This is a genomic window from Streptomyces sp. NPDC054770, assembly GCF_053611985.1.
Window position 1 is genome coordinate 168,717 of the sequence record NZ_JBSHBL010000007.1, and the last position, 48,355, is coordinate 217,071.

General features: G+C 71.1%; 44 protein-coding genes and 2 pseudogenes (1 of these 46 running past the window's edge). 20 read left to right on the forward strand and 26 right to left on the reverse strand.

The window, feature by feature from the left end:
- Positions 1–396, forward strand: partial view of a hypothetical protein gene (locus tag ACWGKQ_RS09765; protein ID WP_453291347.1) — the 3' end only. It extends 1,152 nt beyond the left edge of the window; the window shows 396 of its 1,548 coding nt (coding positions 1,153–1,548); its start codon lies off the left edge, out of view; its stop codon occupies positions 394–396.
- Positions 397–451: 55 nt separating this feature from the next.
- On the opposite strand, the gene ACWGKQ_RS09770 is transcribed toward ACWGKQ_RS09765, so the two are convergent.
- The 10 genes from ACWGKQ_RS09770 to hemL all read right to left on the reverse strand — a co-directional run bounded on the left by ACWGKQ_RS09770 (position 452) and on the right by hemL (position 10,116).
- Complete coding sequence (locus ACWGKQ_RS09770) at positions 452–847, reverse strand: hypothetical protein (RefSeq protein ID WP_453291348.1); 396 nt, start codon at positions 845–847, stop codon at positions 452–454.
- A 37-nt stretch (positions 848–884) separates the two neighbouring features.
- On the reverse strand, positions 885–1,790 hold the full coding sequence (locus ACWGKQ_RS09775) for a CU044_5270 family protein (RefSeq protein WP_453291349.1): 906 nt from the start codon (positions 1,788–1,790) through the stop codon (positions 885–887).
- Positions 1,787–2,392: an RNA polymerase sigma factor gene (locus tag ACWGKQ_RS09780; RefSeq protein WP_453291350.1), complete on the reverse strand. Its 606-nt coding sequence runs from the start codon at positions 2,390–2,392 to the stop codon at positions 1,787–1,789. Before ACWGKQ_RS09780 ends, ACWGKQ_RS09775 begins: the two co-directional genes overlap by 4 nt.
- 76 nt (positions 2,393–2,468) lie before the next feature.
- Positions 2,469–3,578, reverse strand: a complete 1,110-nt coding sequence (gene ccsB / locus ACWGKQ_RS09785; protein ID WP_453291351.1) for a c-type cytochrome biogenesis protein CcsB — start codon at positions 3,576–3,578, stop codon at positions 2,469–2,471.
- Positions 3,575–5,287 (reverse strand): cytochrome c biogenesis protein ResB, encoded by a 1,713-nt coding sequence (gene resB / locus ACWGKQ_RS09790; RefSeq protein WP_453291352.1) that lies wholly within the window; start codon positions 5,285–5,287, stop codon positions 3,575–3,577. Before resB ends, ccsB begins: the two co-directional genes overlap by 4 nt.
- Before the next feature lie 3 nt (positions 5,288–5,290).
- Positions 5,291–6,061, reverse strand: coding sequence for a cytochrome c biogenesis CcdA family protein (locus tag ACWGKQ_RS09795; protein ID WP_453291353.1), 771 nt, complete (start codon positions 6,059–6,061; stop codon positions 5,291–5,293).
- A gap of 1 nt (position 6,062) precedes the next feature.
- A complete protein-coding gene (locus tag ACWGKQ_RS09800) occupies positions 6,063–6,653 on the reverse strand; it encodes a TlpA family protein disulfide reductase (protein WP_453291354.1) in 591 nt (196 codons plus the stop codon).
- A gap of 56 nt (positions 6,654–6,709) precedes the next feature.
- Positions 6,710–7,963 carry a hypothetical protein gene (locus tag ACWGKQ_RS09805; protein WP_453291355.1) on the reverse strand — a complete coding sequence of 418 codons (1,254 nt, stop codon included), beginning with the start codon at positions 7,961–7,963 and terminating at the stop codon, positions 6,710–6,712.
- A gap of 135 nt (positions 7,964–8,098) precedes the next feature.
- Complete coding sequence (locus ACWGKQ_RS09810) at positions 8,099–8,791, reverse strand: histidine phosphatase family protein (RefSeq protein ID WP_453291356.1); 693 nt, start codon at positions 8,789–8,791, stop codon at positions 8,099–8,101.
- Positions 8,788–10,116, reverse strand: a complete 1,329-nt coding sequence (gene hemL, locus ACWGKQ_RS09815) for a glutamate-1-semialdehyde 2,1-aminomutase (RefSeq protein WP_453291357.1) — start codon at positions 10,114–10,116, stop codon at positions 8,788–8,790. Before hemL ends, ACWGKQ_RS09810 begins: the two co-directional genes overlap by 4 nt.
- A 302-nt stretch (positions 10,117–10,418) precedes the next feature.
- Between hemL and ACWGKQ_RS09820 the strand changes: the two genes are divergently transcribed.
- Entirely contained in the window at positions 10,419–11,102 is a 684-nt protein-coding gene (locus tag ACWGKQ_RS09820) for a hypothetical protein (protein WP_453291358.1), read from the forward strand.
- A 52-nt stretch (positions 11,103–11,154) separates the two neighbouring features.
- Here ACWGKQ_RS09820 and ACWGKQ_RS09825 read toward each other — a convergent pair.
- From ACWGKQ_RS09825 to ACWGKQ_RS09835, 3 genes and pseudogenes are all read right to left on the reverse strand, one after another.
- Positions 11,155–11,268: pseudogene (locus tag ACWGKQ_RS09825) on the reverse strand (integrase); the annotation flags it as partial.
- Positions 11,269–11,281: 13 nt separating this feature from the next.
- Positions 11,282–12,127 (reverse strand): MOSC domain-containing protein, encoded by an 846-nt coding sequence (locus ACWGKQ_RS09830; RefSeq protein WP_453291359.1) that lies wholly within the window; start codon positions 12,125–12,127, stop codon positions 11,282–11,284.
- Positions 12,128–12,291: 164 nt separating this feature from the next.
- Complete coding sequence (locus ACWGKQ_RS09835) at positions 12,292–12,735, reverse strand: MarR family winged helix-turn-helix transcriptional regulator (RefSeq protein WP_453291360.1); 444 nt, start codon at positions 12,733–12,735, stop codon at positions 12,292–12,294.
- Positions 12,736–12,816: 81 nt separating this feature from the next.
- Here ACWGKQ_RS09835 and ACWGKQ_RS09840 point away from each other — a divergent pair, with 81 nt between their 5' ends.
- From ACWGKQ_RS09840 to ACWGKQ_RS09850, 3 genes are read left to right on the forward strand one after another with little or no spacing between them, the layout of a single operon-like run.
- Entirely contained in the window at positions 12,817–12,960 is a 144-nt protein-coding gene (locus ACWGKQ_RS09840) for a hypothetical protein (protein WP_453291361.1), read from the forward strand.
- Positions 12,960–13,892: an MFS transporter gene (locus ACWGKQ_RS09845; RefSeq protein WP_453291397.1), complete on the forward strand. Its 933-nt coding sequence runs from the start codon at positions 12,960–12,962 to the stop codon at positions 13,890–13,892. Before ACWGKQ_RS09840 ends, ACWGKQ_RS09845 begins: the two co-directional genes overlap by 1 nt.
- 57 nt (positions 13,893–13,949) lie before the next feature.
- Positions 13,950–14,483, forward strand: a complete 534-nt coding sequence (locus ACWGKQ_RS09850; RefSeq protein WP_453291362.1) for a GNAT family N-acetyltransferase — start codon at positions 13,950–13,952, stop codon at positions 14,481–14,483.
- 47 nt (positions 14,484–14,530) lie between these two features.
- Here ACWGKQ_RS09850 and ACWGKQ_RS09855 read toward each other — a convergent pair.
- The 4 genes and pseudogenes from ACWGKQ_RS09855 to ACWGKQ_RS09870 all read right to left on the reverse strand — a co-directional run.
- Positions 14,531–14,704: pseudogene (locus ACWGKQ_RS09855) on the reverse strand (nucleotidyltransferase domain-containing protein); the annotation flags it as partial.
- A 29-nt stretch (positions 14,705–14,733) separates the two neighbouring features.
- Positions 14,734–15,522, reverse strand: a complete 789-nt coding sequence (locus ACWGKQ_RS09860) for an SAM-dependent methyltransferase (RefSeq protein WP_453291363.1) — start codon at positions 15,520–15,522, stop codon at positions 14,734–14,736.
- 144 nt (positions 15,523–15,666) lie between these two features.
- Positions 15,667–16,356: a M24 family metallopeptidase gene (locus ACWGKQ_RS09865; protein WP_453291364.1), complete on the reverse strand. Its 690-nt coding sequence runs from the start codon at positions 16,354–16,356 to the stop codon at positions 15,667–15,669.
- Positions 16,346–17,296, reverse strand: coding sequence for a winged helix-turn-helix transcriptional regulator (locus ACWGKQ_RS09870; RefSeq protein ID WP_453291365.1), 951 nt, complete (start codon positions 17,294–17,296; stop codon positions 16,346–16,348). Before ACWGKQ_RS09870 ends, ACWGKQ_RS09865 begins: the two co-directional genes overlap by 11 nt.
- Before the next feature lie 100 nt (positions 17,297–17,396).
- On the opposite strand from ACWGKQ_RS09870, the gene eno reads away from it, so the two are divergent.
- Together eno and ACWGKQ_RS09880 are read left to right on the forward strand one after the other, a co-directional pair.
- Positions 17,397–18,680 (forward strand): phosphopyruvate hydratase, encoded by a 1,284-nt coding sequence (gene eno / locus ACWGKQ_RS09875; RefSeq protein ID WP_453291366.1) that lies wholly within the window; start codon positions 17,397–17,399, stop codon positions 18,678–18,680.
- Positions 18,681–18,769: 89 nt separating this feature from the next.
- The gene (locus ACWGKQ_RS09880) at positions 18,770–19,192 is read left to right on the forward strand and encodes a TOBE domain-containing protein (RefSeq protein WP_453291367.1); all 423 of its coding nucleotides are present in this window, start codon (positions 18,770–18,772) and stop codon (positions 19,190–19,192) included.
- 33 nt (positions 19,193–19,225) lie between these two features.
- Here ACWGKQ_RS09880 and ACWGKQ_RS09885 read toward each other — a convergent pair whose 3' ends face one another.
- Entirely contained in the window at positions 19,226–20,263 is a 1,038-nt protein-coding gene (locus tag ACWGKQ_RS09885; RefSeq protein WP_453291368.1) for a cytochrome c oxidase assembly protein, read from the reverse strand.
- A 155-nt stretch (positions 20,264–20,418) separates the two neighbouring features.
- On the opposite strand from ACWGKQ_RS09885, the gene ACWGKQ_RS09890 reads away from it, so the two are divergent.
- The 9 genes from ACWGKQ_RS09890 to pstB all read left to right on the forward strand — a co-directional run bounded on the left by ACWGKQ_RS09890 (position 20,419) and on the right by pstB (position 33,057).
- Positions 20,419–20,943, forward strand: coding sequence for a hypothetical protein (locus ACWGKQ_RS09890; RefSeq protein WP_453291369.1), 525 nt, complete (start codon positions 20,419–20,421; stop codon positions 20,941–20,943).
- Positions 20,944–21,172: 229 nt separating this feature from the next.
- Positions 21,173–21,823, forward strand: a complete 651-nt coding sequence (locus tag ACWGKQ_RS09895) for a hypothetical protein (RefSeq protein WP_453291370.1) — start codon at positions 21,173–21,175, stop codon at positions 21,821–21,823.
- 301 nt (positions 21,824–22,124) lie between these two features.
- Entirely contained in the window at positions 22,125–23,099 is a 975-nt protein-coding gene (gene pstC / locus ACWGKQ_RS09900; RefSeq protein WP_453291371.1) for a phosphate ABC transporter permease subunit PstC, read from the forward strand.
- A 2-nt stretch (positions 23,100–23,101) separates the two neighbouring features.
- Positions 23,102–24,670, forward strand: coding sequence for a phosphate ABC transporter permease PstA (pstA, locus tag ACWGKQ_RS09905; RefSeq protein ID WP_453291372.1), 1,569 nt, complete (start codon positions 23,102–23,104; stop codon positions 24,668–24,670).
- Entirely contained in the window at positions 24,670–26,382 is a 1,713-nt protein-coding gene (gene pstS, locus ACWGKQ_RS09910; RefSeq protein ID WP_453291373.1) for a phosphate ABC transporter substrate-binding protein PstS, read from the forward strand. Before pstA ends, pstS begins: the two co-directional genes overlap by 1 nt.
- Positions 26,379–29,006, forward strand: a complete 2,628-nt coding sequence (locus ACWGKQ_RS09915; RefSeq protein WP_453291374.1) for a hypothetical protein — start codon at positions 26,379–26,381, stop codon at positions 29,004–29,006. Before pstS ends, ACWGKQ_RS09915 begins: the two co-directional genes overlap by 4 nt.
- A 159-nt stretch (positions 29,007–29,165) precedes the next feature.
- On the forward strand, positions 29,166–31,157 hold the full coding sequence (locus tag ACWGKQ_RS09920; protein WP_453291375.1) for an Ig-like domain repeat protein: 1,992 nt from the start codon (positions 29,166–29,168) through the stop codon (positions 31,155–31,157).
- A gap of 77 nt (positions 31,158–31,234) precedes the next feature.
- The gene (locus tag ACWGKQ_RS09925; RefSeq protein WP_453291376.1) at positions 31,235–32,149 is read left to right on the forward strand and encodes a sortase; all 915 of its coding nucleotides are present in this window, start codon (positions 31,235–31,237) and stop codon (positions 32,147–32,149) included.
- Between the two features lie 86 nt (positions 32,150–32,235).
- Positions 32,236–33,057, forward strand: coding sequence for a phosphate ABC transporter ATP-binding protein PstB (gene pstB, locus ACWGKQ_RS09930; protein ID WP_453291398.1), 822 nt, complete (start codon positions 32,236–32,238; stop codon positions 33,055–33,057).
- A gap of 15 nt (positions 33,058–33,072) precedes the next feature.
- Here pstB and ACWGKQ_RS09935 read toward each other — a convergent pair whose 3' ends face one another.
- Positions 33,073–33,903, reverse strand: coding sequence for a M55 family metallopeptidase (locus tag ACWGKQ_RS09935; RefSeq protein ID WP_453291377.1), 831 nt, complete (start codon positions 33,901–33,903; stop codon positions 33,073–33,075).
- Between the two features lie 77 nt (positions 33,904–33,980).
- Between ACWGKQ_RS09935 and ACWGKQ_RS09940 the strand changes: the two genes are divergently transcribed.
- Together ACWGKQ_RS09940 and ACWGKQ_RS09945 are read left to right on the forward strand one after the other, a co-directional pair.
- Entirely contained in the window at positions 33,981–34,262 is a 282-nt protein-coding gene (locus ACWGKQ_RS09940) for a hypothetical protein (protein WP_453291378.1), read from the forward strand.
- Between the two features lie 191 nt (positions 34,263–34,453).
- Entirely contained in the window at positions 34,454–36,253 is a 1,800-nt protein-coding gene (locus ACWGKQ_RS09945) for a phosphatidylglycerol lysyltransferase domain-containing protein (protein WP_453291379.1), read from the forward strand.
- Here ACWGKQ_RS09945 and ACWGKQ_RS09950 read toward each other — a convergent pair.
- A complete protein-coding gene (locus tag ACWGKQ_RS09950; protein WP_453291380.1) occupies positions 36,231–40,613 on the reverse strand; it encodes a wHTH domain-containing protein in 4,383 nt (1,460 codons plus the stop codon). The genes ACWGKQ_RS09945 and ACWGKQ_RS09950 overlap by 23 nt on opposite strands.
- 205 nt (positions 40,614–40,818) lie before the next feature.
- On the opposite strand from ACWGKQ_RS09950, the gene ACWGKQ_RS09955 reads away from it, so the two are divergent.
- On the forward strand, positions 40,819–40,989 hold the full coding sequence (locus ACWGKQ_RS09955) for a hypothetical protein (protein WP_453291381.1): 171 nt from the start codon (positions 40,819–40,821) through the stop codon (positions 40,987–40,989).
- A gap of 21 nt (positions 40,990–41,010) precedes the next feature.
- Here the strand turns inward: ACWGKQ_RS09955 and ACWGKQ_RS09960 are convergent, their stop codons facing one another.
- The 4 genes from ACWGKQ_RS09960 to ACWGKQ_RS09975 are packed head-to-tail and all read right to left on the reverse strand — an operon-like array spanning position 41,011 to position 45,204.
- Positions 41,011–42,279 carry an ArgE/DapE family deacylase gene (locus ACWGKQ_RS09960; protein ID WP_453291382.1) on the reverse strand — a complete coding sequence of 423 codons (1,269 nt, stop codon included), beginning with the start codon at positions 42,277–42,279 and terminating at the stop codon, positions 41,011–41,013.
- A 35-nt stretch (positions 42,280–42,314) separates the two neighbouring features.
- Positions 42,315–42,989: a GNAT family N-acetyltransferase gene (locus ACWGKQ_RS09965; RefSeq protein ID WP_453291383.1), complete on the reverse strand. Its 675-nt coding sequence runs from the start codon at positions 42,987–42,989 to the stop codon at positions 42,315–42,317.
- 16 nt (positions 42,990–43,005) lie between these two features.
- Positions 43,006–44,424, reverse strand: coding sequence for a HAMP domain-containing sensor histidine kinase (locus ACWGKQ_RS09970; protein ID WP_453291399.1), 1,419 nt, complete (start codon positions 44,422–44,424; stop codon positions 43,006–43,008).
- Positions 44,425–44,463: 39 nt separating this feature from the next.
- Entirely contained in the window at positions 44,464–45,204 is a 741-nt protein-coding gene (locus ACWGKQ_RS09975) for a response regulator transcription factor (protein ID WP_453291384.1), read from the reverse strand.
- 212 nt (positions 45,205–45,416) lie between these two features.
- Between ACWGKQ_RS09975 and ACWGKQ_RS09980 the strand changes: the two genes are divergently transcribed.
- Positions 45,417–45,761: a hypothetical protein gene (locus ACWGKQ_RS09980; RefSeq protein ID WP_453291385.1), complete on the forward strand. Its 345-nt coding sequence runs from the start codon at positions 45,417–45,419 to the stop codon at positions 45,759–45,761.
- Positions 45,762–45,845: 84 nt separating this feature from the next.
- Here ACWGKQ_RS09980 and ACWGKQ_RS09985 read toward each other — a convergent pair whose 3' ends face one another.
- Both ACWGKQ_RS09985 and ACWGKQ_RS09990 read right to left on the reverse strand, forming a co-directional pair.
- Entirely contained in the window at positions 45,846–46,235 is a 390-nt protein-coding gene (locus tag ACWGKQ_RS09985) for a hypothetical protein (protein ID WP_453291386.1), read from the reverse strand.
- 22 nt (positions 46,236–46,257) lie between these two features.
- A partial coding sequence (locus tag ACWGKQ_RS09990; protein ID WP_453291387.1) for an ALF repeat-containing protein occupies positions 46,258–48,355 on the reverse strand: 2,098 nt, incomplete at its 5' end.

The window sequence follows — 48,355 nt, forward strand, 5'->3', positions numbered from 1 at the left end:
ACCGGCGGTTCGGCGGCGGACATGGCGACGCTGACGGGGCTGCTGAAGAGCGCGCAGAAGGCGCCGGTCGGGCCGATCGGGCCGGTGGCCCTGGAGGACGGGCAGCTGATCATCGCGTACGACGCGATGCGGCTCGCGGTGCACGGGATTCGCGAGGCGGTACCGGAGGGGAGGTCCGTGCCGGCGCTGGCCGACGTGGGGTTGCAGTGGCCGCAGGTGAAGGGGTCGCTGCGGGTGGACGGGGCGAGTGGGTGGATCTGCCTGGATGCGCACGGGAATCCGTACGACAAGGCGGTGCCGATTGTCGAGCTGAGGGCGGAGGGTGGGTCGCGGTTCGTTCGTATTGCGTGGCCGGAGGGGAAGCCGCCCAGTGGGGAGTGTCTGCCGCCGTCGTGAGCTGCGGGCCCGGTGGGGGCTGGTCGCGCAGTTCCCCGCGCCCCTAAAGGGGCGCTCACCCCAAGGTGTCGATCAGGTGCTCGAATCGGGTGCGCCACGCCGGTTCCGTCTCGCCCTTGCCCTTGAACTCGTGGGTGAAGCGGAGGGTGCTGGCGGTTTCGCCGGCGCGTTCCAGGTGGAAGCGGATTCTGCCGCCGTCCTCCACCGTGTACTCCGCGATCCGGTCGACGTCCCAGGCGGTCACCCTGCCCGTGCCCAGGTCACCCAGGGTGACCGTGCCGCCCAGTCTCGGTTGCAGGACGTCGACCGCGGTGAACCAGGCGGCCAGCCCCTCCGGCGTGGCGAGGCTCGGCCAGACCTGGTCCGTCGGTTTCGGGAGCCGCACCAGGAAGTGGAGGATGTGCGTTCTCCCGTGGGTCTGACTGGTGCCCTGTTCTATGGAACCGGCCATGACACCAGACTGACCCCGGCCCCCGGGATCCGCACCCCTACGGGCGCTCCCCCGCCTTGTCGACCACGGCCCGCCGGATGATCGACGTGCCGCCCAGAGACCTGCCGTGCAGGTCGTACACCCGCTCCCCCAGGAGCGCGAGCGTCTTCTCGTCGAAGATCAGCCGGGCCTTCTGCTCGCGGGTGGTGCGGGTGATCGCGACCCCCTCCCTGCCGGTCAGGTCCGTGGCGTCGTGGACCACCTCGACGCCCGGGATGGTCGCGGCCGCCCGGTAGAGCGCGGCGCTCACCTTCGGCGGCATCAGGGACTCCTGGATCAGGTCGGCGAAGAGCGTGAACGCCGCGTCGTCCGGGTCCGGGCGATCGGCGTCGACCTCGCGGGCGCTGACCCGGTACAGCCAGTCGTGCATCGCCCCGGTGCCGGTCGGCAGCTTGGCCAGGTCCCGGTAGTAGGCCGACCACTCGCCGGCCTTCTTGTTCTTCTTGCCGAGTGAGACGTGCTCGTTGTCCGGTGTGTTCTCCTCCAGCAGGCCGTCGCGAGTGCCGTCCACCGACTCCCAGACCTCCCGGTCGTGGACGGGCTGGAGCTTCGCGGGCCCGCCGTTCGCCGAGACCGCGAAGGCGGTCCGGCTCTTGATGTACACGAACTGGTCGTCGCGGATGCCGGCCGGTGCCTTCTCGTGCTCGGCGGCGAGCGCGATGTCGCCGAGGAGGGCCACGGCCTCCTTGGACGCGTGCGGCTCCGCGGCGCCCCCGGACGGCACGGCCACGGTGACGGCGATCGCGGCGACGGCCGCCACGGCGGCGCCGACCAGTGCGGGCCGCAGCCAGCCACGGGACAGCCGGCGTTCTTCCCGTCGGATCTCGGTCATCAGATGCTCCTTGAGGAGTAGGTGACGGGCCGGCGGAAGGTCCTGCTCGGACATCGGGTTCATCGGGTTCATCGGTTTCCCTCCCTCAGGGGCCCGACCGCAGTGGTGCGGTCACCTCTCATCTGTCCGTGCGGATAGGGGAGTTCCATATGTTTCGCGAGTTTTGCGCGGGCGCGGGAGAGGCGGGAGCGGACCGTGCCCACGGGCACGCCGAGGGCCTCGGCCGCCGCCGCGTAGTCCAGGCCGGACCACACGCACAGCGCCAGCACCTCGCGTTCGGGCCTGCGCAGCCTCGTCATCGCCGCGCGCACAAGGGCCAGTTGGGCCGCGTCGTCGACGCGCCCGGCGATCTCGTCGGCGAAGTCCCGTACCGGCTCCTCGCGGGGCAGCCGGGACAGGGCGGCCGCGTGTCTGCGGGCGGCCCGGCGCTGGTTGCGGGTGACGTTGGTGGCGATGCCGAGGAGCCAGGGGCGCGGGGAGCCGCCGTCCTCGTCGAGGGCCGTGCGCAGCCGCCACGCCTCCAGGAACGTCAGCGAGACGACCTCCTCGGCGGTGGCCCAGTCGCCGGTCAGGCGGTAGGCGTGGTTGTAGACCGAGCGCGCGTACGCGTCGAAGAGGCGGGCGAAGGCGTCGTGGTCCCCGGCGCGGATGCGTCTTCGCAGATGTGTGTCCACGTCCCCTTACCTGTCGTACGACGAAGGCCGGTTCCCGTGAGCTGCGTCACGGGAACCGGCCTTGTCGGTAAGGGACTCACACGCCGGCGTACGAGTGCTTGCCGGTCACGAAGATGTTGACGCCGTAGTAGTTGAAGAGCCAGCAGCCGAAGGCGATCATCGCCAGGTAGGCGGCCTTGCGGCCCTTCCAGCCGGCGGTGGCGCGGGCGTGCAGGTAGCAGGCGTAGCCGACCCAGGTGATGAAGGACCAGGTCTCCTTCGGGTCCCAGTTCCAGTAGCGGCCCCAGGCGCTGCCCGCCCAGATCGCGCCCGCGATGATCGTGAAGGTCCACAGCGGGAAGACCGCCGCGTTCACCCGGTAGGCGAACTTGTCGAGGGACGCCGAGGCGGGCAGGCGCTCCAGGACCGAGGTGGCGAAGTTGCCGGGCTTGCCGCCGTTCTCCAGCTTGCTCTCGTAGGCGTCCTTGAAGAGGTAGAGGATCGTCGCCACCGCGCCGACGTAGAAGACCGCGCCGCAGAAGATCGCCGTCGAGACGTGGATGTACAGCCAGTACGAGTGCAGGGCCGGGACCAGCGGCTCGCTCGCCGTGTAGAGGACGGTGACCGCGAGGCCGAGGTCGAGCAGGACCGTGGTGATCAGGAAGAGGCCGAGCCAGCGGACGTTCTTCTTCAGGGCGAGGAGGGTCAGGTAGACGGCGACCGCGACCGTGGAGAACGTGATGTTGAACTCGTACATGTTGCCCCACGGCGCCCGCTGCACGGAGGCCGCGCGGGTGGCCACGCCCGCCAGCTCCACGAGGAAGGCGAGGACCGTGAGGGAGATCGCGATCCGGCCGTAGAGGTCGCCCTGCTCGTCGCCGCCGTGGGCGCCGGGCCCGTCCGGCACGTCCCGGGAGCCGGCCGCGGAGCGGACGACGACCTGCGGGCGTTCCAGTACGGCGGTGCCGCCGGCCTTCTTGACCGTCACGGACGGCGCGTTCTTCGCGTCCGCCTTGGTGGTGAGCGCGTTGGCGGTGCGCGCCACCCGGCTGCGGCTGCCGAGCAGCCACTCGAAGATGTAGGCGAAGAAGGCCAGCGTGTAGACGGCCATCGAGGAGTAGACGAGCGTGTTGCTCATGCTCGCCAGATGCTCGTTGGTCGCGGCGAGGGTCGTTGCGTCGAGCGCGGTTGCGGCGGCGGAAGTCATCGCTTCTCAGCCCCTTCGGCAGGTACGACTTCGGGGTCGGGGGATTCTGCGGGGTGATCATCGCCGGGATCGGGGGCCCCCGGCGCCTGGTCGTAGAGGATGCCCGCGAGGTCGCCCAGTTCCTCGGGCACCTTCGCGGACTCGCTGCGGCCCAGCCCGGCCATCTCGACGACGGTGATGCCGTCGGCGCCCCGCACCGCACGCACCCACACCCGGCGGCGCTGGATGAACAGCGAGGCGGCCAGGCCGAAGATCGCGGAGAGGGCACCGCCCAGCGCCCAGCCGCTGCCGGGCTCCTGGACGATCTCGAAGCCGGCCCATTCCCTGACGTCCTTCTCGAACGTCACGGAACCGGCGCCGTTCGGCAGCTGCATGGTCTGCCCGGGCTTCAGGTTGTCCCGGAACTGCGCGCCCTTGGAGTCCTTGAACTCCTTCAGGTGCGTCTTGTCGAGCTGGTACACGCTCTGCGGGATGCCCGAGTTGACACCGAGGTCGCCGTGGTACGGCGTCAGGTTCAGCACCGGGTTGTCCAGCGCCGGGAAGGAGGAGAGGACGGACGAGCCGCCGCTGTAGGTCGGCAGGAAGAACAGCGAGATGCCGAGCTGTTCACTGACGCCCTGGGCGTTCCGGTAGCCGTCCATCACCTTCACCACGCCCTGGGAGCTGATGTTGGCGTCGAGCGGGAGCAGCGGGACGGCGTCGTGGTAGACGACCTTGCCCTTGCTGTCGCGGACGGTGATGACGGGCGCGTAGCCGTGGCTGACGAGGTAGACCTTGGCGTCGTCGATGTGCAGCGGCTCGTTCACCTTGATGGTGGTCCGCTTCGGCTTGCCGTAGGCCCCCTCGCTGTAGGCGATGTCCGCGGTGAAGGTGACCGGGGTGCCCTTGCTGGGGCCGCTGGTCTGGTAGGTGGCGTGGAAGTTCTTCAGGTCGAAGCTGAACGGCACCAGGTCGTCGGTGCTGAACATCGAGCCGGACTTGAAGTCGTCGTACTGGAGGATCGAGTTGGCGAACCCGTCGCCCTCGACGACCAGCTTGGTGCCGTCCGACTTGTACATCTGGCCGGAGGCGAACGCGATCAGCAGCACGATCAGCGCGATGTGGAAGACCAGGTTGCCGAACTCGCGGACGTAGCCCTTCTCGGCGGCGACCGCGTCCCCGGCGAGGTGCGCGCGGAAGTGCCGCTTCTTCAGCAGCTTCAGGGCCGCCTCGCGGACCTGCTCCGGCTCGGCCGCCGTCCGCCAGGTCGTGTACGCGGGGAGCCGGTCCAGCCGCTTCGGGGCGCCCGGCGGACGGCCGCGCAGCTGGCCCACGAACTGCCAGGCGCGCGGGATGATGCAGCCGACCAGGGAGACGAACAGCAGGATGTAGATCGCCGAGAACCACACCGAGCTGTAGACGTGGAACAGGCCCAGCTTGTCGTAGACCGGCGACAGCGTCTTGTGGGCCTTCTGGAAGTCGGCGACCTTGTTGATGTCGGCGCCGGACTGCGGGATCAGCGAGCCGGGGATCGCGCCCAGCGACAGCAGCAGGAGCAGCAGCAGCGCGACCCGCATCGAGGTGAGCTGCCGCCAGAACCAGCGGGCCCAGCCGATCACACCGAGGCCGGGGGCGATCGGCGGCTCGGCGGGGGCGGTGGAGAGCTGGGAGCCCGCCGCACCGAGTTCCCGCTGGTCCTGCTCGCTGTTGTCGGTTTCGGTCTTGCTCATTGATCAGATCCCCACAGTGAAGCCGTCGGACCAGCCCTGCATCTGCTGCACGAGGCCGTCCCAGGCCCCGGTCAGCAACAGCACACCGGTCACGATCATCATCGTGCCGCCGATACGCATGACCCAGACATAGTGGCGCTTGACCCAGCCGAAGGCACCGAGCGCCTTACGGAAGGCGACGGCGGTGACGACGAAGGGGACGCCGAGTCCGAGGCAGTAGGCGACGGTCAGTATGGCGCCGCGGCCGGCGCTGCCCTGCTGGGAGGACAGGACGATCACGGAGGAGAGCGTCGGGCCGATGCACGGGGTCCAGCCGATCCCGAACAGCGCACCGAGCACCGGAGCGCCTATCAGCCCGGCCACCGGCCGCTTGTGGAAGCGGAACTCGCGCTGGGTGAACCAGGGCATCAGGCCCATGAAGAACACACCCATGGCGATCATCAGGACGCCGAGCACCTTGCTGAGCCCGCTGGAGTGCTCCAGGAGCGTCGAGCCGAAGTAGCCGAAGAGCGCACCGCCCGACACGAACACGGCGGTGAAGCCGAGCACGAACAGCGCGGCGCCCGTGGCCATCCGTCCGCGCCGGGCGTCCGCGAGGTCGGTACCGGCGACCCCGGTGACGTACGAGAGGTAGCCGGGTACGAGGGGCAGCACGCACGGGGAGAAGAAGGAGACGAGCCCGCCGAGCAGCGCGATCGGCAGGGCGAGCACCAGGGCGCCGTTGAGGACGGTCGCGTTGTTGCCGTCGGCCGCGAGTGTGACGAGTGCGCTCACGTCACTTCTCCGCGACGACCGGCTTGAGCATCTTCAGCAGGTTCTCCTCGCTGAGCGCCGCCAGCGAGCGCGCCGCGATCTTCCCCTGCCGGTCGAGTACCAGGGTGGAGGGGATGGCCTGCGGGTTGAGCGTGCCCTTCTTGAAGCGGAGCATCAGCTTGCCCGTCGGGTCGTACAGGCTCGGGTAGTCGATGCCGTTCTGCTTCTCGAAGGCGACCGCGGAACCAGTGCTGGTGTCGCGGGTGTTGATGCCGACGAACTGGACGCCCTTGCCCGCGTACTGCTTGGAGACGGAGGCGAAGTAGGGCGCCTCGGCCCGGCAGGGACTGCACCAGGAGCCCCAGACGTTGATGACGACGACCTTGCCCCTGTAGTCGGCGACGTTCAGGGTGCTGCCGTCGATGGTCTTCCCGGACAGGTCGGGGGCCGCCGCGCGGTGGCCCTGAGCGACCGTGTCGATGCCGTCCTTGCCGGTGACGAAGTTGGTGTTGCCGCCTCCGCCGGAGGTGCCGCCGTTGCCGCACGCGGACAGGGTCAGGGCCGCCGTGGCGGCCATGGCGCCGAGCAGGAGGGCGCGGCTACGGGTACTCATGTGAAAAGTTTCGCATGCCCGTTCTGGGGATCTTGCGCACCCCCCTCGCGGACACTTCAGGCGGCCGTCCCCTGCTTGAGGAAGGTCTTCCAGCCGGCGGCCGGCCGCTGTCCCACGTCCAGGGTGCGCAGCTGCGCCAGCACCTCCGGCTTCTGGACGTCCATCCAGTCCACGAACTGCCGGAAGGAGACCAGCCGGACGTCGGCGCCCTTCTCCTTCTCCCGGGCGATGTGCTTGAAGGCCTGCTCGACGGCGTCCATGTAGATGCCGCCGTTCCAATGCTCGAAGTGGTTGCCTATGAAGAACGGCGCCCGGTTCGTCGTGTACGCCCGCTCGAATCCGGATATGTACGCCTGGGCCGACTGGGTCCGCCAGCCCGGGTAGTTGTAGGCCGGGGCCTTGGTCGAGTTGACCGACTGGTTGGCGAGCATGTTGTAGTCCATGGAGAGGACCTCGAAGGAACGGCCCGGGAACGGTATCTGCTGCAGGGGCAGGTCCCACACGCCCAGCTTCTTCGCCGGCCAGACCTGGCGGCCGCCGGGCGAGGAGGCGTCGTAGCGCCAGCCGAGCTCGCGGGCGGTGGGCAGCAGGTTGTTCTGGCCGAGGAGGCAGGGGGTACGGCCGCCGACCAGCTCCTTGTCGTAGTCGAAGGGGAGCGCGGGCAGGTCGGTCCAGCCGGTGTTGGTCCGCCACTCCTTCACGAACCCCTTGGCCTGGTCTATCTCGCTCAGCCACTGCTTGGGCGTCCAGTTGCCGACGGTGCCGTAGCCGCCGCAGAAGTGCCCGTTGAAGTGGGTGCCTATCTCGTGCCCTTCGAGCCAGGCCCGGCGGACGTTGGTGAGCGTGGCCTTGATGTGCTCGTCGGTGAGGTAGCCGATGTCGGAGGCGCCGCGGGGGTTGTTCGGGGGGTTGTAGAGCCGCTTCTTCGACTCGGGGAGGAGGTACAGCCCCGAGAGGAAGAAGGTCATGGCCGCGCCGTGTTCCCTGGCCAGGTCGAGGAAGCGCGGGAAGAGGCCGGTGCCGACCTCGCCGGCGCCGTCCCAGGAGAAGATCACGAACTGCGGCGGGGTCTGGCCGGGTTCCAGCGGCTCGGGGGCGGCGGGCTGGTGGGGCTGCTTGCCGGTGCGGGAGGTGGAGCCGTCACCGAGGGGACGGGCGGTGGGCGCGGGCTTCCCGGAGGGCTTCTGGCTGGAACCGCCGGCATGGGTCGTGCCGTCCGACGGTGTGTGGGTGCCGCAGCCGGCGAGGCCGAGGCCGGCCGTGACGCCCGCGCCGACGCCGAGTATTCCCCTTCGGGTGAAGGTGCGCATGGTTCCCCGATTCGTCGCGTCCTCTGGTGGTCACCCAGTCAGAGGGCACGACGAACGATCGGGTTCCTTCACTTCTTTGCTGTTTCAAGCCGAATGTGACAAAGGCTCGGATAAGTGCCGTATGTGATGAGGGTGTTACGCCCCGAAGGCCTTGTCCTTCCCCTTCACCGGCTTGACGCCGGCCCATAGGTGGGCCGGAACGAGGTCGATGGCCGGCTCGCTGTACCCGACGGAAACGATCCTGTCGCCGTCGTAGGTGAAAGTCGTCAGGGAGGCGAGGGTGCACTGCCGCTTGCGCGGGTCGTGCCACAGCCTGCGCTTCTCGACGTACGACCGCAGGATCCAGATCGGCAGCTGATGGCTGACCAGCACCGCCTCGTGCCCGCGCGCCCGGTCCCTGGCCGAGTCGAGCGCGCCCTTCATCCGGACGACCTGGTCGACGTACGGCTCGCCCCAGGACGGCCGGAACGGGTTGACGAGGTACTTCCAGTTGGCCGGGTTCTTCAGTGCCCCGTCGCCGACCCCGAAGGTCTTGCCCTGGAAGATGTTCTCGGCCTCGATGAGCCGCTCGTCGGTGCCGAGGTCGAGCCCGTGCGCCTTGGCGATCGGGGTCGCGGTCTCCTGCGCGCGCTCCAGCGGGGAGGCGGCGACGTGGGTGACGTCCCGGCCGGCGAGGTGCTCGGCGACCCGGTCGGCCATCTGCCGGCCGAGCTCGGAGAGGTGGTAGCCGGGAAGCCTCCCGTACAGCACCCCGTCCGGGTTGGCCACTTCCCCGTGCCGCATCACATGGACGACGGTGATGTCCTGCTGCTCGCTCTGCTCGCTCATTCTGCCGTGGCCTCCGCGGCCGCTCGGGCCGCCGCCGGGAGGGCGTCGGCGATCTTCTGGACGGCACGCTCGTCATGGGCCGTGGAGACGAACCAGGACTCGAAGGACGACGGCGGCAGGTAGACGCCATCGGAGAGGAGGGAGTGGAAGAAGGCGGTGAACCGGAACGACTCCTGGCCCCGCGCGTCCTCGTAGTTCCGCACCGGGCGGTTGGTGAAGAAGACGGAGAACATGTTGGAGGCGGTCTGCACCTGGTGCGCGACGCCCTCCTTGCCCAGCGCCTCGCTGACGAGCCCCTGGATCTGTGCGGAGACGGCGTTGACCTTGTCGTACGCCGCGTCGTCGAGCAGCCGCAGCTGGGCGAGTCCGGCGGCGGTGGCGACGGGGTTCCCGGAGAGGGTGCCGGCCTGGTAGACGGGCCCGGCCGGGGCGAGGTGCGCCATGACGTCCTCGCGGCCGCCGAAGGCCGCGGCCGGGAAGCCGCCCCCCATGACCTTCCCGAAGGTCATCAGGTCGGGCACCACGCCGTCGATCCCGAACCACCCGGCGCGGCTGGTCCGGAACCCGGTCATGACCTCGTCGGAGATGTACAGGGCGCCGTTCTCGCGGCAGGCGTTCTTCAGCCCCTGGTTGAACCCGGGCGCGGGCGGCACGACGCCCATGTTGCCCGGCGATGCCTCGGTGATGACGCAGGCGATCTCCCCGGGATGCCGGTGGAAAGCCTCCTGCACCGCCTCCAGATCGTTGTACGGCAGCACGATGGTGTCGCCGGCCTGGGCGCCGGTGACACCGGGGGTGTCGGGCAGCGCGAAGGTGGCGACGCCGGACCCGGCGGCGGCCAGGAGGCTGTCGACGTGCCCGTGATAGCACCCGGCGAACTTGATCACCTTGGTGCGCCGGGTGAACCCGCGGGCGAGCCGGATGGCGGACATGGTCGCCTCCGTCCCGCTGCTGACGAGCCGCACCTGCTCCAGGGGCTCGATCCGGGCGACCATCTCCTCCGCGAGGGCGACCTCGCCCTCACCGGGCGTACCGAAGGAGGTACCGCGGGCGACGGCTTCCTGGACGGCGGCGATGACCTCGGGGCGCGAGTGCCCGAGGATCATCGGCCCCCAGGAGCACACGAGGTCGACGTACTCACGGCCGTCGGCGTCCGTCAGGTAGGGCCCCTTGCCGGAGACCATGAAACGGGGGGTGCCGCCGACGGCACGGAAGGCGCGCACCGGGGAGTTCACGCCGCCGGGCGTGACGACGGAGGCGCGGTCGAAGAGCGCCTGTGAGACGGGCGCGTCGTAGGGATAGGGCGTTTCGCTCTGGGCACTCATGACGTGCGACTTCTCCGACTTCTCGGACTCCGGATGCTTGGTGACCTCCTCAGGGTAGGCGGAAGAGGGTGGTCTCCTCGTAGCGGAGGGCGGCGGTCCCCGCACCGGGCCCGGGGCATCTGCGAGACTGTGACCCGATACACCCAGCTCATCCGGCACGCAGGCGGCCGGAGGCTGTAAAGATCCTGCGGACTGATGTTTCGACGCACGTTTCGGCGGGCGGCCGTGGGGGAGGTCACTGACACGATGATCGGGTTGCGCGGCGGGGGCCACGCGTCCTAGAAAAGCAGTCGGGTGGAGATATGCATCGCGGTGGCGGACTGGGCGAGGGGACCGATGACCTGGGTCCTCGACGAGCCCATCGGGGAAGGCACCGGCGCGACGCGGAGGAATCTGCCGAAGCAGCACGTCATGAACAGGGCGTACCGAGTGAGTCGGAGCGGCGCGACCGACGTATCGATCAGCGGGACCGCGATCAGAGGGATCGGGACCAGCGGAGCGATCGGCGGATCGACCGTGTTCAGACCGGGAGCAGGAATGGTGGTCGGGTGGGGGTGACGTACAAATACTTCGGCGCACCGGACGGCGCGACCGCGGCCCGTGTCCCGATCTCGATGCGTCCCGAGGAACTCGGCGGCGACGAGCTCGGCATGAACGGCATGTTCACGAAGATCAAGCCGGAGACGATGGCCGCGATGGTCCTGACGGGCATCGAAGGCGTACCGCTGCACAAGGTGCCGCCGCTGGAGCTGGTGGTGCTGCACCCCGACTACGCGGTCGTGAAACTCCCCATGACGGTGGTCGACCCACTCCGCGGCATCGGCGAGGAAGCGGTGGGCGCGGCGGCCTTCATCTGGTCGACGGTCCCGGACCGGGGCGGCCCGAGGGACGCGTTCAACGTGTACCAGCTGCTGCACGAGTGGCAGGACTTCTCGCACCGGCTGCATGAGGCGGGGCATCAGCCTTATTGCCTTGTGTGGCCCTGAGCAGGAGCTTTATGCGGATCGGGCGGGGTCTTCGGGCCTCGCCCTTTTTGGTGCCGCCGTCTGCCGCTTCAGCTTCCGTCTCCGCGAAGGCGTCGTCGGTCGCCTCGCTGGACGGCAGCGGGTGCGTGTACGTCCGCAGCGTGAATCCCGGGTCCGAGTGGCCGAGCTGCCCACCGGAGTCACGCGGCCGCGTCCAGAGTGATCGCATCGCCCACCCGGACCGTTCCCGCTTCCAGCACGTCCAGGTACACGCCGAGGCACGAGAGCCGGCCCAGGTCGAACACGGGTACGCGGTGATCGCGGGCAACCGCTCGCATGATGCCGGGATCTGCCGGCAATTCGTCATGGCCGAGCGTGGGGACCACACAACGGGGAGTGGGCACCAGGACCCTGAACAACGCCTCCCCCACGCGCAGTCGTGATCCCAGCCAGGCATCCTCAGGGAAACCGGGCCCGCCATCGGTGTCCACGACGAGGTTCGGCCGGAAGCGGCGAGCGTCGAAGTCCCCGGCGGGATACACCCCGCGCATCCGGGCCAGGGACGCCGTGGTGACGAGATGGACCCGGCCGAAGTCGAAGAAGGTCCCCGGGGCGACACCGCCGGTCGTGATGCTCGCCCCGGTCTCATCGACGGCCGCCGTCTCCCGCACCGAGTCCGGTACCCCGCCCTCGTACTCGGGCACGGCCCGCTCCAGCCTGCTGTGCTCCGGTACGGCGGCCGAGAGGAACACCGGCCGGCCCAGCAACTCGGACAGCCGCGCGTCCAGTCCGGGATCCTCCACCGGCAGAGCCGTGCCGTCCGGCAGCACGACCCGGACCGTGCCGGACTCGTCCAGGCGGCTGCGGCAGCGCAACAGCGCCCCCCACTTGCGCGGGTGCTTGGCACTGCCCACCGCGCCCGTCTCGTCGAGAACGGCGTAGACCCTGTCCCCCGGGAATCCGCCTTCCGTGACCGCCACGGCGATCACGGCCTCGCCCAGCATCGACTTCACCGGATACCGGTACAACGCTGCCACAGTCCCCATGGCTGAAGTATCGGTGGAGACGGGCCGGTGACGGGCACGTCAGTGCGATGTCAGAGGGTGCGCAGTTCCTCGCAGAACCCACCGAACTCCGGTGGGACGCCGGATCGGTCCACTCGCACGTCCTGCGGACCGAGGATGCCGTCCGGCACCGGTGGCTGAAGAAGTCAGTCCGGGGGTGTGGCGATGAGCAGGCGAATACCGTCGATCAGCGCCTGCGCCTGCCCATCGGGCCAGTCCGCGATCAGGGCCGCGAGGTGCTGGGTCAGCGCGTCGCGGAGGCCGGTGACCGCGGCGCGGCCCTCGGGCGTCAATGCGAGCAGGGTGGCCCGGCCGTCGCGGGGGTCGGGACTGCGCTCAAGCAGGCCCGCGCTTTCGAGTCGGTCGGCATAGCGACTTGCGCCGGATCGGTCGATACCGACCTCGTCGGCGAGCCGCGCCGCCGATTGCGGTCCGAGCCGAGCCAGCCCACTCAGTACCGGGTAGGTCTGACGATCGACACCGGTCGGCGCCGAGTCGAGGATCGCGTCGTAGAGCGCGGTCCGGTTGCGCCGCAGCAGCAACTGTCCCAGCGCTTGCTCCAGGTCACGTGCCAATTCCCTGTTCGCCATCCGCCCATGATACGTGCGAACCGCACGGAATGGGCGTACGGTGACTGCGTGCAAGTCGCACGGACTTGGCGAGGAGATCTCATGGCTGTCGGCCACATGCAGACCCCGCGCATCATCGGTCAGCCGGACGATGCCGCGATCGACATCGCGCGCTCCTGCCATCCGTCCTACGTTCAGGTCACGGACGGCGATGTCAGCACGCGGCGGACCGACGGGGCGCGGTGATGACCGAGAGGCGTCGCAGCGCGCTGATCGGACCGGTGCTGGTGCTGGCCACGCTGGTCTCGAGCATCATCAGCTCGTTCGGTGCTCCGCTGATCCCCACGGTCGCTCGCGATTTTCATGAGTCGCTGAGCACGGCGCAGTGGTCGCTGACCGTGGCGCTGCTGGTCGGCGCGGTGAGTTCCCCGGTCCTGGGCCGGCTCGGCGACGGCCCGCGACGGCGAGTGACGTTGCTCGGCGGCCTGGCCGTGGTCATGGCGGGCGGTGTCGTGGCTGCGTCGGCAGGCGGCATGGGGGTGTTGCTCGTCGGCCGCGGATTACAAGGCGTCGGGCTCGGGCTGGCGCCGTTGGCGATGGCCACTGCTCGGGACGCACTGCCTCCGGCCGAGGTGGCGCCGATGATCGCGCTGTTGTCGGTGTCGGCGGGGGCCGGCCTCGGTGCCGGTTACCCGATCAGCGGGTGGATCGCCGGGGCGTGGGGACTGGCGGGTGCGTACTGGTTCGGCGCGATCGTGTCCGGCCTCGCGCTGATCTGTGTCGCCGCGGTCGTACCGACGAGCGCGGGGCGTGGCGCCCCTGACCGGCTCGACCGGGTCGGGGCCGTGCTGCTCGCACTGGCACTGGTCACCGCGCTGGTGGCAGTGGCGGAGGGGACACAGTGGGGTTGGGGTTCGCCAGTGATCATCGGTCTATTGGCGGCCGGGGCAGTGCTCTTCGCGGTCTGGACCGTGCAGCAGCTGCGCGCCGAGAACCCGCTGGTTCAGCTTCGCCTGCTGCGCCATCCGTCCGTCCGCACCGAACACAGCTCCCCTGCTGGAAACCGTCCACCGGCATCAGCCGTACTGCTCGGTACGGCCCTGATCCGGGGTTTCACCGGTAGCGGGCGGGGTCTTCGGGGCTCGCCCTCTTTCGCGCGGGCCTGCCGCGGAACTTGATGGCGCGGGTGGGTGCCGATTACCTCTGAGGCCGTTGCCTTCGGCAGGATGAGCGCCATGACCGAGATCCGTACGCCCCGCCTTCTCCTCCGTCGCTGGCATGACGACGACCTCGCGCCCATGGCGGACATCAACGCGGACCCTCAGGTCATGCGCTGGATCGACGACGGCTCGGTGCGCGACCTGGACCACACGGCGGAAGCCATCGAGCAGTGGGAGGAGGAGTGGGACGAGGAGGGCTTCGGGCTCTTCGCCGTCGAGCTGCTGGCTTCGGGGGAGCTCGCCGGCTTCACGGGGCTGTCCGTGCCCGAGTTCCTGCCGGAGGTACTGCCCGCCGTGGCGATCAGCTGGCGGCTCGGCTCGCAGTTCTGGGGTCAGGGATACGCGTCCGAAGCCGCCCAGGCCACGCTGGAATTCGCGCTCCAGGACCGCGGCCTCGACCGCGTCATCAGCATCAGCCGTGTGGGCGACGACGCCTCCGAGAACGTCATCCGCAAGCTCGGCATGGTGCCGGAGCGAGAGACGGCGCACCCGGTGTACGGCTATCCGCTGCACGTCCACAGCATCGACCTCACCGAATTCCAGGCGTGAGCCGGCCGAGCCGCCGGTCACCCTGCCGCGTGGTCCCGCGAGTCCACAAGAGCCGCCAGGACGGCCGGTTCCTGGACTTGGCGGTGCATCAGGTCCAGGTCACGGTGCGGGCGGCTCTGCTCGCCGAGCAAGGCGTCGATGCCCCAGCCGCCACCGATCCAGACGTCGGCCCCGGCCGCGCGGAGCACGGCCAGGGTGGACAGGACGTCGTCTGCCGTCATCATCGCCGTGGGCACGCCGGTCGCCGAGTTCAGCCGATGCGGGCCACGCCCGCGTAGATGCCGCTGCCCTCCGGTTCCGGGGCCGGGGTGGTGGTGAACCACTCCGTCGCCGTGACCAGGCCGGGGCGGACGAGGTCCAGGCCGTCGAAGAAGCGTTCCACCTCCGGGCGGGGGCGGAAGGCCAGCCGTATGCCGCCCCTGGCGTACTCGGCGACGACCTGTTCGACGAGTTCCGGGTACAGGTCGGACGCGGCGTGCGAGAGGATCAGGTAGCTGCCCGACGGCAGGGTGTCGACCAGGGCCCGGACGATGTCGTGGGCGCCCTGCTCGTCGCTGATGAAGTGCATCAGCGCGATGAGGGAGAGTGCGACCGGGCGGTCGAAGTCCAGGACGTGGCGGGCGTGCCGGACGATCGCCTCGGGGTCGCGCACGTCGGCCTGGATGTAGTCGGTGACGCCCTCGGGGCGGCTGATCAGCAGCGCCTCGGCATGCCGGAGGACGATCGGGTCGTTGTCGGTGTAGACGACCTTGGCCGACGGCACGAGTTTCTGCACGATCTGGTGGAGGTTCGGCTCGGTGGGGATGCCGGTGCCGATGTCCAGGAACTGGTCGATGCCCTGCTGGGCGAGCCACCCGGCCGCCCGGTGCATGAACTGGCGGTTCTGCCGGGCGGCGTCCTTCGCCTCGGACGGGAGCTTCTCGCCGACCGCCTCGTCGACCGGGTAGTTGTCCTTGCCGCCGAGCAGCCAGTCGTAGACCCGCGCGGGGTGTGCCCTGCTGGTGTCTATCGACGGGGACGGCTGCGGGCTGGTCGTCATGGCAACTCCATAGCGCCGTGAGAGGTCGCGAGAGGTCGTGAGAACTGGTGGCAGATACAGGCGTGGTTCGCGGCGATCGTACTCCGGGGTTTCATCTGCCTTGTGCGCGGGGGGATTTGGGTGGTGGCACGGCGGAAGGGGGCTTCAGAGAGTGAGCAGTTCCTCGTGGAAGCCGCCGAACTTCCGGTCCGGGGTGAGGAGATGGATCTCCAGGATCCAGTGGCAGGTGCGGCCCGCCTTGTCGGTGCGGCGCAGTGGCGTGTCGTTGGCGGGCGTGATGTACGACTCGACGTCCGCGCCGTCGATCTTCTCGTGCGGGAACTCGCCCACCAGATGCCCGGCGTGCCAGCCGCCCAGCTCCCAGCCGGCCTCGGCGGCCAGCCGCTCGACCTCGGCGTACAGTTGCTCCCCGGTGATGCCCGGGTCGGCCTCGAAGAAGCGTCGGCCGGCGGCGAAGACCTTCGGCAGATCGTTCCGGAGCCGGTGCTTGACCGGGTCGTCGCCGAGGACGAAGGTCCGGCCGAAGTCGGCCTCGTACTCCTCGAAGATCGGCCCGAAGTCGGCGAAGACGATGTCGTCCGCGCCGATCGTCCGGTCCGGCGGGTTCTCCTTGTACGGCAGCACGGTGTTCGGGCCGGAGCGCACGATCCGCTTGTGCCAGTGCCGGGTCGTGCCGAACATCTCGTTCGCCAGGTCCCGGATCCGGTCGCTGACCGCCCGCTCCCCCTCGCCGGGCGCGACGAGCCCGCGTTTCTCGATCTCCGCGAACAGCCGTACGGCCTTGTCCTGGGCTTCCAGCAGGCGCGCTGCGCGCTCGGGTTCGTCATCCGCCATGGGCCGAACCTAGCCAGCCCCGGTCGTCCCCGGCAACGGGGTTCCGCAGGGCGGCGGCCAGTCGCAGGCTCTCCTCGACCGCGTGCGGGATGTCGGTGACCGGGAACAGTGTGTGCCGTACGGTCCGTTCGGCATCGACGACCAGGATCAGGCGCTTGTGCCGCAGCCGGCCCGCGCCGCGGAAGACCGGCAGCCGCAGCGCCGCGGCCAGTTGGTGGGCGGCGTCGGAGAGGAGCGGGAACGGGAGCCGCTCGGCGCGGGCGAACTCCTTTTGTTCGTAGGTGAGTTGGGTGCTGATCCCGCGTACGGCCACACCGGCGCGGCGGAAGTCGGGCCAGGCGTCCCGGAAGAGCCGGTTCTCCAGAGTGCAGCCCGCGGCACCGGGGATCGGGCCCCATTCGACACCGGTTCCCGGGTAGGTGAACAGCACGGTGGCGGGGGCGTCCGGTGCGACGACGGGCACCTCGGCACCCTCGACCCCCTCGGCCTCCTCGGCCCCCTCGGCCCCCTCGGCCCCCTCGGCCCCGGGCAGTTCGAGGCCGTCCGGCAGACGGGTGCCGGGCAGGGCGTGGACGCGGGCGTGTTCGGCGCCGTCCGGGTCCGCCGTCGCGGTGAGGGTGCCGTCGCCGAGGACCCACCGGTCGCCCCAGTCCTGCATGGCGACGAGCAGCGGCAGCAGTGCCGTACCGGAGTCGGTGAGCAGGTACTCGTAACGCACCGGGCGCCGCTGGTACAGGCTGCGCCGCAGGACACCCTGGGCGACCAGCCCGCCGAGCCGCTCGGTGAGCACCTTCCTGGACAGGCCGATCTCGGCGGCCAGGGCGTCGAAGCGGACGTGTCCGCGGGCGACCTCCCGCAGCACCAGCACGTTCCACCAGTCCCCCAGGACCAGCGCGGCCCGGGCGACGCCACACGTCTCGTCGGCGTTGTGCATCCTCATGCACCCATAGTAAGTTCCCTTTCGGGACTCACTTTGTTTCGGATTGAAACTTACTGCCCCCGGCGAACAGAGCCGCGGGCCCAGCGTGAGGAGATGCATCGTGACCGCCATCAGCCGCGTCGTCGCACGGGAGATCATCGACAGCCGGGGCAACCCCACCGTCGAGGTGGACGTCGAGCTCAAGGACGGCTCGCTCGGCCGCGCCGCCGTCCCGTCGGGGGCCTCCACCGGCGCCCGGGAGGCCGTGGAGCTCAGGGACGGCGACCCGGCCCGCTTCCACGGCAAGGGGGTGCTGCGCGCGGTCGACGCCGTCAACGAGAGCGTCGCGGACGCCGTCGTCGGTCTCGACGCCGAGGACCAGGCGAGTGTCGACCGTACGATGATCGAACTGGACGGCACCGACACCAAGTCCCGCCTCGGCGCGAACGCCCTGCTCGGCGTCTCCCTGGCCACCGCCAAGGCCGCGGCCGCGGCCCACCGCCTCCCGCTGTACCGCTACGTCGGCGGGGTCGACGCCCGGCTCCTGCCGGTCCCGATGATGAACATCGTCAACGGCGGCGCCCACGCCGACAACCCGCTCGACTTCCAGGAGTTCATGATCGCGCCCATCGGTGCGGCGACCTTCGCCGAGGCCGTCCGGATGGGCTCGGAGGTCTTCCACACCCTGCGCGGCAACCTGCTCGCCGCCGGCCACAGCGTCAACGTCGGCGACGAGGGCGGCTTCGCCCCCGACCTGCGCACCGCGGAGGAGGCCCTGGACTTCGTGGTCCGCGCCGTCGAGCAGACCGGCTACAAGCCGGGCACCGACATCACCCTCGTCATGGACCCGGCCAGCTCGGAGTTCTTCCGCGACGGGGTGTACGACTACACGGGCGAGGGCGTCCGCCGCACCCCCGCCGAACACGCCGAGTACCTGGCCGCCCTCGTCGACCGCTACCCGGTCGCGTCGATCGAGGACCCGATGGCCGAGGACGACCACGACGGCTGGCGCGACCTGACCGCCCGGCTCGGCGACCGCTGCCAGCTCACCGGCGACGACGTCTTCTGCACCAACGAGACCCTGTTGCGGGCCGGCATCCGCGACGGCATCGCCAACTCGATCCTGGTGAAGGTCAACCAGATCGGCACCCTCACCGAGACCCTGGCCACCGTCGCCGCCGCCCACCGCGCCGGCTACACCGTCGTCATGTCCCACCGCTCCGGCGAGACCGAGGACACCACCATCGCCGACCTCGCCGTCGCCACCGGCTGCGGCCAGATCAAGACCGGTTCGCTGTCCCGCGCCGACCGCACCGCCAAGTACAACCAACTCGTCCGGATCGAACAGGACCTGGGCCTCCAGGCCCGCTACGCGGGCGCCGAGGCACTGGGCCTGCGCCGCTGAACGGGGACGACCTCGGGACCCGCTAACTTGGAGAGGCGAAGTCGGTAGAAACACTGACAAACCATCCCTCTTCTCCCGAGGCGGCCGTCATGAGCCTGAGCATCCGCAACCAGATCCCCGGCACCGTCACCGCCGTCACCCCGGGCGAGGTGATGGCGACCGTGAAGGTCCGGCTCGACGGCGGCCAGGAGCTCACCGCCGCGATCACCCTGGAGGCGGTCCGCGAGCTGGGGCTCGCCGAGGGTACGGCCGTACGCGCGATGGTGAAGTCCACCGAGGTCGCGCTCGCCACCGCCCGCGTGCCGGGCGTGTCCATCCGCAACCAGCTGCCCGGCACGGTCAGCGACGTGGCCACCGGCGGCGCGATGGCCACGGTCAAGGTCGCCGTGGACGGAGGTCAGGCCCTCACCGCGGCGATCACCAAGGACGCGGTCGGCGATCTCGGCCTGACGGCCGGGGCGCCGGTGGTGGCGCTGATCAAGGCGACCGAGGTGTCCCTCGCGACCGCGTGACCTCACGCACGTCGTCGCCGAAGGGAGTCCGGGTCACTTCTCGCCGTGCTGCCGGCGGATCCTCGCCGCCACCTCGTTCTCCTCCGTCTCCCACCAGGGGCGAACCTGTTCGGGGGCGGAGGCGGGGGTGGAGGCGGAGCCGGAGGCAGAGGCAGCGGCAACGGCAACGGCAGCGGCAGCGGCAGCGGCAGCGGCCGGGGACGCGACGGGCACCGCGGCGAGCTGCACGTCCAGGTGGCGGTCGAGGGCCGCCGTCTGGGCCCGCTCCGCCCGCGCCCACTGGAACAGGAGCGCCAGCAGGAACGGCAGGGCGACCAGCTCGGCGATGCTCAGCATCGCACCGCCGCCGATCTGCTGGTCGTACTGGACGTCGGGGGCCCAGGACGGGTGGTGGTGCAGGTACCACGCCCCGGCGATCAGCGTGCCGTGCGTCATCACGACGATTCCCGGCACCGCGTCGATCACGCCGTCCAGGAAGACCAGGGCCGCCCGCACCGGATGGGTGCACCAGGCCGGCAGGGTCTCCTCGCGGGTCAGTACCGGTACGACGAAGAGGCTGCCCGCCAGCAGCAGGTGCAGGTACATCAGCTCGTGCAGCCAGCCCACCCGCAGTGCGGTGGCGAAGTACGGGGTGAAGTAGACCGTCAGCTCGGTGGCCAGCACCAGGGCCGTGCTGACCAGGGGAAAGGTCAGGAAGCGGACCAGGCGGCCGGTCATCGCGCGGCGGACCCGCGCCGCCGCGTCGGGCGGCAGCGCCTCCGTCGCCAGCCGCAGCGGGTCGCCCAGGGCCAGGCCGAGCGGGGCCACCAGGTCGAGCAGGATGTTCTGTACGGCCGCGGGCCAGAACAGCACGTGGTCGTAGACGGCCAGGCCCGACATCGTCGCGACGACCAGGGTGCCCAGGCCCAGCACCGCGAAGACGGCCGTCCGGGCCGGTGACCAGGACCCGCCCCCGGCGCGCACCCGCCGCACGCCCCAGCCGTACAGCGCGCCCAGGGCCAGGACCAGCAGCAGCGCCGGCACATCCGGCTGCCACGACGTCAGCAGCCGGCCCACGGTCAGTTCGGCCATCCGGCTCACCCTCCTTCGGTCGGGGACGAAACGGGTCAGGTCAGGTCCACTGCGCGACGCTATACCCGACCTGTCCCGGCCCGGCATCGGGGCTCGGGCAGAATCGGCGGGATCGCCGACCGGTGATCGGCACGGTTCGCAAGGCTGGGGGATTCATGTTCGGAAAGCGGCTCATAGTGAGCGGAGCGATCGCGATTCTGATCGGCACGCTCGGCGCGTGCTCCGGGGGCGGGAACGGGAACGGCTCCGGGGGCGGGAACGGGAGCAGTTCCGGCAGCACCGCCTCCGGCCATGACGACACCGTCCGCGGTCTCAAGGACTCCGTCCGACACATCACCGCGAAGACCATCCCGACCACCCGGCCCCGCCTGGTCAGGAAGTGCTCCACCACGACGCACCGGGTCCGGCACACCTCCCGCAGCGGGACCGGCAGCAGACGCACGACCCGCACCTGGTACACCACCGAGCGGTACCGCTCCTGCACCAAGGTCCGCAGCGGCACCGAGACCTACCGGAAGACCGTCCGCACCGAGAAGTGGTGTGTGGAGCTGGACGACGTGAACGGCGACAAGCGGCGGGACGACGTCTGGTACCAGGTGACCAGTTCGGTCTACGGCGACGCCCGGACCGCGCACGACCACGCCCGGCTGGAATTCGACCCGACCGCCGAGGGCTGCTGACACGCCCGCCCGCCCCCTCGTCACAGTTCTGTGCCGGGCCGCGGTGATCCTTGTTCGCTTTCGTTCGACCGTGCTTAAGGTGACCAACGCGGTCTGCGGATCTTGACCACCTCCGCCGCCGCACGGGCTGGATCAGGACACAGAGCACATGGCTCAGAGCACATGGCTCAGAGCACAGGGGACACGGGGGCTTTTCATCATGGGGGAACGATTCGTCATGCCTCGGCGCATGGGGACGCGGCCCGTCGCCGCGTTCCTGGCGGCCGTCGGGATCGTCGCCGGGGTGCTGATCGGCAGGCCGGGGCTGGAGTCGGTGGCGGGGTGCGGGACCTCGGGGGACCTGTATCCGTCGCAGACCGCGAAGGACTGGGTGTCGTACGCCGATCACGTCGTCGTCGCCAGTCCGACCGCGGAGCGGGAGACGAACCGGCGGACCTACGCCAAGGGGCCCGTGGCGTACGCGATGGACCGGCTGGTGACCTTCCGGACCGACAGCAGGCTGTGGTCGCGCGCCTCGCCCCGGCAGTCCCTCGGCGCCACCTTCGACATGGTCGCCCCCGGCTGGGAGGTCTACCGGTCCAGCGGCACCCGCGTCGCCGAGATGGCCACCGACGCGCCCCGTCTCGAGGTGGGCCACACCTATCTGCTCGCCCTGCGCCGGCACGAGGGCGGCTGGGCGGTCCTCGGCGAGGGCGCGGCCGTGCCCTTCGACGACCACACCGCCGACCAGGGCGAGTGGTGCGGACGCGTGCTGAGCAAGGAGGACGTCGCCGAGGGCGAACGCTTCTCCCGGCATGCCGACCACAGCCTGGAGAAGGCGCTGCTGGGGCAGGACGAGCAGGCTGTCAGGAGCGCCCTGGCCCGCGCGGGCCGCGGCTGATCCCGGCCGCGCGTGCCGTGGCCGAACTCGCCCTGCCCGCTGGCCTCCTGAGCGGTACGGGCCCGCGCGGCGCTGGTCCCGCCCGACCCTCCAGTACACAGCCACCCACATCTCCCCCACCGAAATGGCATGAACAGTTCACCTGCGCTCCATGTTCGACGCGTTGGTGCGCAAGGAACCGGCCATTGACTCTCGGGCGCGGCACCCCGATTCGGAGCCGCGTGGGGAGAATCGCTTCGTATAGGGGGGCACAGTGGTGTCCGCGCTCAAGGATTCCGCCGGGGCGGAATCCGAAAGACCCGTGCCCAGGCGGCCGTCGCCCGCTCGCGGGCTCGGGGACCGGATCTTCCGGGTCCAGTTGACGGCCTCCGGGGTCATCGTCCTCGCCATCATGGCCGCCGTAGGGCTGTTCCTGCTGCTCCGGGCCGGACAGGCGCTGCGGACCAGAGGGGTCTGGGACTTCCTCACCACCGCCCAGTGGCAGCCGGACGTGCACCGCTTCGGCATCGCGGCCGTGCTCACCGGCACCCTGCTCATCGCCGCCGTGGCCGTCACGATCAGCGTGCCGCTGGCCCTCGGGACCGCCCTGTTCATCTCGGACGTCGCACCCCGCCCGCTGCGCCGCACCCTCGTCTCCATGGTCGACCTGATGGCCGCCGTGCCGTCCGTGGTCTACGGCCTGTGGGGGCTCTTCTTCCTCCAGCAGCACGTCATCGGAGTGTCCCGGTGGCTGTCGGACTGGTTCGGCTGGATCCCCTTCCTGCACGTCGACGGCACCCAGCCGGGCGAACCCCTCGCCTCCCAGAGCGTCTACACCGCCTCCACCTTCGTCGCCGGCATCGTCGTCGCGCTGATGGTGGCGCCGATCCAGTGCTCGGTGATGCGCGAGGTGTTCGCGCAGGCGCCGGCCGGTGAACGGGAGGGCGCCTACGCGCTCGGCGCCACCCGCTGGGGCATGATCCGCGCGGTCGTTCTCCCGTACGGCATGGGCGGGATCATCGGCGGCACCATGCTGGGCCTGGGCCGGGCGCTCGGCGAGACCATCGCGGTCTACCTGATCATCTCCCCGGTCTTCACCATCCAGCCGCACATCCTGCAGACCGGCTCGAACTCCGTCTCCTCCCTCATCGCCCTGCATTACGGCGATGCCTCCACGTTCGGCATGTCGGCGCTGATGGCCGCGGGCCTCGCGCTGTTCCTGCTCACCCTGGCGGTCAACTTCACCGCCTCCTCGATCGTGGCTCGGTCACGGTCCGGCGCACAGAGCGAGGCGTGACGATGACCGTCGTAGACCTTGAGAAGGGCGCTCGACGGGGCGGCCCGCAGGACACCCCGCAGGACGCCCCCGAGAGCGCTGCCGCGGGCACCTCGCCGGCCGCCGCCGTCGCCGTGACCGCGCTCCCCGACGTGCCGCGCCGGATCGGCGGGGTCACCCGCTCCGGGGTGCTGTCGGTGTTCGGAGCCGCCGCCTCCGGGCTGTGCGTCACCGTCCTCCTCTTCGGCGAACTCGCGCCGTTCTCCGGCGCATTGGGGTTCTTCGTCACCGCGTACCTTTCTTTCCTAGGTATCTACGCGGTGTTGACAGGGCTTGAGGAGGACGGGCAGGCGGTACGGGACCGGGTGATGACCGTCGTCCTGTGGTCGGCGGGCGGTCTGATGTTCGCCGCGCTCACCATGGTCGTCGGCTTCACCGCGTGGCGCGGCCGGGAGGCGCTGCCGCACGCCAACTTCTTCACCCAGGACATGCAGGCGGCCGGCCCGCTCGACCCGCTGACCCACGGCGGCATCGCGCACGCCATGCTCGGCACCCTCATCATGATCGCCATCGCGCTGGCGATCACGGTCCCGCTGGGCCTGGCCTGCGCGGTGTACCTGAACCAGATCCCGGGCCGCTTCTCCCGGTTCGTCCGCACGATCGTCGAGGCGATGACCGCGCTGCCGTCCATCGTGGCCGGCCTGATGGTGTACGCCGTCTGGATCCTCAACCTCGGGATGCAGAAGTCGGGTCTGGCGGCGGGCTTCGCGATCAGCGTGATGATGCTGCCGATCGTGATCCGCGCGGCGGACGTGGTGCTGCGGCTGGTGCCGGGCACGCTGACCGAGGCGTCCGAGGCGCTCGGTGCCCCGCGCTGGCGGACGGTGTGGCACGTGGTCCTGCCGACCGCCCGCTCGGGCCTCGCCACCGCCGTCATCCTCGGCACCGCCCGCGGCATCGGCGAGACCTCCCCGGTCCTCCTCACGGCGGGCTTCACGGCGGCGCTCAACGGCAACCCGACGAACGGCCCGATGATCTCCCTCCCGCTGGCCGTCTTCAACTTCGTCAAGTCCCCCGAGCCCACGATGATCGCGCGCGGCTTCGGCGCGGCGGCGGTCCTGATGGCCCTGGTCCTGGTCCTCTTCGTGATCGCCCGGGTGATCGGTGGCCGCGGCCCCGGCCACCAGAACAAGCGCCAGGCAAGGCGAGCGGCGAGGGCGTCCCGCCGGGACACCACGAGGTTCACCGAACTCCACACGCCGGGACTGGAGTTGTTCGAGACCGGTTCTTCGGAGACCGACGGCGAGACCGAGCGCCCCGAAAGCAGCGCGCAGACCGGTTCTTCTGAAGGCGACGACCACACCGAGCGCCCCGAAAGGGGCGCGGGGCTGCATCAATCAGCGGCTCCGCCGCGGAGCGCGACCAGCCCCGACGCACCCGCAGCCGACGACGGCGAGCAAGCCCCCGAAGCCAACGCACCCGCACCCGCCGACGGCGATCCGGCCCCACAAGGGCCACCCGTACCCGACGACGAAACTCGCACGGGTGGTGCGGGTGGGAACACAGACCCCGCTACAGGAGACAGTCACTGATGTCCAGCCAAGTCATCAACGCCCTCCGACGGCTGGGCATCCTGGCCGCACTGATAGGCATCCTCGGCACCATCACCGGCACCCCGGCCGTCGCGGACAGCTACACCCCCATCGCCGGCGCCGGCTCCACCTGGGCCGAGAACGCCGTCGACCAATGGCGGCGCGACGTCAACAAGAACGGCATGCGCATCAGCTACGCCGGCACCGGCTCCTCCGACGGCCGCCGCCAGTTCCTCTCCGGCACCGTCGACTTCGCCGTCTCCGACATCCCGTTCCAGACGAACCCCACCGACGGCAGCGCCGCCGAACGCCCGGCCGCCGGAAGCTACGCCTACATGCCGATCGTCGCCGGCGGCACGGTGTTCATGTACCACCTCACGGTCAACGGCAAGAAGGTCACCAACCTCCGCCTCTCCGGCGACGTGGTCACCAAGATCTTCACCGGGGTCATCAAGAGCTGGGACGACCCGGCGATCAAGGCCGACAACCCGGGGCTGCAGCTCCCCCACCGCACCATCGTCCCCGTCGTCCGCTCCGACGGCTCCGGCTCCACCGCCCAGTTCACGATGTGGATGGCGAACCAGCACAAGGCGCTGTGGAACGCGTACTGCGCCAAGGTCGGCCGCTCGGGAGCGTGCGGGCAGACGTCGTACTACCCCACCGTCTCCGGCATGATCGCCCAGTCCGGTGACCTCGGCGTCGCCGGTTACGTCGCCCAGAACTACGGCGAGGGCGCGATCGGGTACGTCAACTACTCGTACGCGCTGAACGCGCACTATCCGGTCGCCAAGGTCCTGAACCACGCCGGCTACTACACCGAGCCCACCCCGCAGAACGTGGCGGTCTCGCTCCTCAAGGCGAAGATCAACACCAACAAGAGCTCGGCGGACTACCTCACCCAGCAGCTCAACGGCGTCTACAACGACAGCGACCGGCGCAACTACCCGCTGTCCAGCTACTCGTACATGATCCTGCCGCTGAAGGTGCAGGGCACCTTCACCAAGGCCAAGGGCAAGACGCTCGGCGCGTTCTCGTACTACTTCATGTGCCAGGGCCAGCAACAGGCGCCGAACCTCGGCTACTCGCCGCTCCCGATCAACCTCGTCCAGGCCGGCTTCGACCAGATCCGCCGGATCCCGGGCGTGGAGACGCAGAACATCAACATCAAGAACTGCAACAACCCGACCTTCACGGCCGACGGCGAGAACCGGCTCGCGCAGACCGCGCCCTACCCGGCTGCCTGCGACAAGAAGGGCGCCGCGCCCTGCACCAGCGGCAGCGGCGGCGCCACGACCGGCTCCAGCAGCAACAGCGGCAGTTCCTCCGGCGGCTCGACCGGCGCCACCGGCACCGGCACCTCCGCCAACGGCGGCGCCACCGGCGGCAACGGCTCCGGCGCGGCCGGCGGCAGCAGCGCCCAGCCCTCCGTCGACCCCGACACCGGCCAGACCATCTCCCCCGGCGGCGCGACGGGTTCCGCCTCCGGCGGCACCGGCACGGGCGCCGACGGCACGGTGGCCCTCGCCCAGCCGGTCGCCGTGGCCACCGCGCACGGCTGGACCGGCACCCAGACCCTGATGCTGCTGGCCGCGGTGCTGGTCTTCGGCCTCCTCCTGCTGCCGTCGCTGGTCTCCCGCCTGGTCGGCTCCAGGGCCAACGGAAACGGCAACGGCGGCGGCAACAGCCGTACAGACGACGGGAGTTCGCGATGAGACGCACCCGGGTACGCAACGCGCTGATACGCCTGCTCGCCGGCGCCACGGTCGGCGCCCTCGCCGGACTCGCGGTCGCCCAGACCGCCCCCACGGCCGCCGCGGCCACCGGCTCCGCGGTGACCGTCTCCGGGCGCGGCGAGTTCAAGGACATGAGGTTCACGGTCTCGCAGACCAAGGACCTCACCAGCCAGGCCGTCACGGTGAGCTGGACCGGCGGTACCCCGACCACCTTCGCGGGCACCCAGTTCAACACCGACTTCGTGCAGATCATGCAGTGCTGGGGCGACGACGACGGCACGGTCCCGTCCAACCCGGGCCCGTCGCGCACCCAGTGCCAGTACGGCGCCTCCCCGACCACCAACCGCACCAGCTGGCCGGGCAACGGCCAGGACGACACCCGGCAGATCTTCTACAGCGCCGACCCCACCAACTACGGCCAGGACAACCGGTACGGCGCCGCCAACCCGAACGCCCCGGGCGAGGTCCCCTTCAAGTCGGTGGACGGCACCACGATCACCACCAACACCCAGAACAACGCGCTGTTCAGCTACAACACCACCAACGAGATCGACTTCGCCCGCACCGGCACCAACGGCACCGGCAAGGAGTTCTTCGAGGTCCAGACCGCCAACGAGGCACCCCACCTCGGCTGCGGCATCCCTGTCACCACCGACGGCGTGACCAAGCCCCGCTCCTGCTGGCTGGTGATCGTCCCGCAGGGCCATCTGGACCTGGACGGCAAGCCGTACGCGGACCAGAGCCAGGTCAACGCGGGCTCCCCCGTCTCCTCCACCAACTGGAAGAACCGGATCGCCGTCAAGCTGGACTTCAACAGCGTCGGCAGCAACTGCGCCCTCGGCGCCGACGAACGCCCCACCACCGGCAGCGAGCTGGCGGCGGACGCGATGACCAGCTGGCAGGCCCACCTCTGCTCGGTCGGCAAGGTGTACGGCTACACCGAGCTCGGTGAGCCCGACACCCGGTCCCGGCTGACCTCGGACGCGTCCTCCACGGGCATGGCGTTCACCACCCGGAAACTGGGCGCGGACGCGGGCACGACAGCGCCGTCGGGGACGACGACCTACGCACCGGTCGCGCTCTCCGGAGCCGTCATCGGGTTCACGATCGAGCGCAGACCCAAGTCCGGGGCACCGGACAGCATCAGGAAACTCGCCGGTACCAAGGTCGAGTCCATCAAGCTCAGCCCCCGCCTGGTCGCGAAGCTGCTCACCGAGTCGTACCGCAACTCCACCTGGGGTTCGGTCCTCAACGGCACGGCGTCCAAGGGGTACGGCTGGACGAAGAACAACCCGGCCGGTATCGCCTCCGACCCCGAGTTCATCGCCCTGAACCCGGAGTTCGCGTACCTGTCGGTCGCCGAGACGCCGGCCACCGACACCGACCTGATCACCTCGCTGGGCCACTCCGACACCGCCCGCGCGATCTGGCAGTGGATCCTCGCCGACAAGGACGCCCGGCAGTTCCTCGCCGGTGTCCCGGACGACGGCGGCATGCGGGTCAACCCGTACTACAGCACCAACGCGGACCTGAACCCGACCGGCGTCGCCTTCGACCCGGCGAGCACCGACGACTACCCGAAGAGCGACCCGTGGTGCACGGTGCCGCCCGGCTCGGACGCCCCGTCCACGGCCACCCAGTGCATGACCGACTTCCACCCCTACGTGGACGACATGCACTCCGGCGCCCTGCACACCCGGCGCGCGGACACCCTGTGGAAGTCCACCTGGGACGCGCTGTCCAGCCCGCAGGCGTACAAGAGCCCCGGCCCGCAGACGGTCGGCTCACGCTTCATCATCACGATCACGGACGCGGCCTCCGCGGCCCGGTACGGCCTGCAGACCGCCGAGCTGAAGAACACCGCCGGCCAGTACGTCGCCCCGAGCACGGCCAGCCTGACCGCGGCCGCCGCGACCGCCACCGGCTCCGGCGTCGCCGAGATCACCCCGGCGGCCGCCACCGCGAAGGGCGCCTACCCGCTCGCCGAGCTGGTGTACGCGGCGGTCCGGCCCGGCAAGGTGAGCAAGGCGGCCCGCCAGGACTACGCGGCCCTGCTGCGCTACGCCGCCGCGACCGGCCAGACCCCGGGCGCCGACCCGGGCAGGCTGCCCGACGGCTACGCCCCGCTCTCCACGAAGCTGCGCGCCCAGACCGTCAAGGCGGCGAACGCACTGCTCACCTACACCGGACCGACCTCCACCGGCAGCGGCTCGGCCGACGGCGGGGGCACCGACACGGGCGGGGGCGGCGCCCCCAGCGGCACCGACGGGGTCGCCGGCGGCACGAGCGGCGGCGCCGGCACGGGCACGGCGACCGGCACGTCCAGTGCCACGCCGAGTGCGAAGGCGTCGTTCGACGGCGGTACGGCGCTGCAGACCACCGCGGCCGGGAACACCCCGGCGGACCCGGCGACGCCGTTGCGCTATGCCGTGCCGGTGGGGGCCGTGCTCGGGGCCGTGGCCGGAGTGGGCGCGCCCTTTGCCGGTGGCCGTCAGCTGTCGGTTGCTTCCGTGACGACGGCCGTACGTCGACTGCGGTTGCGTGGGGGCTGGTCGCGCCCACGCGGCGGCAGCCGCACATCAGATACAGCCCCGCGCCCCTGACGGGGCGCTCCACACGGGGCGTTGAAAGCCCCTCGGAGCCAAAGGCTCCACCACAGACGGCCGTCCGCCCCGAAAGGCAGTCGGGGCGGACGGTTCGCACCACCCTGCCAGATCCTCTGGCAACACCCCAGCTAGCTAGCTCTCGTCAGGAGACTCTCGATGCGCAGACTGCGCTCTTCGGCGGCGTTCGTCGCCGCTGCCGTGGTGGCCGGCGGCCTCGCCCTCGCCACCCCGGCGGTCGCCGACCCGGACGCCGGTGCCTTCCGCCAGCTGGTCGGCGTGGGCTCGGACACCACCCAGGACGTGCTGAACGCCCTCGCCGGTGACACCGTCAACGGCACCAGCTACTCCGCCACCGCGGTGAAGTCGGCGAACGGCGCGGGCATCGCGTCGTACGACGCGATCGAGCCCGGCACCGGCTCCACCACCTCGAACATCACCACCCGCACCGGCGGCCCGTCCTTCCTGCGCCCGAACGGCTCCGGCAACGGCCGTCTCGCCCTCAGCGAGGCGCTGACCGGCGACAAGTACCCGACCAGCGCCGGTGTCCCGATCAGCGGCCAGGTCGACTTCGCCCGGTCCTCCGGCGGCCCGTCCGTCTCCGGCACCGCGCTGACCTACATCCCGATGGCGCGTGACGCGGTCGGCGTCGCGGTCAAGGGCTCGGCCCTGGACACGCTGACCGTGGACCAGCTGCACGACATCTACTCGGGCGCGCTGACCACGGTGAACGGCCAGACCGTGCACCCGCGGATCCCGCAGGCCGGCTCCGGCACCCGCAAGTTCTTCCTCGCGGCGATCGGCCTGACCGACGCGACGCTCTCCCCGAACGTCACCACCGTCCAGGAGAACCAGGCCAACCCGGCCCTCACCGAGGACGGCGCGCTCGTCCCGTTCTCCGTCGGCTCCTGGATCGCCCAGAACAACGGCATCTCCCCCGACTACAGCAAGACGGCGGCCGCGGCCGGCGGTCACCTGGCCTCCATCCAGCTGCCCGGCGACACCGGCGCCACCAGCCCGGTCACCACGGTGAACGGCAAGCTGTCCCCGGTCACCGCCTACTACGAGAACTCGACGTTCGGCCGCGACGTCTACAACGTCGTCCCGAGCCGCGCGATCGACACCGGCAGCATCTTCTTCGACAAGGACCTGTACGACGTCTTCGTCACCAGCGGCAGCCACACCGCCGAGCTGGCGTCGGACGCCGCCGAGTCGGTCATCGCCAAGTTCGGCTTCGTCAACGAGTCCTACAACGGCTCCGTCTCGGTGGCCAAGCACGCCAAGCTCGGCGGCCTGGAGGAGTCCGGCGTCGACGCCTCGGTGCCCGGCGCCCCCACGGTGAAGGCCTCCGTCGGCGACGCGAGCCTGAAGCTGTCCTGGACCGCCCCGTCCGCCACCGCGCTGCCGGTCACCGACTACCGGATCGTCCTGACCGACGCGGACGGCGGCGTGGTCGCCGTCAAGGACGTCGCGGCCACCGCCACGTCGTACTCCTTCACGGGCCTGACCAACGGCACCTACACCGCCACGGTCACCGCCAACAACCTCAACGGCACCGGTGCCGCGGCCACCTGGACCGGCGCGGTCAAGTACGCGAGCAAGACGGTGGCCACCACCGCCACCACCGCCTACGGCAAGACCCCGAAGGTCGCCGTCACCGTCACCGGCTCGCACAGCGTCAAGCCGACCGGCAAGGTCACCGTCAAGGACGGCACCACCGTCCTCGGCACCGGCACCCTGGACGCGTCCGGCAAGGTCACCATCGGCCTGTCGAACCACCTCAAGGTCGCCACGCACTCCCTGTCGGTCTCCTACGCGGGCACCTCCAAGCTGAACACGTCCTCGACGACCGTCTCCCTGAAGATCACCAAGGCGACGGCGTCGGTCTCCACCTCCGCCCCGACCTCGGTGAGCCACACCGCCAAGGCCAAGGTCACCGTCAAGGTCACCGCGACCGGCACCACCCCGGGCGGCACCGTCCGCATCTACCAGGGCACCAAGGTCATCGCCACCGGCACCCTGAGCAGCGGCAAGGTCGTCGTCACCCTGCCGAAGCTGGCCAAGGGCAAGCACACCCTGCACGCCTTCTACGTCGGCTCCTCGACCGTGAACTCGAAGACCGGCGCCAACTTCACCATCACCTCCAAGTGACCGTCTGACGGGCCCGCCGGGAGCCTCGTACGGCTCCCGGCGGCCCCTCACCCATTCTTCGAAGGAGGCGGGCCGCCATGACCGTCGCCGTACCGACACCGAAAACCCTGGCTCCGGCCGTGCCGCGCAGGCCCGTCCGCAGCCTCACCTTCGTCCGCCACCTCTCGCGCGGCGGACTGCTCAGCCTCGCCGCCCTGCTGCTCGGCATCACCGTCCAGCTGCTGGTGTTCAGCGGCGCCCAGGAACACTCCGCGCAGCACGCCGACTTCGACCAGCTGCGCGAGCAACTCGCCCTGGGCACCGCCCCGGTGGCCCAGACCGGGCAGGACGGCAAGCTGCTGGCGCCCGGCACGCCGGTCGCGCTCGTCCAGGTGCCGAAGCTGGGCCTGAGCCAGGTCGTCCTGGAGGGCACCGACTCCTCCGTGCTCACGGACGGCCCCGGGCACCGCCGGGACACCCCGATGCCGGGCCAGGCCGGCACCAGCGTGCTGATGGGCCGGGCGGCCGCGTACGGCGGCCCGTTCGGCGAGCTCTCCCGGCTCGCCACCGGTGACACGTTCACCGTGACCACCGGGCAGGGCAAGGCGAAGTTCCAGGTCATCGACGTACGGCGGGCCGGCGACCCGGCGCCGACGGCGCTGGCCTCCGGCAAGGGCCGGATCGTCCTCATCACCGCGACGGGCCCGAAGTTCATGCCCTCGGGCGTGCTGCGCGTCGACGCCGACCTGGTCTCCGCGCCGTTCCAGACCCCGTCGGCCGTGATCCGGGCCGGCACCCTGCCGAGCTCCGAGGAGCCGCTGGCCCGCCCCTCCGGGGTGCCGTGGCCGCTGGTGATGTGGCTGCAGGCGCTGCTCCTGACCGCCGTGGCCGCCGTCTGGACCTGGCACCGCTGGGGCCGCCACCAGACGTGGATCGTCTTCGCCCCGGTCGTCGCGGTGCTCGGCCTCCAGGTCGCGACGCGGACCACCGAACTGCTGCCGAACCTGCTGTGACCGAGGTGAGTGAAGTGACTGACGTGACTGACGTGACTGAAGTAAGTGAAATGACCCAGCCGGCCGAGACCGCCGAGACCTCTGAGATGACCGACACCGCCGTACTGCCCTCCGCCGTGGTGGACGGCCCCGCGCCCGCCACCCTCGAAGCCCGTGCCGTCTCCGCCTGGTTCGGCTTCCACCAGGTGCTCAGCCAGGTGTCGCTGACCATGCCCGCGGGCGAGGTCAGCGCGCTGATCGGCCCGTCCGGCTGCGGCAAGTCGACGTTCCTGCGCACCCTCAACCGGATGCACGAGCTGATCCCCTCCGCGCAGTTCGGCGGCGAGGTGCTCTTCGAGGGCGAGGACATCTACGACCCGTCCTGGCGGCTGACCGACGCCCGCCGCAGGATCGGCATGGTCTTCCAGAAGCCGAACCCGTTCCCGGCGATGTCGATCTACGACAACGTGGTGGCGGGCCTGAAGCTCACCGGCACGAAGGCGAACCGCCGGGAGAAGGACGTGCTGGTCGAGGAGTCCCTGACCCGGGCCGGCCTGTGGAAGGAGGTCCGCGACCGGCTCCGGCAGCCCGGCGGCGCGCTGTCCGGCGGCCAGCAGCAGCGGCTGTGCATCGCGCGGGCGCTCGCCGTCCGCCCCCGGGTGCTGCTCATGGACGAACCGTGCTCGGCCCTGGACCCCACCTCCACCCGCCGGGTCGAGGAGACCATCCAGGACCTGGCCGGCCAGGTGACGATCGTGATCGTCACGCACAACATGCAGCAGGCGGCGCGTGTCTCGCAGCAGTGCGCGTTCTTCCTGGCCGAGCAGGGCACCCCGGGCGGCATCGTCGAGCACGGCGCCACGGAGGCCGTCTTCAACTCCCCGCAGGACCAGCGGACGGCGGACTACGTGGCGGGCCGGTTCGGCTGAGCGCGGGAGATGGGCTCAGCAGTACGGCGGCTGGTTGGTCAGCGAGGACGCGACCCGCATCCAGACGCCGAACTGGCGGTAGAGAGCGGGCAGTTGGCCACGGGCCTGGACGGTACGGCTGTCCACGGCCGTCACCCCGGGGATGCCGAGGAGGACGGCAGGGACGGATGCGGACTGCCAGCGCACGGCGAGCACCGACTCGCCCCCGGGCGCGGCGGGCCGCTTCGGCATGGGCGTCAGGGCCGCCACGACCCCCTCCTCGATCGCCCGGCGGGCCTCCTCCGCCGGGCGCAGCTCGGCGGCGAACCGGTCCCGGGCGTACTTCACGGGCACGGTGACGACCGATTCGTCCCACGCCGTCATCTCGGCGCACGCCGCGTCGTCACCCGTGAGGGCCACGACCGGGACGCCGAGGACCGCGGCGGTGGCGTGCGCGAGCCCGATCTCGCCCACCGGCCTCCCGTCCAGCCAGATGTCCTCGATCTCGTGGCCCATGAAACTGTGACTGAGGACACCGAGGGCGCCGGCCCGGGAGTGGTAGCCGACACATATCGCCGCCTCGTACTCCGCCGTGAGCCCCTCCAGCATCATCATCTTCTTCGGCTTGCCGCGCACCAGGCGGGCGGCGGGGTGCAGGTGTTCGGGGAGCAGGTTCCGCATCGGCCCGTGGGCGTCGTTGACCAGCACCTCGGTCGCACCGGCGGCCACCGCGCCGCGTATCGCCGCGTTCACGTCCTCGGCCATCATCGACCGGCCGCGCTCGTAGTCCCGGCCGCCCGGCTGCACATCGTCCCGGTCGACGAGCCCGGTGATGCCTTCCATGTCCACGCTGATGTAAATACGCACGTCCCGAGGCTATCCGGACCCTACGTATTGTAGGTTCCCCATCGGCCACGGCGGCTCGTCAGCTCACGGGGGTACTCATGCAGGGCACGGACACACAGGAGGCGCGGCGCAGCCTCGCCCCCACGGTGGCGGTGCTGGTGGCGAGCCTGCTGGTCGCCGCGGTGGGCGTGTACGAGCTGTCCGGCTTCGGCCTGCACAGCCTGGACCGGCGCCCGCACCTGTTCAGCGACGGGCTGGCGACCGGCGGGGTGATCGTCGCGGCGGTGGCGGCCGGGGCGGCGGTCGGCAACCTGGCGTGGATGCTGGCGGCCAGGCGGCGGGCGGAGCGGGAGCGCGCGCGGACCGCCGTAGGCTCGTAACCGGCCGCGGGGTCGCAAGTGTCCGTGGGGTCGCCCCTGGGGTCGTCCGTGGGCCCGTAAGAGGCCCTACGCCCTTTCACACCGTTTTCCGTACCGCGGCGGATCCCTCCCCCGCCTCCCACAGTTACCCTACAGACTGTAGGGTCAGCCCTCCGTCAATCCGCTCCCCGTCCCCAAGGTGACCGGTCCCCATGCCCGCACAGCTGTCGACCCTGATCCCGTCCCGCGTGTCCGCCGCCCTTCGCGCCCCCACCGGCGCGTCCGGCGGCGCGCTGCGCAGGCGGGCCGCCGACTTCACCGTCTGGTACCTGCGCGTGATCGCCGTACTGAACATAGTCGCGGTGATGTCGCTCCCCTTCCGCCAGGAGGTCGACGAGCACAACAACGGCCGTCTCACCCTCCACCTGCACCGGCAGCACGCGCACCACTCCGGCCAGTTCTTCACCCCGTACCTGGCCACGGCGGGCCTGGTCTCGGCCGCCCTCGCCATCTTCTTCGTCCTGGTGATGCGCCGCCGCAAGCGCGCGGCCTGGGTGGTCAACCTAGTCCTGTCCGCCCCGCTGCTCGCCCTCTACGTCCTCGCCCTCACCCAGCACGAGTACCGGGCGCACGCCTTCAACTGGGTCTCCGCCGCCGTCACCGGCCTGTTCGTGGCCGCGCTGCTGATCAGCCGCCGGGAGTTCAACGCGGTGGGCGACCCGTCGAACCCGAAGACGGCACTGGCGGTGGCGGCCGGCGGCATCGTGGTGACCGGCGGCCTGGGCACGCTCCTCGTGCACGCGACGAACAAGGTCCCGGGCGCCACCCTCCCCGACGAGATCGCCTACACCCTGCTGCGGGGCATCAGCGTCGGCCCGCTCGCCGACCACGTCACCGCGGTCCACGCCTCCCGCTGGACCGACATCGTCATCAACATCCTCCTCGCGGCCGCCTTCTGCCTGGTCCTGTACGCCGGTTTCCGCTCGCCGCGCGGCCGCCGGCTGCTCAGCCCCGAGGACGAGTCCCGGCTGCGCGGCCTGCTGGACAAGCACGGCGCCCGCGACTCGCTCGGCTACTTCGCCCTGCGCCGCGACAAGATGGCGATCTTCTCCCCCACCGGCAAGGCGGCGGTCACCTACCGGGTCGTGGGCGGCGTCAGCCTCGCCTCGGGCGACCCCATCGGCGACCCGGAGGCGTGGCCCGGTGCGATCGACGCCTGGCTGACGGAGGCACGACGGCACGCCTGGACGCCTGCCGTCATGGGCGCGAGCGAGGAGGCCGGGACCATCTACGGCCGCCACGGCCTGGACGCCCTGGAACTCGGCGACGAGGCGATCGTCGACATCGCCGACTTCACCCTGGAGGGCCGCGCGATGCGCGTCGTCCGCCAGGCCCACAACCGGGTCCGCCGAGCCGGCTACACGGTCCGTATCCGCCGCCACGAGGACATCCCCGCGGACGAGATGGCCACCCTCATCGAGCGGGCCGACCACTGGCGCGACGGCACCACCGAACGCGGCTTCTCGATGGCCCTGGGCCGCCTCGGCGACCCGGCGGACGGCCGCTGCGTGATGCTCGAATGCCGGGACGCGAACGACACCCCCCGCGCCCTCCTCAGCTTCGTCCCCTGGGGCGAGCAGGGCCTCTCCCTGGACCTGATGCGCCGCGACCGCGACTCCGAGAACGGCCTGATGGAGTTCATGGTGGTCGAACTCCTCCTCCGCGCGGCCGAGTTGAAGGTCGACCGCGTCTCCCTCAACTTCGCGATGTTCCGCTCGGTCTTCGAACGCGGCTCCCGCCTCGGCGCCGGCCCGGTCCTCCGCCTCTGGCACACGACCCTGACGTTCTTCTCCCGCTGGTGGCAGATCGAGTCCCTCTACCGCGCGAACGCCAAGTACCGCCCGGTCTGGGAGCCCCGCTACATCCTCTTCACGAAGACCAGCGACCTCCCGAGGATCGGTCTGGCGAGCGCCCGGGCGGAGGGCTTCCTCACGGTTCCGTGGGGGTCATGACGAGGCCGGGGACCTGAGGAAGGGCGGCCCGGACGGCCTCTGCTACTCGGGGGAGATCCACGCCCAGGCGGGTCAGGCGGGGGAGAAGTTCCGCCATGGGAAGCGGGGCCAGGGCAGCAATGGTGATGAAGTCCTCGATCGGGTGGGGCAGTGGTAACGGCAACTGGATGTTGTGTTCCCCGAACCGGTCGCGGCACAGGCTGCGATCGGTCTCATCGAGGCTCTCGAGTTCCCGGACCGGAACGTCCAGGCCGAGTTCGGCCATGCGCCTGACGGCGTCCTCCGGTTCCATCAGAAGCTCGATCGGTGCCTCGACCAGGTGGTACAACGGCACCGGTACGTTCCAATCAAGAAGGGTTCCGGTGCGTGCGACCGTGACCAGTTCGGTGTCGTACTTACTCGCCTTCGTCGGTCCGGTCGCCTGCCAGGTCCGCACGCCGTAGCGGCGCAGGCAGTCGATGACCGACTGAGGGGAGAGTAGTTCCTCCTCGGCCGTGTGCAGAATCACGAACATGGGCACCGTTCGGGTCGCCAGGTCGTCGTCGTGCTCCGGCAGCATGTTGTAGACCGTCCGGAGAAGGTCGGCGTCGCCCGGATGCAGACGCTCGGGAAGGCAGCTGTCCTGCGGGGCGAATCCGTACGCGCGCAGTCGTGCAGCGGCCTCCCTCGGAGCAAGCCCGCTGTCCTCAGCCAGTTGGACGAGCCATGCCAGCGGAATCTCACTGCCGGCATCGAAGACATCCGGCGAGCCCTCGTCGAGGCCCAGCAGCGCCGCGTCCGTGTCCACGGCCTCCTCAGGCAGCACGCCGCTGGAGAACCCCAACGCGGCCATGCGTTGCACGGCCTCGCGCAGAGTGATGCCCAGACACTTGGACGCATGAACCACGAGGCCGGGTGGCAGGTCCTCGCGCACGTCGAGGCCGCGTACCAGCCCCTCGGCCCAGCCCCACTCGGTGATGTGGCGCAGCAGTTGCGACGCGGACTGATCGTCCATCGTGCCCAACTCCGGTCGGAACCCGTAGTCGGTCAGTGCGGCGACCACCTCTGAGAAGGAACGCTCCAGCGTCCGCATGGCCCACAGCACATGCCCCGCCACCACCGGTTCGGCGGGATCGAGCCAGTTCGGCCTGCCGTTGAGCCGGTGGCTGAGCAGCCGTACCACCCATTCTGCCGGGGTGTGGGCCGGCAGCTCGTCGGGCACGGTGAAGCCGATTTCCACGAGCCGTTCGATCGCCTCGTCAATGGCGATGTTCAGTGTCAGGTGCGCCCCGAGAAGGTGTCCCGGCGGAACGGGCCGCGTGAGGGCCATCCATTGGCCATTCCCGAACGACGCGTCCAACAGCGCCACCAGGGCCGCGTCGCCCGTCACCGGACCGGTGGACGGTCCGGGGGTGGACAGCCGCAGGAGCTGCATCCGCGTGCGGGCCTCGTCGTACGACACCCCACAGGCCATGGCCGTCGCGAGGACATGCCCAGGACGGACGTCGGGGTACCTGTTGCCCGCTCTGATCCAGGGTCGGTCGCTGCTGCGGCCGCCGTCATCCCTCGTGAGCATCAGCGCGTCCGACGGCCGGGCCGGCAGCACATGTTCGACGAGGGCCAGTTCCGGGACGAGAGCGGTGAGGGCGGTCAACTCGGCGTTCGGACAGTGAGCGAGCAGCCGCCACAGCTTCGTGGCATCGTCCGGCACTTGCTTCGTGACCTGGGCTACTCCGTACGGTAGTTCGGCCGCGAGGTGAACAAGAGTGGCGTCGCGTGCGAAGAACCCCGCGGTCGCCACTGGCGACGGATGCCCCCGCGTCTCCAGCACGACGCCCGCCTCCCCGGCCGCCTCGGTCACGAGATCCGCGAGACGCGGGCTGTGCCGAGCCACATCGGCCAGCCACCCCGCCGTGAGCAACGGGGGCTCGGCGGCGAGCAGCGCCGGAATCGCGTCTCTGACGAGTTTCTCGACCTGTTCGTGCACGGCAGGATCGAGGATCTCCGTACGATCCACGGACAGGTCCCTGGGGCGGCTGCCGCCCGTCAGATTCACCACAGCGCCGCGCAGTCGAGCGGGCGACTCCGGGCCGGCCAATATCCCCGCGCGCACCCGAGGCTCGATGAAGATGCCGTCGGCGAGAATCCCGCCTCCGTGCTCACACCAGAACACCTGGCCGTCCGCACAGCGGTCGTCCTCCGGCCAGGCGACCGTACGTCCACTGGCGACAAAACCGTCCTGTCGTCCAAGCGACGCCTCCCTCGGTTCGAGGGCGCCCCGGCGCCACCCGGCGACCTCTTTGGCCTCGTCCTTGTTGGCCGTGGTCCGGAACTCCGCGACCCCCAGCAGCCGGCGCAGCTCCCGCACGCAGGAGGGCGCCTTGCCCCCGTCCCGCAGGTACAACCGCACCGTCGTACCGACGCGGCCGCGCTCCCCGGTGCGCCGCACCCGGAAGTAGTGGCCGGGGCCGGTGATCAGCACCGTCAGCTTCTCCGGCCGCCCCTCGCCCACGTCCAACGGACAGGTGGTGACGCGGATCTCGTCGGCGAGCATGAAGTAGCTGAGGACGCCGATCCCGAACCTGCTGTTCGGATGGACAGTGATCCCCTCGCCCTCCCAGTGGCGCGACTCCTCCTGGAACCGGGAGTGGTCGACGAACCGGACCCCGGCCCGGGAGAACACCTCGGCCAGCACGGTCTCGTCCATGCCGATACCGTTGTCCTCGCATTCGAGGTAGTGGCGTTGCTCGTACTCGTCGTACCCCTGCCGAAAGACGATCTCGCCCTCGAACGTGTCCCGGCCGTCCCTCTTGCACTGCCAGGCCCTGCGGTAGCGGCAGGCGTCGAGCGCGTTCTGGTAAAGCTCCCGGATGGCGAGGCTGCGGTCGCGGTAAAGGTTCTCCCCCATGAGGAGTTCCTGGATGCGTTCCTCGTCCAGCCGGAACCGAATCACCTCCCCGCCCTGCCGGGGCTCCCCGGTGTCGTCCACCTCTCGGACCCCGTCCGCGTGCGCATACACCGGCAGCGAGCCCAGCTCCTCGACCGGCCGGCTGCGACGGGCCTCGCGCAGCAGCACGTCCAGACGCTGGGCGTGTTCTGAGAGGGCGGCCACCGAGGCTGGGTGATCGCAGTCGGCGTGCAGCGCGAGGGTGTCTCCGACCGGGATCCAGGACGCCTTGTTCAGGGTCCTCAGCAGCCGCTGGGGCACAAGCGGGTCGGGGATGCCCACGTGCGTGACAACGGCCATGGGCAGATCCGTGACCTCGATCGCCATGGCATGGGTGATCGCGAACAGAGGCCCCACCAGACGCTCCCTGACCGTCTGCGGATCGCGTCCGTGGAAGTCGACGAAGAAGGGGATGTCCTCCAGCAGGCCTTCCGGCCGCCGACCGTACAGCTGGCGCGGTGTCATATGCGCACTGCCCAGCAGCCGGGAAAGCAACGGCTGTTCCAGTACGGCACCCAGCTCGGCCTCTTCCGGCCCCAACTCCGCCAGCACCGACGCGAGCTGCCCGAACTGTGGTTTCACCCACTGCCGGAACAGCCACCACCCGATCTCCGGGCGTCCGGGGCTGCGGTCGGGCAACGCGTCTCCGCGCATCGCCTGGCGGACCAGCCGCTTGTGGTTGCGCAACAGCCGGTTGTACGCGTCGCGTTCGCGGCCCCCACGGCGCAGCTCGTCCAGGTCGGTCGGGTCGACATGCCGCAGGGCGTCGACCGTCGCAGCATTCTGTACTTGGTACAGGAACGGCAGCAGAGCAAGCAGGGCGGCCTCGACAGGGGCCAGTGTCCTGGGCTCGTGGGCGTCCAGCAGCCGGTTGGCCCAACGGACGGTCCGGCGGGCGAGATCGGGGTCGTGCCATGGGTCCTGCCGAAGCAGGTCCTGCTTCTCGTCGTAGAGGCCGGCGAGCCGCAGCACCACACGGCAGGTCTGTTCCCTGACGGCCTCTGCCCGCCCCGACGCGGTCCCGGGATCGACGAGCTGCCAGACCCGGGCGTGCGTGACATCGTCCAACCAGTGCGGTCCTGACGCGGATCGGGCGGACACCGCCCGATCACCGGCCCGGTCCCCTCGATCGGTACGTCCCTTCCGTGCCTCCGCGACCAGCCGGTCCCAATCCCTGCGCACCGGGAAGCGTGCCGAACGTTCGCCGCCGCGCTCGCGCGCGAGGTCCGTGAGCGCACCGAGGAACGCGTGCAGTTTGTCGGTGTCACGGGGAACGGTCCTGCCCAGCCGCCAGCCGTCGATCGTGTTGGGATGAACGGTCAGTCCGTACTTGCGCTCGATCTCCGCACTCAGCGTCGTGGACTTCGGATCCCCGGCAGCCTCGATCAGCCTGCTCAGCTGGATGTCATACGACAGTCCCGGCATCCCGGCCATCCCCCCTCCGTACCGTGCCGGCTCCGAAAGCCGTCCCAGTCTCCCGACCCGTACGACTCGTACGACTCGCAAAATCGCAGATTACCGCCTTGACCTGCGCTGTCACCGGGATTCGAGTACATCCCCGCGACCTCGGCCGGCGCTCCCCAGGCACATTCGTCGGCGTCTCCACCACCCCTCGTCCCGTTCCGGAAGGACTCCGCCGATGGACGCCGTCCTCCTCACCGCCCTCTGCGGCCTCCTCGCCCTGCTCGTCGTCGCCTGCGCCGCCGTCCTGATCACCCGTATCGCGCTCGGGGACGCCGACTCGAAGGACCGGGCGCGGATCCTCACCGCCGTCGCCGAGGTGCTGCGGGCGCTGCGGGGCAAGCGGTAGGGCGACGGCCGTGCTGACCGCCTACCCGGCGCCGACCGTCCGCAGCACCGTCAGCACCAGCGTCCGGGCCACCGCCACCACCTCGGCCACCGACACCCGCTCCTCGGCGCTGTGCGCCACCCGGACGTCCCCGGGCCCGTACTGGAGGGTCGGGACCCCGGCCCCCGTGTACAGCCGCAGGTCGCTGCCGTACGGCGCCCCGCGCTCGCGGGGCCGGGACGCCCAGCCGTTGGCGTCGGCGCACGCGTCCCGCACCGTGTCCCGCAGCGGGTGCCCCTCCGTCAGCCGCCCGCTCGCGAACTGCCCGCCCGGCCAGGTCACCGTCGCCGGGTGCTCCCGCAGCCACGGGTCGGCCGCGCAGACCTCCGCCACGCACCGCTCCAGCCCGGCCCGCGCGTGCGCCGGTTCCTCGTCCAGCAGCACCCCGAGCCGTCCCTCGGCGACCAGGAGATCCGGCACGCTGCTCGCCCAGTCTCCGGCCCGCAGGGTGCCGACCGAGAGGGCGTACGGGATCGGGTACTCGGCCATCAGCGGGTCGGGGTCGCGGTTGCGGGAGCGCTCCAGGTCGGCCAGCGCCCGATGGATCGCGAGGTAGCCGTCGATCGCGCTCACCCCGGCGTCCCGTGAGCTGGCGTGCGCCGCCTTCCCCGGCACGGCGAGCCGGAAGGTCAGCGCCCCCGCGTTCGCCGTGATCAGCGTGCCCGCCGTCGGCTCGGTGATCACGCAGGCGTCGCCGCCGTACCCCCGGCGCAGGGTCCCGAACGCACCCAGCCCGCCGTCCTCCTCCCCCACCACGAAGTGCACGGCCACCCGGCCCCGCAGCCGTACCCCGGCCGCCCGGATCGCGGCCAGGGCCGCGAGGTGCGCCACCAGCCCGGCCTTCATGTCGCAGGCCCCGCGTCCGTGCACGACATCGCCCGTCACCCTCGGCACGAACGGGTCGCCCTGCCAGGCGGCCGGGTCCCCCGGCGGTACGACGTCCACATGCCCCTGGAGGACCAGCGTCGGCCCGTCGCCGTCCCCGGGCGTCCGCCCGACCAGCCCCCACGCCTCGTCCCGCGCCACCTCCATCCCCGGGAACCCCGGGTCGGCGAGCAGCGCCGGCAGGTCCATGGACCACAGGTCGACATCGAGGCCCAGGCGTTCCAGCCGGCCGGCCAGCAGGTGCTGGAGCTCCGACTCGGCCGGGCTCCCGGTCACGCTCGGCACCGCCATCAGCTCCAGCAGACTCCGCCCGACGGCCGCCTCGTCGACGCAGCCGAGGGCCGCGGCCTCCTGATCGGTCAGCATGACTTCCTCCCCGCGGTCACCCGGTGCCCCGATCATCACCCGGCCGCGGCCGCTCCGAACAGGTACCCGTGCATGCCGATCCACTCGTACACCGCGATCGCGGCCGGGTTGCCGGCGTCCACCATCAGCGCGGCCCGGCCGTGGTCCCGTACCAGCGCGTCCACGACGAAGCGGGAGACGGCCGCCGCCAGTCCCCGGCCGCGGGCCTCGGGACGGGTCACGACCCCGGCCAGGAAGCCGCACCCAGGCGCCGACCAGGCGTCGGCGGCCACCGCGAGAAGACGGCCCGAGCCGTCGTGCGCACCGGCCCAGCGGCGGACTCCGGCGCGGCCCGGCTGCGCGTAGGAGTCCGGGAAGTGACCGGTGAGGAGCGCGGCCGCCGCTGCCTCGCCCCGTTCGTCGAGCCATGCCGCCTCCGGTGCCGGATCGGCCGGGCGCCGCGCCGTCTCCATCCACCGGAAGCGGTGCCCGCCCGGCACCAGGCCGGGTGTGGCCCGTACCAGCTCGTCGATCAGGCCGGACGGTCCGAAGGGGCGGTAGGTCGGGCCGACCTCCGCCAGGACGTCCTGTACGAGGGGCAGCGCGTCCTCCGGCGCACCCGTCACGGCGATCCGGTCGCGCCCGGACAGGGCCGGAGCGGCCACCGCGGTCGCCGTGCCGTACCGGAAGACCCGGGCGGCCGGGGTACGGGCCCAGACCAGGTGGTTCACCCGCGCACCAGGTGGTTCATCCGCGCCGCACCCCGCCCGCCAGCCCCCCGCCCACCGTGAAGCCGATCACCGCGCCGCCGCCCTCGCGGCGGAAGGCGAAGGGGGCGCCGCCGTGGGCCATGGCGACCTCGCGGACGATGGAGAGGCCGAGGCCGGAGCCGGGCAGGGAGCGGGCGTCGGCGGCCCGGTAGAAGCGGTCGAAGATACGGATCAGGTCGCCCTCGGCGATACCGGGGCCGCGGTCCAGGACCTCGACGCGGACCGTGCCCGGCCGGGCGGGACCGGTGACGCTGATCTCGATGGGGGCCTTGCCGTCCCGGTCGAACTTGGCCGCGTTCTCGACGAGGTTGGAGATGGCCCGCTGGAGCATCCCCGGGCGGCCGTCGGTGGTCGTGTCGCCGGCCGTGCGCAGGACGATCTCGCGGCCGGTACGGCGCCGGGCCAGCCCCGCCACGTCCTCCGCGATGTCGGCGAGGTCCAGGTGCTGCGGGGGCTCGTTGTCGGACTGCCCGGCCGCGAGGTCGACCAGCTCGTTGACCAGGTCGGTCAGCTCGCGTGCCTCCTGGCCGAGGTCGGCGACGAGTTCGTCACGGGTCGCGGGCGGGAGTTCGTCGATCCGGCGGAGCAGGGAGATGTTCGTACGCAGGGAGGTCAGCGGGGTGCGGAGCTCGTGGCCCGCGTCCTGGACCAGGCGCCGCTGGTCCTCCTCCGACTGGGCGAGGCGGCCGAGCATCCGGTCGAAGGCGCGGCCCAGCCGGCCCACCTCGTCCAGCCCCGTCACCGGGACCTGGATGCCGAGCTGCCGGGTACGGGCCACGTTCTCCGCGGCCGCGGTGAGGATCACCAGCCGGCGGGTGATCCGCCGGGCCAGCCACCAGCCGAACAGCCCGGCGGCCACCACCACGGCGGACATCAGCAGCAGCGTCCGCTGCTGGAGCGCCTGGAGCAGGTCCTCGGTGTCGCTGAACTCCTGCGCCACCTGCACCGCGCCCCGACCGCCGCCGAGCGAGACCGTGGCGATCCGGAACAGGTCCTCACCGGCCCGTACGTCCTTGTGCTGGACCGTCTTCCCGGCCTCCGCGTCGGTGGCGGCCGCCCGGTCCGCGGCGGTGACGGGCAGCGCCGGGCTGCCGTGGTCGATGATCTCGCCCTGCGCGCCGAGCACCTGGACGTCGGTGCGCGCGGGCCGGACCAGATCGTGGTCCGACCGGGAGGAGGAGAAGTCCCCCGGCTCCATCTTGTGCTGCTTGACCTCGTCCTGGACGTCGGAGACGACCTGTGTGAACACCGACTGCTCGTCGACGCGGACCAGCCGGGCGGCGGCGTTGTACGACAGGATGCCGACGACGACGGTGACGGCGGCCGTGACCGCCGCGAAGGAGACGACGAAGGTGGTACGCAGGGAGACGAGCTTGGGCCGGCGCCGGGCCAGCATCCGCATGAGCCGCCCCGGCCGCCTGAGGCGGCGGCCCACTCAGTCCTCCCGCAGCACGTAACCCACGCCCCGGACGGTGTGGATCAGCTGCGGGGCGCCCGGCTCGTCGAGCTTGCGGCGCAGGTAGCCGACGTAGACCGCGAGGTTCTTGGAACCGGGGCCGAAGTCGTAGCCCCAGATGCGGTCGTAGATCGTGGAGTGGTCGAGGACGATGCCCGCGTTCCGGGCGAGCAGTTCCAGCAGCTCGAACTCGGTACGGGTCAGCTCCAGCTCGCGCCTGCCGCGCCAGGCCCGGCGGGCCTGGAGGTCCATCCGCAGACCCGCCGCCTCGACCTGCCGGTCGGAGACCTGCGGCTCCCGGCCGGGTTCGGGGGCGACACCGCCGCCGGTGCCGCCGCTGCCGGTGGTCACCGGGGAGGTACGGCGCAGCAGTGCCCGCAGCCGGGCGAAGACCTCTTCGACGTCGAAGGGCTTGACGACGTAGTCGTCGGCGCCGGCGTCCAGTCCCGCGATCCGGTCGGCGGTCTCGACCAGCGCGGTCAGCATGAGGATCGGGGTCCGGTCCCCTTCCGCCCGCAGCACGCGGCAGACCTGGAGTCCGTCGATGCCGGGCATCATCACGTCGAGGACGAGGACGTCGGGGTTGGTGCGATGGGCGTGCGCCAGGGCTTCCACACCGTCCGCGACCGCCGTCACCTCATAACCCTCCAGGGTGAGGGCCCGCTCCAGGGCGTGGCGGATGGCGCGGTCGTCTTCGGCGAGCAGCACAGTCTGGGGCACCTCCCCAGTCTGCCAAGGCCTCCGGCGGTTCGGCCGTGGTGAGCGGGCCTACGATCACCCTTTTTACCTGCCTCTCACCGTCACAGAGGCAACCGGGGGAAGCGATTTCCGGCACTCCGGGACGGTGGGCGTTGACCGAGATACGACATTGCCGCCGGAACCGCGAGGCGGAAGGATCTTTACGCGGAGTCAAGCCGACACGGGGAGCGCACATGGGGGAGAGCCCGTCGGAGCGCACGGACGTGCGCGACGACCTGAACCGCCGCGACGGTCTGTCCGTGCGGCTCGCCTGCGCGCTTCTGCCGATAGCGGCCACGGGCGAGTGGCGGCCGCTGCGCTTCGTCCACCGGTTCGGGCTGGCGATTCTCGCGGGGGTGCCCGTGGGACTGGCCCTCGCCGTCGTTCCGCCCCTGGTCCTGCCGCACTACGACGTGGACGGGCTGATCGGCGCCATCGTGCTCACGGTCGTCTGCTCGGCCATGAGCGCCGTGCTGCTGACCGGGGTCGTCAGGCTGCGGGCCAGACGCGGACGTGCGGCATCCGGCCCGACCCCGTGACCGGGCACCCCGCATGGCCGGGCACCCCGGCGCCGGGAACCGGGCGGTCCGGGTCCGCGTGCGGTTCGCACGCGGACCCGGGCGTCATATCCGCGCGCCGCTTCCCAGCCACATGCCGAGCGACGCCATGACCACCAGGGTGAGGACGGCCCGGAGCGTCGCTGCCGGGGAGGGCCGGTTGGCGTGGTTCTCCGGGTCCGTCTCCTGGTCCAGTACGTATCGCGCCATTTTCCGCTGCTGCCCCACGAGCCCCAGGGGTACGCCCAGCAGGAGTCCGGTGACCGTGCCCAGGAGCGTGGCGGTGGAGTAGCCCCGCACCTGGTGCGAGGCCAGCGCCGCGAACCCCAGCAGGAGCGGCATGAGAGCGGCCCGGACCCTGGTGGCCCTCGTCGGCAGCCACGGGATGAGCACGGCCAGATACACCACCACGGACATCGCGGTGATGCCCCACCACGCTCCGACGGGCATGTTCATGTGAACAACTCCTCCGGGACGGCTACCAGTCGAACAGGTCGACCACGGGCGAGATCAGCTTGTGGCCGACCTTCGCCACCGTGGCGGCGGTGGACTTCACGCCGATCCTGTCGATCGACCCGGCCACACCGCCCATGAGCAGGCTGAGCATCACCGCCCCCGCGGCGTGCTGGAACTCGCTGCTGCCCCAGCCGTCGGTGTAGAGGTAGACCCCGGCGCTGATGGCCCCGTTGACCACCGCCGCCACGTCCAGGATCACGGACGCGGTCTCGCCGAACGGCGGCGGGATCAGCAGCGCGGCCACGGAGGCCAGGCCCTCGATCGTGCTCACGCGTCCCATCGTCTCGGCGAATTCCCGCGCCCCGTCGAGGCCGTCGTCGTCGTCCTCGCCGCCGGGGGCGTCGACGGAGTCGTTGTCCGAGTTGTCGGCGGGGTCGACGCCGTTCTCGGCGTTCGCCTTGGCCTTGGCGGCGGCCTCCTTCGCCGCCTCCGCCTGCTCCGCCGCGCGCTTCTGCGCCGCGATGCTCTTCGCCTGGCTGGCGGCGGCGGCCGCGGCCGCCGCGTCCGCTCCCGCCTGGACCGCGGAGTTGTGGGCGCTCGTCGCGGACGCCTGGGCGCTGGCCGCCGAGTTCGCCGCCTGGGTGGCCGAGGAGACCGCCTGGTTCGCGGAGTAGTTGGCCCGCCGGGCGGCGCTGCGAGCGGTGGCCGCCGCCGCGGTCGCCTTCGCCGCGGAGGCGGCGGCGTCGGCCGCCGACTTGTCCGCCGCGTCGGCGTTGGCCAGGGCCTGGGAGGCGTAGCCGTTCGCCTGGTCGGAGGAGGCCTGGGCCTTCTGCGCCCAGTTCGCGGCCTCCGCGGCGGCGCTGCGGGCTTCCGCCGCCGCCTTGCTCGCCAGCGCGGCGTCGGCCTGTGCCTGCGCGGCCACCCGGGCGGCGTTGGCGAGGGAGGCGAGGATGGCGGACACATGGGTCGCGGTGTCCAGGTCGAGCTGGGCCGCCTTGTGCCGGACGGCGGTCACGAAGTCGCGGCGCATCCAGGCGGCGCCGTCCATCGCCACCTGGGCGGCGGCCTGCACGTTGGGGCCGCCGGTGTTCATGACGGCCAGGGTGGCGACCCGGTCGTCCTCCAACTGGGCGGTGCGGTAACCGGTGAGGAAGAAGTCGGTGAGTGCCGTGACGCCGCCGTCGTCGAGGGCGGCCTGGGCCGCCTTGGTGACGGCCGCCCCTGCCCCGTCCAGCAGGCCGAGGATCCCGATCCGGTAGTCGTCCGCCTGGGCCTCGTAGACGCCCTGGGTCAGGAACTCCCGGACCGCGTCGGCGTCGTCCTGCTGGAGGACCTGCCAGGCGGCGTCCGCGGCGTCCGACCCGCCCACGCTCGCCATGTACAGGGCGCTCTCGCGGTCGTCCTGGTCCTGGGCGAGCCGGTGGTCCGCGTCCAGCCAGGACAGCACATCGCTGTCGGAGCCGGCGAGGGCGAACTCCGCCGCCGTTCTCGTCCATGTGCCGTGGCCGGCCAGCAGGTTGACCGCGGCCTTGCGGCCGTACTGGACCGCGGCGGCCTCGTCACCGCCGGTCAGCGCGGTCTGTGCCTGGGCGAGCAGGTCGAGGGTCTCCTGGCTGGTGCGCTGCTCCGCGGTGACGGTCTTCGCCTGTGCGTCGAAGGTGGCCTGTTCGTCCGCGGCGATGATCGCGGCTTCGGTGAGTGCCTGCTGGGTGTCGGCCTCCAGTTGCGCCGCCTCGGCGTCGCGGGCGAGTTGCTCGAGGTCCATGGCGCTCTGTACGGCCGCGGAGGCGGTGTTCGCCGCGTCGAGGGCCGCGGTGGCGTGCGCGGTCGACTTGTTGGCGTAGTCGACGGCCTGGCCGGCGGCGGCGTAGGCCTCGTCGGCGGCGTCGGCCGCGGCGTCCGCGTGGTCGGCGGCGCTGTTGGCGGCGTCCCGGGCCTGCCGGGCGGCGCTGGCCGCCTTGGCGGACAGGGTCTGCGCCTTGCCGGCGGCGGCGGTCGCGGTGGCCGCGGCGGCATCGGCCGCGGCGGCGGCGGCCTTGGCGCGCCTGGCCTCGGAAGCGGACTCGCCGGCCGCGGCGGCGGCGTCGGCGGAGGCGTCGGCCGCCGCGGCGGCGTCCCGG

Coding starts and splice junctions, on each gene's coding strand:
- ACWGKQ_RS09770 (WP_453291348.1), bottom strand. CDS start 847: ATGGCCGGTTCCATAGAACAGGGCACCAGTCAGACCCACGGGAGAACG.
- ACWGKQ_RS09775 (WP_453291349.1), bottom strand. CDS start 1,790: ATGAACCCGATGAACCCGATGTCCGAGCAGGACCTTCCGCCGGCCCGT.
- ccsB (WP_453291351.1), bottom strand. CDS start 3,578: ATGACTTCCGCCGCCGCAACCGCGCTCGACGCAACGACCCTCGCCGCG.
- resB (WP_453291352.1), bottom strand. CDS start 5,287: ATGAGCAAGACCGAAACCGACAACAGCGAGCAGGACCAGCGGGAACTC.
- ACWGKQ_RS09800 (WP_453291354.1), bottom strand. CDS start 6,653: ATGAGTACCCGTAGCCGCGCCCTCCTGCTCGGCGCCATGGCCGCCACG.
- ACWGKQ_RS09805 (WP_453291355.1), bottom strand. CDS start 7,963: ATGCGCACCTTCACCCGAAGGGGAATACTCGGCGTCGGCGCGGGCGTC.
- ACWGKQ_RS09810 (WP_453291356.1), bottom strand. CDS start 8,791: ATGAGCGAGCAGAGCGAGCAGCAGGACATCACCGTCGTCCATGTGATG.
- hemL (WP_453291357.1), bottom strand. CDS start 10,116: ATGAGTGCCCAGAGCGAAACGCCCTATCCCTACGACGCGCCCGTCTCA.
- ACWGKQ_RS09820 (WP_453291358.1), top strand. CDS start 10,419: ATGCATCGCGGTGGCGGACTGGGCGAGGGGACCGATGACCTGGGTCCT.
- ACWGKQ_RS09830 (WP_453291359.1), bottom strand. CDS start 12,127: ATGGGGACTGTGGCAGCGTTGTACCGGTATCCGGTGAAGTCGATGCTG.
- ACWGKQ_RS09835 (WP_453291360.1), bottom strand. CDS start 12,735: ATGGCGAACAGGGAATTGGCACGTGACCTGGAGCAAGCGCTGGGACAG.
- ACWGKQ_RS09840 (WP_453291361.1), top strand. CDS start 12,817: ATGGCTGTCGGCCACATGCAGACCCCGCGCATCATCGGTCAGCCGGAC.
- ACWGKQ_RS09845 (WP_453291397.1), top strand. CDS start 12,960: ATGACCGAGAGGCGTCGCAGCGCGCTGATCGGACCGGTGCTGGTGCTG.
- ACWGKQ_RS09850 (WP_453291362.1), top strand. CDS start 13,950: ATGACCGAGATCCGTACGCCCCGCCTTCTCCTCCGTCGCTGGCATGAC.
- ACWGKQ_RS09860 (WP_453291363.1), bottom strand. CDS start 15,522: ATGACGACCAGCCCGCAGCCGTCCCCGTCGATAGACACCAGCAGGGCA.
- ACWGKQ_RS09865 (WP_453291364.1), bottom strand. CDS start 16,356: ATGGCGGATGACGAACCCGAGCGCGCAGCGCGCCTGCTGGAAGCCCAG.
- ACWGKQ_RS09870 (WP_453291365.1), bottom strand. CDS start 17,296: ATGAGGATGCACAACGCCGACGAGACGTGTGGCGTCGCCCGGGCCGCG.
- ACWGKQ_RS09880 (WP_453291367.1), top strand. CDS start 18,770: ATGAGCCTGAGCATCCGCAACCAGATCCCCGGCACCGTCACCGCCGTC.
- ACWGKQ_RS09885 (WP_453291368.1), bottom strand. CDS start 20,263: ATGGCCGAACTGACCGTGGGCCGGCTGCTGACGTCGTGGCAGCCGGAT.
- ACWGKQ_RS09890 (WP_453291369.1), top strand. CDS start 20,419: ATGTTCGGAAAGCGGCTCATAGTGAGCGGAGCGATCGCGATTCTGATC.
- ACWGKQ_RS09895 (WP_453291370.1), top strand. CDS start 21,173: ATGGGGACGCGGCCCGTCGCCGCGTTCCTGGCGGCCGTCGGGATCGTC.
- pstA (WP_453291372.1), top strand. CDS start 23,102: ATGACCGTCGTAGACCTTGAGAAGGGCGCTCGACGGGGCGGCCCGCAG.
- pstS (WP_453291373.1), top strand. CDS start 24,670: ATGTCCAGCCAAGTCATCAACGCCCTCCGACGGCTGGGCATCCTGGCC.
- ACWGKQ_RS09915 (WP_453291374.1), top strand. CDS start 26,379: ATGAGACGCACCCGGGTACGCAACGCGCTGATACGCCTGCTCGCCGGC.
- ACWGKQ_RS09920 (WP_453291375.1), top strand. CDS start 29,166: ATGCGCAGACTGCGCTCTTCGGCGGCGTTCGTCGCCGCTGCCGTGGTG.
- ACWGKQ_RS09925 (WP_453291376.1), top strand. CDS start 31,235: ATGACCGTCGCCGTACCGACACCGAAAACCCTGGCTCCGGCCGTGCCG.
- pstB (WP_453291398.1), top strand. CDS start 32,236: ATGACCGACACCGCCGTACTGCCCTCCGCCGTGGTGGACGGCCCCGCG.
- ACWGKQ_RS09940 (WP_453291378.1), top strand. CDS start 33,981: ATGCAGGGCACGGACACACAGGAGGCGCGGCGCAGCCTCGCCCCCACG.
- ACWGKQ_RS09945 (WP_453291379.1), top strand. CDS start 34,454: ATGCCCGCACAGCTGTCGACCCTGATCCCGTCCCGCGTGTCCGCCGCC.
- ACWGKQ_RS09950 (WP_453291380.1), bottom strand. CDS start 40,613: ATGGCCGGGATGCCGGGACTGTCGTATGACATCCAGCTGAGCAGGCTG.
- ACWGKQ_RS09955 (WP_453291381.1), top strand. CDS start 40,819: ATGGACGCCGTCCTCCTCACCGCCCTCTGCGGCCTCCTCGCCCTGCTC.
- ACWGKQ_RS09960 (WP_453291382.1), bottom strand. CDS start 42,279: ATGCTGACCGATCAGGAGGCCGCGGCCCTCGGCTGCGTCGACGAGGCG.
- ACWGKQ_RS09970 (WP_453291399.1), bottom strand. CDS start 44,424: ATGCTGGCCCGGCGCCGGCCCAAGCTCGTCTCCCTGCGTACCACCTTC.
- ACWGKQ_RS09980 (WP_453291385.1), top strand. CDS start 45,417: ATGGGGGAGAGCCCGTCGGAGCGCACGGACGTGCGCGACGACCTGAAC.
- ACWGKQ_RS09985 (WP_453291386.1), bottom strand. CDS start 46,235: ATGAACATGCCCGTCGGAGCGTGGTGGGGCATCACCGCGATGTCCGTG.